At 66.6% G+C, this 57,092-nt stretch carries 57 protein-coding genes and 1 pseudogene (1 of these 58 running past the window's edge); 53 read left to right on the forward strand and 5 right to left on the reverse strand.

The annotated features are described in order from the left end of the window. Window positions 1-44: 44 nt before the first annotated feature. The 4 genes from N5D20_RS09590 to flgA form a co-directional block, all read right to left on the reverse strand. A complete protein-coding gene (locus N5D20_RS09590; protein WP_019337422.1) occupies window positions 45-1,265 on the reverse strand; it encodes an ATP-binding protein in 1,221 nt (406 codons plus the stop codon). 91 nt (window positions 1,266-1,356) lie between these two features. Then, on the reverse strand, window positions 1,357-1,695 hold the full coding sequence (locus N5D20_RS09595; RefSeq protein WP_197579713.1) for a flagellar protein FlgN: 339 nt from the start codon (window positions 1,693-1,695) through the stop codon (window positions 1,357-1,359). After that, a complete protein-coding gene (flgM, locus tag N5D20_RS09600) occupies window positions 1,692-1,997 on the reverse strand; it encodes a flagellar biosynthesis anti-sigma factor FlgM (protein WP_019337421.1) in 306 nt (101 codons plus the stop codon). The genes N5D20_RS09595 and flgM overlap by 4 nt, the downstream gene beginning before the upstream one ends. Window positions 1,998-2,072: 75 nt before the next feature. Continuing rightward, window positions 2,073-2,729 carry a flagellar basal body P-ring formation chaperone FlgA gene (gene flgA, locus N5D20_RS09605; RefSeq protein ID WP_197579711.1) on the reverse strand — a complete coding sequence of 219 codons (657 nt, stop codon included), beginning with the start codon at window positions 2,727-2,729 and terminating at the stop codon, window positions 2,073-2,075. A 164-nt stretch (window positions 2,730-2,893) separates the two neighbouring features. Here flgA and N5D20_RS09610 point away from each other — a divergent pair, with 164 nt between their 5' ends. The 39 genes from N5D20_RS09610 (at window position 2,894) to N5D20_RS09800 (ending at window position 42,332) form a co-directional block, all read left to right on the forward strand. Beyond that, complete coding sequence (locus N5D20_RS09610; RefSeq protein WP_049436370.1) at window positions 2,894-3,838, forward strand: chemotaxis protein; 945 nt, start codon at window positions 2,894-2,896, stop codon at window positions 3,836-3,838. A gap of 147 nt (window positions 3,839-3,985) precedes the next feature. Further along, window positions 3,986-4,381, forward strand: coding sequence for a flagellar basal body rod protein FlgB (gene flgB / locus N5D20_RS09615; protein WP_010485889.1), 396 nt, complete (start codon window positions 3,986-3,988; stop codon window positions 4,379-4,381). 3 nt (window positions 4,382-4,384) lie between these two features. Next, window positions 4,385-4,792 carry a flagellar basal body rod protein FlgC gene (gene flgC / locus N5D20_RS09620; RefSeq protein WP_010485892.1) on the forward strand — a complete coding sequence of 136 codons (408 nt, stop codon included), beginning with the start codon at window positions 4,385-4,387 and terminating at the stop codon, window positions 4,790-4,792. Between the two features lie 23 nt (window positions 4,793-4,815). Then, complete coding sequence (locus tag N5D20_RS09625; protein WP_043395609.1) at window positions 4,816-5,499, forward strand: flagellar hook capping FlgD N-terminal domain-containing protein; 684 nt, start codon at window positions 4,816-4,818, stop codon at window positions 5,497-5,499. A 32-nt stretch (window positions 5,500-5,531) separates the two neighbouring features. Further along, entirely contained in the window at window positions 5,532-6,755 is a 1,224-nt protein-coding gene (flgE, locus tag N5D20_RS09630) for a flagellar hook protein FlgE (RefSeq protein WP_043395607.1), read from the forward strand. Between the two features lie 32 nt (window positions 6,756-6,787). Beyond that, window positions 6,788-7,537 (forward strand): flagellar basal body rod protein FlgF, encoded by a 750-nt coding sequence (locus N5D20_RS09635; RefSeq protein WP_019337418.1) that lies wholly within the window; start codon window positions 6,788-6,790, stop codon window positions 7,535-7,537. A gap of 103 nt (window positions 7,538-7,640) precedes the next feature. Continuing rightward, entirely contained in the window at window positions 7,641-8,426 is a 786-nt protein-coding gene (flgG, locus tag N5D20_RS09640; protein ID WP_005409571.1) for a flagellar basal-body rod protein FlgG, read from the forward strand. A 22-nt stretch (window positions 8,427-8,448) separates the two neighbouring features. After that, entirely contained in the window at window positions 8,449-9,141 is a 693-nt protein-coding gene (gene flgH / locus N5D20_RS09645; protein WP_010485899.1) for a flagellar basal body L-ring protein FlgH, read from the forward strand. 8 nt (window positions 9,142-9,149) lie between these two features. Further along, window positions 9,150-10,286, forward strand: a complete 1,137-nt coding sequence (locus tag N5D20_RS09650) for a flagellar basal body P-ring protein FlgI (protein ID WP_099560499.1) — start codon at window positions 9,150-9,152, stop codon at window positions 10,284-10,286. 1 nt (window position 10,287) lies between these two features. Beyond that, the gene (gene flgJ / locus N5D20_RS09655) at window positions 10,288-11,487 is read left to right on the forward strand and encodes a flagellar assembly peptidoglycan hydrolase FlgJ (RefSeq protein ID WP_049455063.1); all 1,200 of its coding nucleotides are present in this window, start codon (window positions 10,288-10,290) and stop codon (window positions 11,485-11,487) included. 8 nt (window positions 11,488-11,495) lie between these two features. Then, window positions 11,496-13,376 (forward strand): flagellar hook-associated protein FlgK, encoded by a 1,881-nt coding sequence (gene flgK / locus N5D20_RS09660; RefSeq protein ID WP_197579709.1) that lies wholly within the window; start codon window positions 11,496-11,498, stop codon window positions 13,374-13,376. After that, window positions 13,373-14,581: a flagellar hook-associated protein FlgL gene (flgL, locus tag N5D20_RS09665; protein ID WP_088610797.1), complete on the forward strand. Its 1,209-nt coding sequence runs from the start codon at window positions 13,373-13,375 to the stop codon at window positions 14,579-14,581. Before flgK ends, flgL begins: the two co-directional genes overlap by 4 nt. A gap of 87 nt (window positions 14,582-14,668) precedes the next feature. After that, window positions 14,669-16,222 carry a flagellin gene (locus tag N5D20_RS09670; RefSeq protein WP_197579707.1) on the forward strand — a complete coding sequence of 518 codons (1,554 nt, stop codon included), beginning with the start codon at window positions 14,669-14,671 and terminating at the stop codon, window positions 16,220-16,222. 221 nt (window positions 16,223-16,443) lie between these two features. Next, entirely contained in the window at window positions 16,444-17,994 is a 1,551-nt protein-coding gene (locus tag N5D20_RS09675; protein ID WP_197579705.1) for a flagellin, read from the forward strand. A gap of 183 nt (window positions 17,995-18,177) precedes the next feature. After that, on the forward strand, window positions 18,178-19,518 hold the full coding sequence (gene fliD, locus N5D20_RS09680) for a flagellar filament capping protein FliD (RefSeq protein WP_197579703.1): 1,341 nt from the start codon (window positions 18,178-18,180) through the stop codon (window positions 19,516-19,518). Window positions 19,519-19,643: 125 nt separating this feature from the next. Continuing rightward, complete coding sequence (fliS, locus tag N5D20_RS09685; RefSeq protein WP_088610801.1) at window positions 19,644-20,063, forward strand: flagellar export chaperone FliS; 420 nt, start codon at window positions 19,644-19,646, stop codon at window positions 20,061-20,063. Next, a complete protein-coding gene (locus N5D20_RS09690; protein ID WP_197579701.1) occupies window positions 20,060-20,350 on the forward strand; it encodes a hypothetical protein in 291 nt (96 codons plus the stop codon). The genes fliS and N5D20_RS09690 overlap by 4 nt, the downstream gene beginning before the upstream one ends. Next, complete coding sequence (locus tag N5D20_RS09695) at window positions 20,347-20,925, forward strand: PilZ domain-containing protein (protein WP_197579699.1); 579 nt, start codon at window positions 20,347-20,349, stop codon at window positions 20,923-20,925. The genes N5D20_RS09690 and N5D20_RS09695 overlap by 4 nt, the downstream gene beginning before the upstream one ends. A 92-nt stretch (window positions 20,926-21,017) precedes the next feature. Beyond that, on the forward strand, window positions 21,018-21,650 hold the full coding sequence (locus tag N5D20_RS09700) for a response regulator transcription factor (RefSeq protein WP_010485918.1): 633 nt from the start codon (window positions 21,018-21,020) through the stop codon (window positions 21,648-21,650). A 323-nt stretch (window positions 21,651-21,973) separates the two neighbouring features. Continuing rightward, a complete protein-coding gene (gene rpoN, locus N5D20_RS09705) occupies window positions 21,974-23,383 on the forward strand; it encodes an RNA polymerase factor sigma-54 (protein ID WP_197579697.1) in 1,410 nt (469 codons plus the stop codon). 14 nt (window positions 23,384-23,397) lie between these two features. Continuing rightward, window positions 23,398-23,775, forward strand: coding sequence for a response regulator transcription factor (locus N5D20_RS09710; RefSeq protein WP_010485922.1), 378 nt, complete (start codon window positions 23,398-23,400; stop codon window positions 23,773-23,775). Beyond that, complete coding sequence (locus N5D20_RS09715) at window positions 23,772-25,277, forward strand: sigma-54 dependent transcriptional regulator (protein WP_197579695.1); 1,506 nt, start codon at window positions 23,772-23,774, stop codon at window positions 25,275-25,277. The genes N5D20_RS09710 and N5D20_RS09715 overlap by 4 nt, the downstream gene beginning before the upstream one ends. 140 nt (window positions 25,278-25,417) lie before the next feature. Then, complete coding sequence (locus N5D20_RS09720) at window positions 25,418-25,897, forward strand: hypothetical protein (RefSeq protein ID WP_197579693.1); 480 nt, start codon at window positions 25,418-25,420, stop codon at window positions 25,895-25,897. Window positions 25,898-26,450: 553 nt separating this feature from the next. Beyond that, window positions 26,451-26,816, forward strand: a complete 366-nt coding sequence (gene fliE / locus N5D20_RS09725; RefSeq protein WP_197579433.1) for a flagellar hook-basal body complex protein FliE — start codon at window positions 26,451-26,453, stop codon at window positions 26,814-26,816. Window positions 26,817-26,829: 13 nt separating this feature from the next. Then, complete coding sequence (gene fliF / locus N5D20_RS09730) at window positions 26,830-28,476, forward strand: flagellar basal-body MS-ring/collar protein FliF (RefSeq protein ID WP_010485928.1); 1,647 nt, start codon at window positions 26,830-26,832, stop codon at window positions 28,474-28,476. Window positions 28,477-28,483: 7 nt separating this feature from the next. Further along, a complete protein-coding gene (gene fliG / locus N5D20_RS09735) occupies window positions 28,484-29,470 on the forward strand; it encodes a flagellar motor switch protein FliG (protein ID WP_024958226.1) in 987 nt (328 codons plus the stop codon). Further along, entirely contained in the window at window positions 29,467-30,108 is a 642-nt protein-coding gene (locus N5D20_RS09740) for a FliH/SctL family protein (protein WP_010485931.1), read from the forward strand. Before fliG ends, N5D20_RS09740 begins: the two co-directional genes overlap by 4 nt. After that, window positions 30,105-31,490: a FliI/YscN family ATPase gene (locus N5D20_RS09745; protein ID WP_049412701.1), complete on the forward strand. Its 1,386-nt coding sequence runs from the start codon at window positions 30,105-30,107 to the stop codon at window positions 31,488-31,490. The genes N5D20_RS09740 and N5D20_RS09745 overlap by 4 nt, the downstream gene beginning before the upstream one ends. Window positions 31,491-31,493: 3 nt before the next feature. Beyond that, the gene (fliJ, locus tag N5D20_RS09750) at window positions 31,494-31,961 is read left to right on the forward strand and encodes a flagellar export protein FliJ (RefSeq protein ID WP_010485935.1); all 468 of its coding nucleotides are present in this window, start codon (window positions 31,494-31,496) and stop codon (window positions 31,959-31,961) included. Next, a complete protein-coding gene (locus N5D20_RS09755) occupies window positions 31,961-33,106 on the forward strand; it encodes a flagellar hook-length control protein FliK (RefSeq protein ID WP_197579432.1) in 1,146 nt (381 codons plus the stop codon). Before fliJ ends, N5D20_RS09755 begins: the two co-directional genes overlap by 1 nt. A gap of 264 nt (window positions 33,107-33,370) precedes the next feature. After that, complete coding sequence (locus N5D20_RS09760; protein WP_005409545.1) at window positions 33,371-33,886, forward strand: flagellar basal body-associated FliL family protein; 516 nt, start codon at window positions 33,371-33,373, stop codon at window positions 33,884-33,886. 10 nt (window positions 33,887-33,896) lie between these two features. Next, complete coding sequence (gene fliM, locus N5D20_RS09765) at window positions 33,897-34,901, forward strand: flagellar motor switch protein FliM (RefSeq protein WP_010482429.1); 1,005 nt, start codon at window positions 33,897-33,899, stop codon at window positions 34,899-34,901. Then, on the forward strand, window positions 34,898-35,233 hold the full coding sequence (gene fliN, locus N5D20_RS09770; protein WP_005409543.1) for a flagellar motor switch protein FliN: 336 nt from the start codon (window positions 34,898-34,900) through the stop codon (window positions 35,231-35,233). Before fliM ends, fliN begins: the two co-directional genes overlap by 4 nt. A 17-nt stretch (window positions 35,234-35,250) precedes the next feature. Continuing rightward, a complete protein-coding gene (fliO, locus tag N5D20_RS09775; protein WP_180848852.1) occupies window positions 35,251-35,649 on the forward strand; it encodes a flagellar biosynthetic protein FliO in 399 nt (132 codons plus the stop codon). A gap of 1 nt (window position 35,650) precedes the next feature. Beyond that, window positions 35,651-36,430: a flagellar type III secretion system pore protein FliP gene (gene fliP, locus N5D20_RS09780; RefSeq protein WP_043395553.1), complete on the forward strand. Its 780-nt coding sequence runs from the start codon at window positions 35,651-35,653 to the stop codon at window positions 36,428-36,430. A 51-nt stretch (window positions 36,431-36,481) separates the two neighbouring features. After that, the gene (locus N5D20_RS09785) at window positions 36,482-36,751 is read left to right on the forward strand and encodes a flagellar biosynthetic protein FliQ (protein ID WP_005413254.1); all 270 of its coding nucleotides are present in this window, start codon (window positions 36,482-36,484) and stop codon (window positions 36,749-36,751) included. 13 nt (window positions 36,752-36,764) lie between these two features. Then, the gene (gene fliR / locus N5D20_RS09790; RefSeq protein WP_005409539.1) at window positions 36,765-37,556 is read left to right on the forward strand and encodes a flagellar biosynthetic protein FliR; all 792 of its coding nucleotides are present in this window, start codon (window positions 36,765-36,767) and stop codon (window positions 37,554-37,556) included. Window positions 37,557-37,831: 275 nt separating this feature from the next. Then, complete coding sequence (locus N5D20_RS09795) at window positions 37,832-39,967, forward strand: bifunctional diguanylate cyclase/phosphodiesterase (RefSeq protein ID WP_197579431.1); 2,136 nt, start codon at window positions 37,832-37,834, stop codon at window positions 39,965-39,967. 118 nt (window positions 39,968-40,085) lie between these two features. Next, window positions 40,086-42,332 carry a CocE/NonD family hydrolase gene (locus tag N5D20_RS09800; protein WP_197579430.1) on the forward strand — a complete coding sequence of 749 codons (2,247 nt, stop codon included), beginning with the start codon at window positions 40,086-40,088 and terminating at the stop codon, window positions 42,330-42,332. 182 nt (window positions 42,333-42,514) lie between these two features. Here N5D20_RS09800 and N5D20_RS09805 read toward each other — a convergent pair whose 3' ends face one another. Further along, window positions 42,515-42,940, reverse strand: coding sequence for a hypothetical protein (locus N5D20_RS09805; protein ID WP_239684568.1), 426 nt, complete (start codon window positions 42,938-42,940; stop codon window positions 42,515-42,517). Between the two features lie 207 nt (window positions 42,941-43,147). On the opposite strand from N5D20_RS09805, the gene flhB reads away from it, so the two are divergent. The 14 genes and pseudogenes from flhB to N5D20_RS09875 all read left to right on the forward strand — a co-directional run. Beyond that, window positions 43,148-44,278 (forward strand): flagellar biosynthesis protein FlhB, encoded by a 1,131-nt coding sequence (gene flhB / locus N5D20_RS09810; RefSeq protein WP_005416428.1) that lies wholly within the window; start codon window positions 43,148-43,150, stop codon window positions 44,276-44,278. Window positions 44,279-44,322: 44 nt separating this feature from the next. Then, window positions 44,323-46,383: a flagellar biosynthesis protein FlhA gene (flhA, locus tag N5D20_RS09815; protein ID WP_197579434.1), complete on the forward strand. Its 2,061-nt coding sequence runs from the start codon at window positions 44,323-44,325 to the stop codon at window positions 46,381-46,383. Window positions 46,384-46,528: 145 nt separating this feature from the next. Then, window positions 46,529-48,157 carry a flagellar biosynthesis protein FlhF gene (gene flhF / locus N5D20_RS09820; protein WP_197579429.1) on the forward strand — a complete coding sequence of 543 codons (1,629 nt, stop codon included), beginning with the start codon at window positions 46,529-46,531 and terminating at the stop codon, window positions 48,155-48,157. Then, complete coding sequence (locus N5D20_RS09825) at window positions 48,144-49,031, forward strand: P-loop NTPase (RefSeq protein WP_010482449.1); 888 nt, start codon at window positions 48,144-48,146, stop codon at window positions 49,029-49,031. The genes flhF and N5D20_RS09825 overlap by 14 nt, the downstream gene beginning before the upstream one ends. Beyond that, entirely contained in the window at window positions 49,028-49,771 is a 744-nt protein-coding gene (locus N5D20_RS09830) for an RNA polymerase sigma factor FliA (protein WP_010482450.1), read from the forward strand. The genes N5D20_RS09825 and N5D20_RS09830 overlap by 4 nt, the downstream gene beginning before the upstream one ends. A 57-nt stretch (window positions 49,772-49,828) precedes the next feature. Then, complete coding sequence (gene cheY, locus N5D20_RS09835; RefSeq protein WP_006365466.1) at window positions 49,829-50,221, forward strand: chemotaxis response regulator CheY; 393 nt, start codon at window positions 49,829-49,831, stop codon at window positions 50,219-50,221. After that, window positions 50,221-50,826, forward strand: a complete 606-nt coding sequence (locus N5D20_RS09840; RefSeq protein WP_049434710.1) for a protein phosphatase CheZ — start codon at window positions 50,221-50,223, stop codon at window positions 50,824-50,826. Before cheY ends, N5D20_RS09840 begins: the two co-directional genes overlap by 1 nt. A 2-nt stretch (window positions 50,827-50,828) precedes the next feature. Further along, complete coding sequence (locus N5D20_RS09845; RefSeq protein ID WP_197579428.1) at window positions 50,829-52,661, forward strand: chemotaxis protein CheA; 1,833 nt, start codon at window positions 50,829-50,831, stop codon at window positions 52,659-52,661. A 101-nt stretch (window positions 52,662-52,762) separates the two neighbouring features. Further along, the gene (locus N5D20_RS09850) at window positions 52,763-53,503 is read left to right on the forward strand and encodes a flagellar motor protein (RefSeq protein WP_010482457.1); all 741 of its coding nucleotides are present in this window, start codon (window positions 52,763-52,765) and stop codon (window positions 53,501-53,503) included. 1 nt (window position 53,504) lies between these two features. Beyond that, window positions 53,505-54,350, forward strand: a pseudogene (gene motD / locus N5D20_RS09855) (flagellar motor protein MotD); the annotation flags it as partial. A gap of 175 nt (window positions 54,351-54,525) precedes the next feature. After that, window positions 54,526-55,308 carry a ParA family protein gene (locus N5D20_RS09860; RefSeq protein WP_049444855.1) on the forward strand — a complete coding sequence of 261 codons (783 nt, stop codon included), beginning with the start codon at window positions 54,526-54,528 and terminating at the stop codon, window positions 55,306-55,308. After that, a complete protein-coding gene (locus tag N5D20_RS09865) occupies window positions 55,305-56,510 on the forward strand; it encodes a chemotaxis protein CheW (RefSeq protein WP_049434719.1) in 1,206 nt (401 codons plus the stop codon). Before N5D20_RS09860 ends, N5D20_RS09865 begins: the two co-directional genes overlap by 4 nt. Before the next feature lie 112 nt (window positions 56,511-56,622). Then, on the forward strand, window positions 56,623-56,931 hold the full coding sequence (locus N5D20_RS09870) for an STAS domain-containing protein (protein WP_014037092.1): 309 nt from the start codon (window positions 56,623-56,625) through the stop codon (window positions 56,929-56,931). Further along, window positions 56,928-57,092, forward strand: the 5' end (the start) of a protein-coding gene (locus N5D20_RS09875; RefSeq protein ID WP_005409521.1) for a response regulator. Its footprint extends 201 nt past the window's final position; 165 of the gene's 366 nt are visible here — the first part of the coding sequence; its start codon is at window positions 56,928-56,930; its stop codon lies off the right edge, out of view. Before N5D20_RS09870 ends, N5D20_RS09875 begins: the two co-directional genes overlap by 4 nt.

A 57,092-nucleotide genomic window follows, 5' to 3' on the forward strand; every position in this document is an offset into this window, starting at 1 on the left:
TACGGCGAAAAGCAGTCGAGCATGGCTCGACTCTACAGAAGCGGTCAGCGCGGCTGCTTCACCGGCAGTACCACGCGGAAGCGCGAGCCGACGCCCGGGGTGCTGTCCAGGTCGATGCGGCCGTGGTGCTTGTTGATGATGCTGTAGGAGATCGACAGGCCCAGGCCGGTGCCGCTGCCAACGGGCTTGGTGGTGAAGAACGGATCGAAGATGCGCTGCCGCAGTTCCGGCGAGATGCCGCCGCCGGTGTCCTCGAATTCGACCCACACGTGATCGCCATCAACGCCGGTGCGCACCGTGATCGTGCCGCGCTCGGCGATGGCATGGCCGGCGTTGAGCAGCAGGTTCATGTAGACCTGGTTCAACTCCGACGGCAGGCATTCCACCAGCGGTAGCTGGCCGAACTCCCGCACCAGGGTGACCTTGTACTTCAGCTCGTTCCAGATGATGTTGATGGTCGATTCCAGGCCTGCGTGCAGGTCGACCAGCTTCCACGATTCGTCGCGGCCGGAATACGAGAAGTCCTTCAGATCACGCACGATGCGGGTGACCCGCTCGATGCCTTCGCGCGATTCAGCCATCAGCTGCGGCAGGTCACGGCTGATGAAATCGATGTCCAGACGGTCACGGATATCGTCGATTTCCGGAATCAACGCCTTCGGGTCCGGCGCGCGCAGGGCGCGTTCGTAGGCTTCGATCACCGTGAATAGGCTGCGCAGGTATTCCTGCAGGCTGCCCAGGTTGGAGTGCACGTAGCCGATCGGGTTGTTGATCTCGTGCGCGACGCCGGCGGCGAGCTGGCCGATCGAGGCCATCTTCTCGGACTGCAGTAGCTTTTCCTGGGTGCCGTTCAGGCGCAGGTAGGCCTGGCGCAGCTCGGCATGGCGCTGCTGCAGTTCGCGTTCGTAGTCTTCCTGCCCCTCGATATGGCGGAACAACGCCAGGAAGTGCCCCTGGCCCACCGGGCCGTGGTGATACAGATGGGCGATGACCACGCCCTCGCCCAGCGGCAGGCTGCCATTCCAGTGACCATGCTGGCGCGCCTGTTCCAGGGCATCAGGCGGCAGCAGTTCACGCAGGCGCTGCGGTGGTGGCAGACCGCCACCCTCGCCGCTGGCCAGCAGGTTCTGCGCGGCCGGATTGGCCAGCGCCACCTGCCCGTCTTCAGTGAACAGCAGCAGCCCTTCGCGCAGGCGCTCAAGCAGGGCCTGCAGCACCGGCTGTGGCGGAAGGGGGGCGGTAACCAGGGCGTTGGCAGCGGACACGGCGACTCGGGGCATTGGAACAGGCGCCCAATATACGCGGTCACGCAGCGGGCTTCAGCCCGCAGGCAGGGGTTGTGCGACCGCCGTCGCCTCAGGCGATGGCGAGTGGGCGCCGCGCAGTGACCGTATGCGACTGGCCCTTGGCATCATAGGAGGAGGAAGCCTCGGTACGCCCCAGCTGGCGCAGCGCCCAATCGACCTCGCGGCGCCGGCGCGACAACAGCACGCCGTTCGCACGATTGCGTTCGGCCAGCTCCTGCAGGTGGTCCCCCTCTCCGAGCGGCGGCGTGCCTTCCAGCGCACGCAGCGCCTCCAGCTTGGCACCGGTCGCCCGGATCAGCGCGTGCACGTCATGGTCGACCAGGGCTTGGCGCTCAACGTCAAGAGCCTGGGCCAGCCGCTGCAGTTGTTCGCTCATCGGCGCGATCATCCGTGCAGCTGCTGGTCCAGCTCGAGCATGCGCGATGCGATCGCGTCCGGATTGATCTTGTAGGTGCCGTTCTGCAGGGACTCGCGCACCGCGGCCACGCGCTGGGCGTCGATCGCCGGGGCGGTGGTCAGCTCACGCTCGATGGCCTGCAGATTGGTGGCCTCGCCGGTCAGGCGCAGACTGTCGGCCGCTTCGACCGGACGTGCTGCCGCATCGGTGCTGACGCCGGGCTTGTTGGCCGGGGTCGTCACGCTGCGCAGTGCCTGGGGGACCTGCAGATTGCCGTCGATTTTCTGGCTCATGGGGTGTCCTGGAGTTGCCGTTCACAAGGGATAACGGCCGCAGGGCCGTGATCTTTAGGGATATTTTGCGGTAAATCAACGCGCCACGATTACGTCACCGGCGGCATCGACCGTGCCCTGCACGATCCGTCGCGAGGACAGGTTCTCTACCGAGACCCGTTCGTTTTCACCGGCATCGCCCATCGCGCGACCGGCAATGCGGACTTCGACCGAGCCGCGACGCGATACCAGGGCCACATTGTCTCCCCGCTTGATGAGACGCTGCACCACCAGATCGTTGTTCGACAGCAGGGCTCCGGCCTGCAACGGACGGCGGGCGATGCGGCCGATTGCTGCGTTGGGATCGGCCAGCACCGCACCGGCAATCCGGGCGGCGTCACGCTGGGCAGTGGTGATATCGGCAGCGGTGAGGGTTTCTCCAGTACCGATTCCGCGATTGAGCACCAGCACGGTCTGGTTGCGCCGCACCTTTACGGGCACGAACAAGCGCCAACCACCGGCATCCGGGCAGCTGACTTCGACCGTGGTGTTGGCGGTGGGCAGCACCTGCAGCGCGCCGCCACACCTGGGCAGGCGCAGCGCATCGGCCACCTGGGCCTCGCCCTCGCTGCCGGCCGGCAGCGTCGACAACGCCGCGGTGCGAATGCTGGCCACCGGCTGCCAGTCGGCGGCAACCGCGCACGGCGAGGCCAGCGCCAGCGCGATGGCGAATAGAGATGTGACCCGGCGCATGGCGCCTCCTGTCGAGGGGATCTGGCCCTGCTGCGTGCAAGCGGTGTGCCAGAGCACTGGCTTTGCCGCGACGAGCCCTACTCCACCCCCACAAAAGGCCGCGTGGAGCGCGCGGGCGGCAGAGCGCCCTCAAGTTCGGCCACTGCGGCGCCGATACAGCAGCCATGTCCCATGACCTGCTCAACCGGATCGACCAGCGGACCCGTCTGGCCGGCCACAACCGCCTGGCGCTGCTGCTGTTCCGTCTCGGCGGACGTCAGCTTTTTGGCGTCAATGTCTTCAAGGTGCAGGAAGTCCTGCGGCGCCCGGAGCTGTTCCAGGTGCCCGGGCTGCCCAGCCAGTTCTCCGGCGTGGCCGACGTGCGCGGCCGTTCGGTGCCGGTGCTGGACCTCGGGCTGGCGATCGGCCATCCCGAGCGCGAGCCCGATGCGGACACCTCGCCCGGCTATCTGGTCGTCACCGAATTCAACCGTTCGATCCAGGGCTTCCTGGTCAGCGGCGTGGAGCGCATCGTCAACATCGCGGTGGAAGACATCCACCCGCCGCCGGAACTGGGCGCCGAATCGAGCTACCTGACCGCGGTGACCCGCTTCCAGGGCGAGCTGATCCAGGTGATCGACGTGGAAAGCGTGCTGGCCGACATCGCCCAGGTACGCGGTGAAGCAGTACTGGACCCGGCGATGGCAATGCCGGCCGACGGCCCGCAGTTGCAGGTGCTGGTGGTGGACGACTCGCGCGTGGCCCGCCAGCAGATCCGCAGCGTGCTGGACCAGCTGGGCGTGGGTGCCACCCTGCTTTCCGACGGCAAGCAGGCGCTGGACCACCTGCTGCAGATCCATGCCTCGGGCGAGAACCCGGCCGAACGTTATGCCATGGTCATCTCGGACATCGAGATGCCGGCGATGGACGGCTATACGCTGACGACGGAAATCCGGCGCCATCCGGGCCTGGCGGGCCTGTATGTGCTGCTGCACACCTCGCTGTCGGGCGTATTCAACAATGCGATGGTCGAGCGCGTGGGCGCCAACGCGTTCGTCGCCAAGTATTCGCCGCACGAGCTGGCTGACTTCGTGCTGGACCGCCTGCGCAAGGTGGCGATGGCGGCGTAAGGCCCTGTCCTGTAGAGCCGGGCCCATGCTCGGCTTGTGCGGCGCCTGAACGAAATGCAGCCGAGCATGGCTCGGCTCTACCAAGACGCACCGTGCTTTGGCACACCCCTTGCAGCTTCCCGGGCAACGTTCCCGTGGGAGTGCATCGTGCGCAACCTGATTACCGACTACCTGGGCGTCCACGCCCAGGCCATGCCGTTGCGCGAACAGCGGATGAAGCTGATCGCCAGCAACCTCGGCAATGCCGACACTCCCGGCTACAAGGCCCAGGACCTGGACTTCGATGCCGCCCTGCGCCATGCCCAGGGGCAGGATGCCAACGGCCTGATGACCACCACCAACGAGCAGCACTACGAGATCAGTAGTGGCCTGAATCCGTTCCAGATCGCGCGCGACGGTGTACAGCCCAGCCTGGACGGCAACACCGTCGATCCCGATGCCGAGCGTGCCGCCTATGGCCGCGCCGCACTCGAATACCGCGCTTCGCTCAGCTTCGTCGAGAGCAAGGTGCGTTCCATGCTGACCGCGATCACGGGGCAATAAGCCATGAGCAACCTGCCGATCTTCGATATCGCCGGCTCCGCGCTGCAGGCGCAGTCGGTGCGCATGAGCACCATCGCCTCCAATCTCTCCAACGCCGATACCGTCGCCGGTTCCGCCGACGCCGTGTACAAGCCGCTGGAGCCGATCTTCCAGGCCGTGACCAGCAAGAACGATCCGAACATCACCTCGGTGAAGGTCAAGGAGATCACCCAGAGCGAGGCCGCGCCGATCAAGCGCTATGAGCCGGGCCACCCGCTGGCCGATGGCGATGGCTACATCTACCAGCCCGACGTCGATCCGGTGGCGCAGATGGTCAACCTGATCTCGACCTCGCGTAACTACCAGGCCGGCGTGGAGATGCTGACCACCGCCAAGGAACTGGCCCTGGCCACCCTGACCATGGGCCGCTGAGGCCCGCAGTACCGGATACCGCCATGACCACCGCCGTCAACAACCAGACCAGCCAGGACGTCTACGCCGCACTCGGCCTGAACGCCCCGAACAGCAACGCTACGAAAAAGAAGAACACGCTGGACCAGGCCGACTTCCTGCGCCTGATGACCGAGCAGCTGCAGCATCAGGATCCGCTGAAGCCGATGGACAACACGCAGATGGTCGCGCAGATGGCGCAGATGTCCACCGTGCAGGGCATCACCGATCTGAACAAAACGGTGAAGGGCTTCCAGGAATCGATGGCCAGCGACCAGGTACTGCGCGGTGCCGCGCTGGTCGGTCACCAGGTGCTGGTGCCGTCGGAAAAGCTGGTATTGGAAAAGGAAGGCAGCGTCGAAGGCACGGTGGCCGCACCCTCGGCCGGCATCGTAACCGTCGACATCACCGACGCCAACGGCACCAAGGTCACCTCGCTGAGCGTAGAAGCCAAGGCCGCTGGTGAAACCGCCTTCCAGTGGGACGGCAAGGACGCCAACGGCAAGCGCATGGAACCGGGCAAGTACTCCATCGTCGCCAACCACGTCGACACCACAGGGAAGAGCACCAAGTTGTCCACCTTCGTGCAGGCCCCGGTGGAGAGCGTGACCGTCGGTTCCGACGGCCTGTACCTGAACCTCAAGGGCCTGGGCACGGCCCCGATCGACTACGTGCTCCGCGTCAGCTGAGCCGCACATTCCGCATCAACCAGGAGCATCCCATGGGCTTCAACGTCTCGCTGTCCGGCATCAATGCCGCCAACACCGACCTGAGCGTCACCGCCAACAACGTCGCCAACGTCAACACCGCCGGCTTCAAGCAATCGCGCGCCGAATTCGCCGACCTGTTCGCCTCCACCAGCTACGGCCTGTCGAAGAACCAGACCGGCTCGGGCGTCCGTGTTTCCAATGTCGCCCAGCAGTTCATCCAGGGCCACAATGAACAGACCGGCCGCAGCCTGGACATGGCGATCTCCGGTGAGGGCTTCTTCACCATGAACATGAACGGCTCGCGCGTGTACTCGCGTGCCGGCAATTTCCAGACCGATTCCGCCGGTTACGTGATCAACCCGCAGGGCGCGCGCCTGCAGGTGTTCGCGCCGAATGCCGATGGCACCAACTTCGATGCAGGCCGTCTGGTCGACCTGCAGCTGCTGACCACCGACAGCCCGCCGAAGCAGACCAGCGAAGTGAAGGTCGGCTTCACCCTGCCGGCCAACGCCAAGCAGCCGACGGTCGCAAATTTCGATCCGACCGACTCCAACAGCTACAACCATTCCAGCGGTGGCATCACCGTGTACGACTCGCTGGGCGTCAGCCATATCCAGGTCTCGTACTTCGTGAAGGGCGCCAATCCAAACGAGTGGACCGTGCACAACTACGTGGACGGCCAACCGGCCGGCACCCCGACCGCGGTCGCCTTCGATAACAGCGGCAAGCTGACCACTCCGGCCAACGGCAAGGTCAGTCTCGGCACGTTCACCCCGACCACCGGCGCCGGTCAGCTCAACATGACGCTGGATATCAGCGGCTCGACCCAGTACGGAGAGAAGTTCGCTCTGCGCAACACCCAGCAGGACGGCTACGCCGCCGGCAAGCTCAACGAGATCACCGTGTCGGAAACCGGCGTGGTCTATGCCCGCTATTCCAACGGTGACGACAAGCCCCTCGGCCAGGTCGCACTGACCACGTTCAACAACACGCAGGGCCTGGAGCAGAAGGGCAACAACCTGTGGGTGGAGACGTTCGAGTCGGGCACGCCGCGCACCGGCATGCCGGATACCTCCAACCTCGGCAAGATCCAGGCCGGCTCGCTGGAAGCGTCCACCGTCGACCTCACCGAGCAGCTGGTCAACATGATCACCGCGCAGCGCAACTTCCAGGCCAACGCGCAGATGATCACCACCCAGGATCAGATCACCCAGACCGTCATCAACATCCGTTGATGACGCGCTGACCTTGTCACGGAACTCCCCGCATGGATAAAGCCCTTTACGTGGCGATGACCGGTGCCCGCGCCTCCCTGCAGGCGCAGGGCACGCTCAGCCACAACCTCGCCAACTCCGACACCCCCGGCTTCAAGGAAGCGCTGGCCAACACTGAAGCCTTCCCGATCCGTGGCCCGGGCTTTGCCTCGCGGGTGGATGCGCTGCATGTCGACGCCGGGTTCAACCGCACGCCCGGCTCGCAGCACATCACCGGCAAGCCGCTGGATCTGTCCCTGCAGACCGGCACCTGGCTGGCCGTGCAGTCCAGTGACGGCAGCGAGGCGTACACGCGCGGCGCGGCGCTGTCGGTGACGCCGAACGGCCAGCTGGTGACCTCCAGCGGCCGTCCGGTACTGGATGACAACAACAACCCGATCGCCATTCCGCCCTACCAGGCGATGGAGATCGGTGCCGACGGTACGCTCTCGATCATCCCGCAGGGCGAAGGTCCGCAGACCATGGCGCAGATCGGCCGCATCAAAGTGGTGCAGGCACCGGATGAACGCCTGGAGCGTGGCCTGGATGGCCTGTTCCGCAACACCGACCCACGCCAGCCGTTCGCACCGGCACAGGGCACGGCTGTGCACAGCGGCCAGCTGGAAGGCAGCAACGTGGACGCCGCTGGCGCGCTGGTACAGATGATCCAGCTGCAGCGCCAGTACGAAATGCAGGTGCAGGTGATCAAGCACGGCGACGAGAACGCGCGCAGCGCCAACAGCATGCTGCGTCTGGGCAGCTGACGGAATTCCGGCGCCGGCTGATGCCGGCGCTGGCACACCGCTTGCACACCCGCATTCAAGGGCCGCACCACGCGGCCGGCTTCACCCAGACAGGACACCGAAGATGAACCAGGCATTGTGGATCGCGAAAACCGGACTGGATGCGCAGCAGATGCGCATGTCGGTGGTTTCCAACAACCTCGCCAACACCAACACCACCGGCTTCAAGCAGGACCGTGCCAGTTTTGAAGACCTGCTGTACCAGCAGGTGCGCCAGCCCGGCGGCTCTTCGTCGGCGCAGACCCAGTTGCCGACCGGCCTGCAGCTCGGCACCGGCGTGCGCGTGGTCGCCACCGCCAAGAATTTTGAACAGGGCGGCCAGCAGCAGACCGGCCGCGCCCTGGACGTGATGGTCAACGGCCGCGGCTTCTTCGAAGTTCAGATGCCTGATGGCAGCTCGGCCTACACCCGTGATGGCTCGTTCAAGATCAACCAGGACAGCGAGCTGGTCACCAACAGCGGCTACCCGGTGCAGCCGGGCATCCAGATTCCCGAAGGCGCACAGTCGGTGACCATCGGTACCGACGGCACCATCAGTGTGAAGATGGCCGACGGTGCGGCGTCGGTGGAAGTGGGTGCGCTGACCTTGACCGACTTCGTCAATCCGGCTGGCCTGCAGGCTCGCGGTGAGAACCTGTTCCTGGAGACCACCGCTTCTGGTCCGGCACAGAACGGCAACCCCGGACTCAACGGCCTCGGCACTGTGGTGCAGGGCGCGCTGGAAGGCAGCAACGTCAACGTGGTGGAAGAGCTGGTGTCGATGATCGAAACCCAGCGCGCCTACGAAATGAACGCCAAGGCGATCTCCACCACCGATTCGATGCTCGGCTACCTCAACAACAAGCTCTGACCGGCCAAACCGGGAAACTGCCATGTCGCCCATTTCCAACTTCGCCCGCACTGCCCTCGCCTGCGCCGTGGCCGCCCTGCTCGGTGGCTGCGTGATCGCCGGCGACGTGCGTCCCTACCCGACGATGGCACCGATCCAGCCGATCATGCCGCCGCAGGCCCAGCCGACCGCGGGTGCCATCTATGCCGCCGGCCCGACCCTGCAGCTGTATTCGGACCGCCGCGCACGCGATGTTGGCGACCTGCTGACCATCACCCTGCTGGAAAACACCACCGCGCAAACCAGTGCGAATACCGCCACCAACAAGGAATCGAACCTGAGCCTGGGCACGCCGTCCATTCTCGGCGCGCCGGTCACCCTCGGCGGCAAGGATATCCTGAGTGCCACGGCCAAGGGCGCGCGTGACTTCACCGGCAAGGGCAACAGCGCGCAGAGCAACCGCCTGCAGGGCAGCGTCACGGTCACCGTGGTCCAACGCCTGCCCAACGGCAACCTGGTGGTACAGGGACAGAAGAACCTGCGGCTGAACCAGGGTGATGAACTGGTGCAGGTGCAGGGCATCGTCCGCCCAGGCGACATCAGCCAGGACAACACCATTCCGTCCAGCCGCGTGGCCGAGGCCCGCATCGTCTACGGCGGCCGTGGCCCCGTCGCGCAGTCCAACGCGATGGGCTGGCTGAGCCGCTTCTTCAACTCCGGCCTGACGCCGTTCTGAGTATGGGCATGAAACTCTTCTCCTCTTCCTCCTGGCAGCGACGCATGGCGTCGCTCTACTGTGGCGTGCTCATGGTCTTCGCAGTGGTTGCCCCGGCCAGCGCCGAGCGCATCAAGGACTTGGCCCAGGTCGGCGGCGTGCGCGGCAATGCGCTGGTGGGCTATGGCCTGGTGGTCGGCCTGGATGGCAGCGGCGACCGCACCAGCCAGGCCCCCTTCACCGTGCAGAGCCTGAAAAACCTGCTTGGCGAGCTGGGCGTCAACGTACCGCCGAACGTCAACCCGCAGCTGAAGAACGTGGCGGCGGTGGCGATCCACGCTGAACTGCCGCCGTTCGCCAAGCCCGGCCAGCCGATCGACATCACCGTGTCTTCCATCGGCAACGCGGTGTCGCTGCGCGGCGGTTCGCTGCTGATGGCGCCGCTGCGCGGTGCCGACGGCCAGATCTACGCGATCGCCCAGGGCAACCTGATCGTCGGCGGCTTTGGTGCGCAGGGCAAGGATGGTTCCCGTGTCTCGGTGAACGTGCCCAGCGTCGGCCGCATTCCCAACGGTGCAACCGTGGAACGTGCCCTGCCCGATCCGCTGGCCAATGGCGGCGACATCACCCTGAACCTGCACAACAACGACTTCACCACGGTCTCGCGCATGGTCGCCGCGCTCAACAACGCCTTTGGCGAAGGTGCCGCGCGTGCGGTCGACGGCGTGACCGTGGCGGTCACCGCGCCGACCGATCCGGGCGCACGCATCGGCCTGCTGGCGCGCATCGAGAACCTGGAACTTACCCCGGGCAGCGCCCCGGCCAAGGTGGTGGTCAATTCGCGCACCGGCACCGTGGTCATCGGCCAGCAGGTGCGCGTGGGACCGGCTGCGATCTCGCATGGTTCGCTGACCGTGACCATCCAGGAAAACACCAACGTCAGCCAGCCCAATGCGCTGTCCGGCGGCCGCACCGTGGCCAGCCCGCAGTCGACCATCACCGCCACCAACGACGGCAGCCGCATGTTCAAGTTCAGCGGCGGCACCACCCTGGACGAGATCGTGCACGCGGTGAACGCCGTGGGCGCAGCACCAGGCGATCTCATCGCGATCCTGGAAGCCCTGAAGCAGGCCGGCGCCCTGAGTGCCGAGCTCGAGGTGATCTGATATGCGCATCAATCCCGCATTCGATCTGCACCCGGCGCAACAGAACGATCCGGCCAAGATCGACAAGGTCGCGCGCCAACTGGAAGGCCAGTTCGCGCAGATGCTGGTCAAGAGCATGCGTGACGCCAGCTTCGGCGACTCGCTGTTCCCCGGCGAGAACAAGATGTTCCGCGACATGTACGACCAGAAGATTGCCGAGGCGATGACCCGCGGCAAGGGCCTGGGCCTGTCGGGCATGATCAGCCGGCAGCTGTCCGGGCAGGCCGCCGAGGGTCCGGCGCTGGATACCCGCGTGGACCCGGCCAAGGCCAGCCGTGCTTACCAGCTCAATGCACCGGCCAAGCCGGCCCCGTCGCTGCCATTGGAAGATGGCAGCCAAGCGGTGCGCCTGCTGCAGCAGATGGCCGCCGGCGCCCAGTCGGGCGCACACGCCGCGGTTGCGCCGATGGAACAGGCGCTGGACCTGATCGCCGGGCGCGAAAGCAGCAGCATGCACCGCTCGCTGGGCACCGAAGATCCGTACATCGGCAGCCTGCAGGGCGAGGACTGGGCCGCCAGCAGCGACCAATGGGCGGCCACCGCCAGCAACCGCGGCACGGCCATCAGCCCAGCCGATGCGATGGCCACGCGCACCGCCGTCGCCCAGCTGGGCGAACACACCCCGGAAGGTTTCGTTGCCAGCATCTGGCAGCACGCACAGAGCGCAGCCAAGGAGCTGGGCGTGGATGCCCGCGCCCTGGTCGCCCAGGCGGCGCTGGAAACCGGCTGGGGCAAGCGCCACATCAAGCATGCCGACGGCAGCACCTCGCACAATCTGTTCGGCATCAAGGCCAATGGCTGGAACGGCCAGCGCGCCACGGCCGGCACCCACGAATATGTCGATGGCGTGCGCCGCAACGAGACCGCCAGCTTCCGCGCCTACAGTTCGCCGGCCGAGAGCTTCGCCGACTACGTGCGCCTGCTGAAGACCAGCCCGCGTTACCAGCAGGCCCTGCAGGCCGGCACCGACGTGCAGGGCTTCGCCCGCGGCCTGCAGCGCGCTGGCTATGCCACCGATCCACGCTATGCGGCCAAGATCGCCGCGATCGCCGGCGGACCGACCATCGAGCGCGCCGTCAGCGCCGTCGCCGATGCCGGCTCGCGCCTTGGCCAGACCTTCGCCAGCACCGCAACTGCGGCGCTGGGTATCACTCGTCGTTGAGGAACCCCATGTCCAGCGTACTTTCCACCGGTACCGGTGCCCTGCTCGCCTTCCAGCGTGCATTGGCGACCACCAGCCACAACGTCGCCAACATCAACACCCCCGGCTACAGCCGGCAGAAGGTCGACTTCGCCACGTCTGATCCGCAGAACTACGGCTTTGGGGACGTTGGCAGCGGCACCCGCATCACCGACATCCGCCGCGCTGCCGACCAGCTGGCCATCTCGCGCCTGCTCGACAGCAGCGGTGAGCTGGCGCGCCTGAAGCAGCTCTCCGGCATGGCCGACCGGGTGAATGCCCTGTTCTCGGACCCGGCCACGAATGTCGCCGGCTCCTGGTCCAACTTCTTCGATGCCGTCAGCGGCCTCTCCTCGAACGCGGCCGGCACGGCCGATCGGCAGAGCCTGCTCGATGGTGGCAAGGCCTTGGCAAGCCGCTTCGTGCAGCTCAACACGCAGATGAACAACCTCGGCAGCGAGGTCAACAACGGACTCATCGCCGGTGCCACGGAAGTCAATCGCCTGGCGCAGGAGATTGCGCAGATCAACGGAGCCATCGGCACCAACATCGCCAATGCTGCGCCGGACCTGCTTGATCGCCGCGATCAGCTGATCTCGCAGCTGATCGGCTACACCGGAGGCACCGCCGTTGTCCAGGACGGTGGCGTGATGAACGTCTACACCGCTGGTGGCAATGCGCTGGTGGTGGGCACGACGGCGTCCAAGGTCACCACGGTGACCGATCCGTACCAGCCCGAGCGCCTGCAGCTGGCGCTGGAGACACAAGGCAATACCATCACGCTCGACCCCAAGGCTGTGGGCGGAAAGATCGGCGGCATGCTGGAGTTCCGCGACACCGTGCTGACCCCGGCCCAGGCCGAACTCGGCAAGCTCGCCGTCGGCCTGGCCGAATCCTTCAACCAGGCCCACCACCAGGGCGTCGACCTGTACGGCAAGATGGGGGGCGACTTCTTCAACATCGGCAACCCGCGCGTTACGCCCAACGCGGGCAATACCGGAACCGGCAGCCTCAGCGCGACCTACGGCGACCTGTCCAAGCTCGAGGCACAGAACATCGTCCTCAAGTTCGATGGAACCCAGTGGCAGGCCACCCGCGCCGACACGGGTGCCACCGTTGCACTGACCGGTACTGGCACCGCTGCCGATCCGCTGGTGATCAATGGCGTCATGCTGGTGGTCGGCGGCACCCCGGCGACCAATGATCGTTTTCTGCTGCAGCCCACGGCGGGCGTGGCCGGGAGCCTCGAAACCGCCATCACCGATCCCTCCCGCATCGCCGCTGCCGCTGCGGTCAAGGGCACGGCTGCATTGGCCAACACGGGCACCGGGAAGCTGACGGGCGTCGCCGTCAACGACGCGTCCAATCCGAACCTGCGCGACCCCGCCGCAATCGTGTTCACCTCGGCGACCACCTACACCATCAACGGTGGGCCGCCGCAGACCTATACCCCAGGCCAGACCATCAGCGCCAATGGTTGGAGCTTCGTGCTGGACGGTGCGCCGAAGGTCGGCGACACCTTCAGCATCAGCCCTACCCCTGCAGGTTCGTCGGACAACAGCAATGCGGCAAAGCTGGCCAAGGTCGAGGACGCCAAGGCATTCAACGGGGGCACCGTCACGCTCAACGGAGCGCTTGGTGGATTGACAACGCAGGTGGGCGCCGCTGCACGCTCGGCCGAGTACTCGCTGGACGCACAGCAGGTCATCACGGACAAAGCCCAGGCCGCGCGCGACGAGATCTCCGGCGTCAATCTGGATGAGGAAGCGGCTGACATGCTGCGTCTGCAACAGGCCTATCAGGCCGCCTCACAGCTGATCTCCACCGCCGACAACATGTTCCAGACCATCCTGGGAGCCGTCCGTCGATGAGCAGCCGAATTTCCACCGGGATGATGTTCAACCAGTCGGTGTCACTGATGCTCGCCAAGCAGTCGAAAATCAGCAACCTGGAGCAGCAGATCGCGACTGGCAGCAAGATCACCTCCGCCAAGGACGACCCGGTCGCTGCGGGTACGGCCGTCGGCCTGGACCGCGTCGTGGCAGGGCTCGAGCAGCTCGGCAAGAACGCCAACAGCGTGCAGAACCGACTTGGCCTGCAGGAGAACGCTCTGGCACAGGTCAATGAGCTGATGTCGCGCGCCGTGGAGCTGAGCATCCAGGCCAACAGCCCGGTGCCCAAGGCCAGTGACCTCAAGGCAATCGTGAGCGAGCTGAAGACCATCCAGGAAAGCCTGCTGTCGCTGGCCAACTCCCGGGACGGCAGCGGCCGCTATCTCTTCGGTGGCAGCAACGATGCTGACGCCCCGTTCCAGCGGAGCGGCGGCACCGTCACCTACAGCGGCGACCAGAACCAGCGGCAGGTGGAGGTTGCGCCCGGCCAGCTGGTCTCCGACGCCCTGCCCGGCAGCGAGATCTTCATGCGCATCCCCACCGGCGATGGCCGTGTGGATGCCAGCGCCGCTGCCGGCAACACCGGCAGTGGCCTGTTGACCTCGGTCAGCCGTGACGGCAGCGGCAGCTGGGCCGGTGGCACGCTCAACGTCCGCTTCACCGGCACGGCCGAAGGCGCCTATGAGGTGGTTGATGGCAGCGGCACGGTGGTCGGCAGCGGCACCCACAAGCCCGGCGAAGACATCGTCGTTGGCGGCGTGCGCATGCGCATCGAAGGCAAGCCAGCCGCAGGTGATCAATTCAACGTCAGCGACGCGGGTAGCCGCGACATCTTCTCCACCCTGGACAAACTGGTCGCCGCACTGGAATCCGACCCGTCCACTGAAAGCCAGCGCACGGCGTTGCAGAACACCCTGCAGTCCAGCATCCGCGACCTCAACCGGGCCTCGGAAACGATGATCGACGCCCGCGCCAAGGGCGGCGCCCAGCTGGCCGCCATCGATACCGCAGCCAGCGCCCGCGAAGCCACTGCCGTCACCGTCAAGAGCACGCTCTCGACGATGCGGGACCTCGACTACGCCGATGCCATCGGCCAATACAAGCTGGAGACCGCCGCACTTCAAGCCGCCCAGACGATCTTCAGCCAGATGCAGGCGATGTCCCTGTTCAACAAGATCCGCTAGTCCCTTTCCCCGTTCCATCCGCCTTCCAGCACGGCGCGCCCCGCGCCTTCCACAACGAAACATACCGAGCAACCACGGAGAAGCACCATGGCACAGATCATCAACACCAACACCATGTCGCTGAATGCTCAGCGCAACCTGTCCACCAGCAGCAGCTCGCTGGCCACCTCGATCCAGCGCCTGTCCTCGGGCATGCGCATCAACAGTGCCAAGGACGACGCCGCCGGCCTGGCGATCTCCGAGCGTTTCACCACCCAGATCCGTGGCATCAACCAGGCCGCGCGCAACGCCAATGATGGCATCTCGCTGGCACAGACCGCTGAAGGCGCACTGGGCGAAGTCGGCAACAACCTGCAGCGCATCCGCGAACTGGCCGTTCAGGCCCGCAGCGCCACCAACTCGGCTTCGGACCGCCAGGCGCTGAACGCCGAAGTGCAGCTGCTGAAGCAGGAAATCCAGCGCGTTGCCGAGCAGACCAACTTCAACGGCACCAGCCTCCTGGACGGCAGCTTCACCAACCAGGCCTTCCAGATTGGTGCGGACCAGGGCCAGACCATCAACATCTCGCAGATCACCAATGCGAATGTGCACAAGCTCGGCGACTGGACCAGCGCCTCGACCCCGGCAAGCGTGGCAGGAAAGACAGCAACCGGCGGCGCCGAGGCTGCGGTTCCGACGACTGTTGGTCCGTCGGGTGCTTTCACGGATGTGACTGCAGGATCAACCGGGTTCACTTTCTCGGTAGGTGGAATCGAGATCTACTCTGCACCCGCTGGCGCAGTAGTCACGGCTGCAAACATCGCGAATGCGCTCGATCAGAAGCAAGATGCACTCGCTGCAGCGGGAATTACGCGTACAGGTAGCGTCTCAAGCACCGGCGGTCCGTTGTACTTTTCGCGCGCCGACGGAAACGATCTTGAGATCATCATGACGGGAGCGGGTGCTGGCGAGGGCTTCGCAAATGCACCATTCATTGGTAATCACAGCACTGGCAAACCTGCAGTCGCTGCTGATTTCCCCGCCATCACTGCCGGCCAGCTGACGCTGACCAAGGCCGACGGCACTGGCGTGGTCGACATCAACGTGGGCGCTGCCAAGAACGCCTCGGAGCGCAACACGCTGCTGGTGAACGCCATCAACGCCAAGACCCACGAAACCGGCGTCACCGCATCGCTGATCGACGGGAAGGTGCAGCTGGAAAACAAGGAAGGCAACTTCACCATTGGTGGCTCGCTGAGCGCCACCGCGCTGGCCAATGCCACTGGCCTGACGGCAGGCAGCAGCGCCACCAATGGCACGTCGTTCGCTGCAGGCACGGCGCAGACCGGCTTTGCCGAACTGGACATCTCCAACCAGGCCAACGCCGACAATGCCATCCTCGCGATGGATGCCGCGCTGCAGTCCGTCAACTCGGCGCGTGCCGACCTCGGCGCGATCCAGAACCGCTTCACCTCGACCATCGCCAACCTGAACACCAATTCGGAAAACCTGTCGGCTGCGCGCAGCCGCATCCGCGACGTTGACTACGCACAGGAAACCGCCGAACTGACCCGTGGGCAGATCCTGCAGCAGGCTGGCACGGCCATGCTGGCCCAGGCCAACCAGGTGCCGCAGAACGTACTGCGCCTGCTGCAGTCGTAATACCCGCACCACCGAGCTGGAACCAAGCCCCGCCATGCAGATGGCGGGGCCTTTTCGTTTGACCCGAGAAAAAAGGATCGAAACTCCGCTAAAGGCCGGAGGGGTAGTGCCGTTATTGATTTCAGCAGCGGTAGCACACCCCTTGGGGGGACGCCAGCCACTGCCCCCCGAAACCGGTCAGGCTGCTCTGCCGGACACACTGCCTACAAGGAAACCGCACCATGGCACAAGTCATCAACACCAACACCATGTCGCTGAACGCCCAGCGCAACCTGGGCACCAGCGGCGCCAACCTGGCCACCACCATTCAGCGCCTGTCCTCGGGCATGCGCATCAACAGCGCCAAGGACGATGCCGCCGGCCTGGCGATCTCCGAGCGCTTCAGCACCCAGATCCGCGGCGCCAACCAGGCTGCCCGCAACGCCAACGATGGCATCTCGCTGGCCCAGACCGCCGAAGGCGCGCTGGGTGAGATCGGCAACAACCTGCAGCGCGTCCGCGAGCTGGCCGTGCAGTCGCGCAGCGCCACCAACTCCGATTCCGACCGCCAGGCCCTGAACGCCGAAGTGCAGCTGCTGAAGCAGGAAATCCAGCGCGTCGCCGAACAGACCAACTTCAACGGCACCAACCTGCTGGACGGCACCTTCACCAACCAGGCCTTCCAGATCGGCGCCAACCAGGGCCAGACGATCAACATCTCGCAGGTCGCCAACGCCAACATCAGCAAGCTGGGCAACTGGACCACCGCGTCCAAGGCCGCCACCGCCACCGGCGCCGTACCGGTGGGTGGCGCCAAGGACGCTGTTGCGAACGCGACGGCCGGCACGATCGATGGGGCCAGCCTCGTAGACGCAACTGGCGCTGACGGAGCGAGGACGTACGATGCATTCTCGTTCAATGTGTCCGGCGTCAAGATCGACGTGGCAGGGGTGACTGGAGGCGCAGATGTCGCTGCTGCCAGAGCGTCGATGGTCACCAACATCGGAAACGCGCTGGCTGCGAAGTCCAGCGAACTCGCGGCGGCTGGCGTCTCCACCTCTGTTGCCTCCGGCGCCATCACCATCTCCAACTCGGGCGAAGCATTCAAGATCACTGGCGCTCCGTTTGTCGCAGCTGGCGTTGATGTTGCCGTGGCCACCCAGGTAGCAAAGGCAGCAGACTTCTCGACCGGTGTTGCTGCTGGTGAACTTCAGATCAGCAAGAGTGACGGTTCGGGCTTCGTTGACATCACCGTCGGCGCATCGAAGACTGCAGGCGATCGTAGCACCGCACTGGTCAACGCCATCAATGCGAAGACCCACGAGACGGGTGTCACCGCCTCGCTGGTGGAAGGCAAGCTGCAGCTGACCTCGGAAAAGGCCGACTTCGAAGTGAAGAGCAGCCTGACCGCTGACAAGCTGAAGGATGCTACCGGCCTGGCCACCGGCACCGCCAAGTTCACGGCAGGCAAGGCCGCTGAAGGATTTGCCGATCTCGACATCTCCTCGAAGGACGGTGCGGACAACGCCATCCTGGCAATGGACGCCGCCCTGAACTCGATCAACTCCGCCCGCGCCGACCTGGGTGCGATCCAGAACCGCTTCACCTCGGTGGTTGCGAACCTGAACACTTCGTCGGAGAACATGTCGGCTGCCCGCAGCCGCATCCGCGACGTGGACTACGCCTCGGAAACCGCCGAGCTGACCCGCAACCAGATCCTGCAGCAGGCCGGTACCGCCATGCTGGCCCAGGCCAACCAGTCCAGCCAGAACGTGCTGAGCCTGCTGCGCTGATCCAGCGGTAGCAGGAGGCAACAACGGGAAGGGGGCGAAAGCCCCCTTCTTCGTGTCCGGAGGCGGATTGGCATGGGCCTTGCACATGGTTGGAGAGCGTTTCCACGCTCAAGCTCGCCCCTCCCAGGCCGATAGCAGGTGCAGCACACCCGCACGGCCCGTCCAAGAAAAAGGATTCCCCTCATGGCCATCGGCACGATTGGTTCCGGCCTCGACATTCCCAACCTGGTTGCACAGCTGACCGCCAAGGAACGCGAGCCCCGGGAGAAGCAGATCAACTCGGCAGGCGTTGCCGCCAGTGCCAAGCTGTCGGCGCTTGGCACCATCAAAAGCGGAATGACCAGCCTGCAGAGCGCGCTGAAGACCCTGGTCAAGGGTGTGGCCACCCCCGGCCTGAAGGTCAGCACGCCGACCGAATCGAACTTCACTGCCACCCTCGATACCAGCACCACGGCAGGCAAGGCCGCCGCAGGCAGTCACCAGGTGGAAGTCAAATCCCTGGCGCAGAACCAGAAGCTCAGCTCCAAGGCCTATACGAAGGATGCCGTGGTTGGCGACGGTACGCTGACGATCGGCTACGGCGACAAGTCCATAAGCGTGAACATCGAACCCGGCGCAACACTCGAGAAGATCGCGGCCGAAATCAACTCCGCCGCCGAGAGCAAGGGCGTCACCGCGGCCGTGGTTACCGCCGACGATGGCATGCACCTGGTGTTGACCGCCGTTGATTCCGGCACCAAGGGCGCGCTGAAGGTCAGCGCCAGTGGCGGCAATGGCGGACTCTCCGAACTGGCCTATGACGGCACATCGGCGTCGAAGATGACCGAGATGGTGCCCGCCAAGGACGCTGTGGTCGTGGTGGATGGCTTCACCCGCACCAGCAGCTCCAACACCATCACCGATCTGGTGCCCGGCATCAGCCTCACCCTGACCAAGGCGAAGGAAGGCGAGACGCAGACGCTGACCGTCACTCCGGACAACAGCACGCTGAAGACCAACCTCACGGCCTTCATCACCGCCTACAACGGCATTCAGGCGACACTGAAGAGCTCCAGCGCCTACAACGCCGAGACGCGCACTGCATCGACCATGACCGGAGATGCCATGGTCCGCGGCCTGCAGCAGCAGCTGCGCGCCCAGCTGAGTGCGAACGTCAACGATCTCAAGGATCTGGGCATCACCATTGCTGCCGATGGCAGCATGAGCCTTGATGGCGCCAAGCTCGACACGGCGTTGGCCAAGGACCCCGAGGCCGCCACCAAACTGTTCGGTGCAGAGGGCGCACTGGGCAAACCGATGACCGAACTGCTCAAGAGCAGCCTGGACGCGACCACCGGCACGATCACCCAGCGCACGGCGACGTTGAACAAGCAGATCAAGGCGCTCGAAAAGCAGCTGGACGAGCTGGACAAGAACATGGAAAAGGTGGCCGACCGCTACACCAAGCAGTTCACCGCGATGGAAAAGATGGTCACGCAGATGCAATCGGCCGGCGGCTCGCTGATCCAGCAGCTCGGCAACTGATTTCCAGGCATTTTTCCGGCGCAGTCGGCGCTCAAGTAGAGCCCCGGCTGGGCCGATAACCCGTTAGACCCGTGCCGAATCCCACCACCCACGCGGATGGGCAGGCATTCCAGGAGACTTCCCCTATGTACGGTTCCAATCGGCAGTTCGCCGAGCAGTACCGAAAAGTCGGCGTGACCACCTCGGTCGTCGATGCCGATCCACACAAGCTGGTGGCATTGCTGCTGGCCGGTGCCTGCGAGCGCATCCGCACGGCTGAAGCGTCGCTGCAGCGCAATGACCAGGCGCGCAAGGGCAAGGCCATCGGCGAAGCCTGCGCCATCGTCGGCCACCTCAACGGCTCGCTCGACCATGAAGCCGGTGGTGAGATTGCCGGCAACCTGTCGGCGTTGTACGACTTCGTCATCATGCGCCTGACCGAGGGCAACCTGCACAACGATCCAACCGCGCTGAAGGAAGCGCTGGGCTTGATGGTGGAGATCGACTCTGCATGGAACGCAATTCCGGCAGACCAGCGCCAGGTGACCAAGGCGGTGGGGCCATGAACCTGCAATCGATGCATGACGCCCTCGATACACTGGAAGCAAGCCTGCCAGGCGAGGACCACGAAACCAGCGAGCGCCTGATGGCCGCGCACCTGGAAGCAGTTGCCGCGCTGTCGCTGGTTGTCGAGCGCCCCAGTGATGCGTCCATCCTCGCGTTGCGCGACCACCAGCAACGCGTGCTGGCACGCATGATCTCCCTGCGCGACGAAGCCGCCGCGCACCTGAAGCACACCGGCCGCTCCCTTCGCGCGGCGCATGCCTACCTGCAGGCAGAATCGCTGGCATGACCCAACTGCCGACCACGTCGCTGCACCACCCGGCCGAAAGCGAGCTGTTCGACGAAACGCTCAGCTGCGAGCTGGCGCTGCCGGCAGAGTTCCAGGCAGGCAGCGCCGCCGGTCGCACCAGTAGTGCCGAAGGCCTGCTGCGCAGCCTTGCCCTGGTCGAGGACAGCCGCGCAGACGAGCATGACGACCGCAACGAAGCCAGCCTGCAACTGCAACGACTGGAAGCCAAGCTGGACCTGGCGATGGTGCTGCTGGGCCGGCTGGTACGCCAGCAGGGCCAGGAACTGACCCTGCGCCCGGTGCGCTGGTCACGGCGCGGCATCCGCCTGCAGCTGGGTCCGCGCAGCGGTGCCAGCACCGGCCAGGCCGGCGTGGTGCGCCTGCAGCCGAGCGACTGGCTGCCCGACCATATCGACCTGCCCGTGGAAGTGATCGCCGAAGCGGCCGACGGCGGCGGTGGCCACTACCTCTGGCTGCGTTTCCAGCGCCTCGGCGATGGCCTGGGAATGGCGATGGAGCGGCATCTGTTCCGCCTGCATCGCCGCCAGGTGGCCGAAGCACGCCGCGCCCGCTGAAACCTGCCACCATGGCGGCGGATGGGCAAGCCTTGGCGCGCCCGTTCAGCTAAGTTAAGGTGGACTCCCCTACACGGATCTGTTGCGTGCCTGTGCGAGTTCTCATCGTCGACGATCACACCCTCGTCCGCGCCGGCCTGGCGCGGCTGCTGCAGGGGTTTGCCGACGTGCAGCTCGTCGCCGAGGCCAGCAACGCCGAACAGGCACTGCAGCTGGCCCTGCAGCACGCACCGGATGTGGTGCTGATGGATCTGTCGCTGCCCGGCCGCACCGGCCTGGAAGCCCTCAGTGACATCCGCCTGCGCGCTCCCGGCACGCGGGTGGTGATGATGACCATGCACGACGACGCCGCGCACGTGCGCGATGCACTCGATCGCGGCGCGGTCGGGTTCCTGGTCAAGGATGCCGCGCCGCAGGAGCTGGAACTGGCGCTGCGTGCCGCGCACGCCGGACAGGTGTTCCTGAGCCCGCAGATCTCCGCCAAGATGCTGGCACCGATGCTCGGTCGCGAGAAACCTACCGGCATCGCCGCACTGTCGCCGCGCCAGCGCGAGATCCTGCGCCGCATCGGCAAGGGTGAGAGCAACAAGGAGATCGCCGCCGACCTCGGCATCAGCGTCAAGACGGTGGAGACCCACCGCGCACGCATGATGGAATCGCTGGGCTGCCGCCGCGCCAACGATCTGCTGCTGCTGGCCGCGCGCCACCAGCACGAGCTGGAGTGATTGCCTGCGAATGGGGTCAGATCCCTTTCCGCAGGAAAGGGATCTGACCCCTGCCCGGCACTGCACCGGCGACGAATTCCCGTCACCCTGACACGCTCCGACAGGAACCCGTACACGGCGCAGCCCGGTCAACCCGGCAACCACACCGAAAATCAGCAACTTAGGCGCGATCATCGTCAACATTCCGCGCCGATGTAGGGAATACCCCTACATCCTGTCAGGACATTCACGAAGCCCCTCAGGAACCCCCTGATTCCGCCCCCGCCGGATCAAAAGCAAGATGCGTTCCACAAGGCGCCGGGGAGCGGTGCCGGGGAACCACGATGAAGGCTGCACTCTCGACCCAGCTGGGCCAACAACTTCACCTTACCCCGCAGTTGCTGCAGTCGATCCGGCTGCTGCAGCTCGATGGGCTGCACCTGGAACAGGAAATCCAGCGCCTGCTGGACTCCAATCCGTTGCTGGAGATCGAAGAGGCCGACGCGCCCGCAGCCGATGCCACCGAGGCCAGCGCCACGACGATGGACACCGCCGCCTTCGACGAGCTGCCGGAGTCTTCGATGTGGGACGTGGCCGGCGCCAGCTGGCAGGACGGCGACGACGACCGCATGGCGCGCATTGCCGCCGGCGAATCGACCGACCCGCAGCTGCGTGTGCTTCAGCGCCTGTCGCTGGACATGGACGACCGCGAACTGGCGGTGGCCGCGTTCTGGCTCGATCACTGCGACGAGGCCGGCTACCTGCAGGCACCGCTGGGCCAGCTGCAGTTGCTGGCCAGCGCCCAGTTCGATATCGCGGCCGACGGCGTGGAAGCCATCCGCCAGCAGCTGCTGCACGGAGAACCCGCTGGCATGGCCGCGCAGGACCTGCGCGAAGGCCTGCAGGCACAGCTGCGCAGCCTGCACGGCGTGGTCCCCGCTCGCCATCTGGCCGCCCGCATCCTCGATGGCGCGCTCGATGCGCTGGCCGCCCACGACTACCCTGCCCTCGCCCGCCAGCACGACGCCGAGATCGACGACGTGCGCGAGGCGGTGCGCCTGATCCTCTCGCTGCAGCCGCGCCCGGGCGACAGCCTGCTGCCCGAACGCAACGCGGTGGTGGTGCCGGACGTCGTGGCCTGGCACGCCGATGGGCAATGGAAGGTGGCACTGAACCCGGCCACCAGCCGCCGCGTCTCGATCAACAGCCAGTACGAACAGGCGCTGGCCGAAACCAGCGAAGCCGCGCCGGCACTGCGCGAGATGCTGCAGGAGGCGCGCTGGTTCAGCCGCGGCCTGTCGATGCGCTACGACACCCTGCTGCGCACCGCGCGGGTGATCGTCGAGCGCCAGGCCGCCTTCCTGGTGCGTGGCGAAGAGGCGATGGCCCCGCTGACCCTGAAGGAAGTGGCCGAGGAAATCGGCATGCACGAGTCCACCGTCTCGCGCATCACCACCGGCAAGTTCCTGCAGACCCCGCGCGGCACCTTCGAACTGAAGCACTTCTTCGCCGTGCGCCTGGAAGGCGCCAGCGTCTCCGGCCAGGCCGTGAAGGCCATGGTCCGCCGCCTGATCGACGCCGAACCGGCCGGCCGGCCGCTGGCCGACGAGGCCATCGCCGGCCTGCTGTCGCGCCAGGGGGTGAACATTGCCCGCCGAACCGTCGCAAAATACCGAGAACAACTGGACATCGCCCCGGCCCGTGAACGGCGCCGGCTTGGCGCCAGGCAACCGCAGCTGGCCCGGGTGGGCTGAAAAGGATGTTGGACATGAACAAGCTCACGGTCCTGTTGGTCGATGACCACGAGGGCTTCATCAATGCGGCGATGCGCCATTTCCGCAAGATCGACTGGCTGCAGATCGTCGGCAGTGCCGGCAATGGCCTGGAAGCGATCGAGCGTTCGGAAACGCTGCGCCCGCAGGTCGTATTGATGGATCTGGCCATGCCGGAGATGGGTGGCCTGCAGGCCACCCGCCTGATCAAGTCGCAGGACGATGCACCGTACATCGTGATCGCCAGCCACTTTGACGACGCCGAGCACCGCGAGCACGCGCTGCGCGCCGGCGCCGACAATTTCGTCAGCAAGCTGTCCTACATCCAGGAAGTCATGCCGATCCTGGAAGGCCTCAGGGAGGATCGATCGTGAGCGAATCGCGCATCCTGGTACTGGACAACGACGCCGTGCGCGCAGAGCGCACCGTTGCCCTGCTGGAATTCATGGACTTCAACCCGCGCTGGGTGTCCGACGCGGCCGACTTCGACCTGGGTCGCCAGCGCCAGAACGATTGGATGGCGGTGATCGTCGGCAGCCTGGACGACAACGCCGCCAGCACCGCACTCTACAACTGGCTGGGTGGCAGCAGCCTGCCGCCGCCGGTGCTGCTGGCCGATGGTGACGGGGTAACGTTTGCCCGCCAGCACGGCCTGCACGAAGCCAACATCTGGCCGCTGGAAACGCCGCTGCGCCATGCGCAGATGGAAGCCCTGCTGCGCCGCGCCAGCCTCAAGCGCCTGGACGCCGAGCACCAGGCCGGTGCCGCGCAGGATCAAGGCCCGACCGGCAACGGCCCGGCGGTGACTGCGCTGCGCACCATGATCGAGCAGGTTGCCGCGTTCGATACCACCGTACTGGTGCTGGGCGAATCCGGTACCGGCAAGGAAGTCGTGTCGCGTGCGATCCACCAGCGCTCGCCGCGCCGTGATGGCCCGTTCGTGGCGATCAACTGCGGCGCCATTCCGCCGGACCTGCTGGAAAGCGAACTGTTCGGCCACGAAAAGGGTGCGTTCACCGGCGCACTGACCGCCCGCAAGGGGCGTTTCGAAATGGCCGAGGGCGGCACCCTGCTGCTCGACGAAATCGGCGACATGAGCCTGCCGATGCAGGTAAAGCTGCTGCGCGTGCTGCAGGAACGCAGCTTCGAGCGCGTCGGCGGCAACCAGACCATCCGCTGCAACGTGCGCGTCGTGGCCGCGACCCACCGCGATCTGGAAACGCGCATCGCCGAAGGCAAGTTCCGCGAGGATCTGTTCTATCGCCTCAACGTGTTCCCGATCGACGTGCCGGCGCTGCGCGAGCGTCGCGAAGACCTGCCGGCCCTGGTGGAAACCATCGCCACCCAGCTGGCGCGCACCGGCCGTGGCGAAGTGCGCTTCACCCCGGAAGCACTGCAGGCGCTGGCCACTTATGAGTGGCCGGGCAACGTGCGCGAGCTGACCAACCTGGTCGAACGCCTGGCGGTGTTGCACCCGGGTGGCTCGGTGCGCGTGCAGGATCTGCCGGCACGTTATCGCGGCGACGCCGCGCTGGCCGCTGTCGCTGTTGCCACAGCGCCGCCGGTGGTCGCCAGCGAAGAGCGCCTGGACCTGCGCAGCTTCTCGTTCCACACCCCGGGCAGCGGCAACCAGCCGTCGCTCGAGCACGGCATCGCCGTCAACCGCGCCGCAGCGCCCGCCGCGTTGCCGGACGACGGCCTGGACCTGCGCAACCACATGGCCAACATCGAACTGGGCCTGATCAACGAAGCACTGGAGCGCACCCAGGGCGTGGTCGCCCACGCCGCCCAGCTGCTCGGCCTGCGCCGCACCACCCTGGTGGAAAAGCTGCGCAAGTACGGCATCGAACGCGAGCCGGCCGAACTGGCCGGCTGAAGCGTGCTACCAGCATGAAGGGGGCACGAACGCCTGGGCTTGCCCGGGCGTTGGTGTTTTTGGGATTTGCAACTATTCCCAATGCGCTTCGCCCCGGGACGCAATAGCCTCAAGGGTTGCGATTGCCACCGAGGAATGTCATGAGCGAGACCTTTGAAAGCTCCATGCAGGAAATACTGGAATCCATGCTCAGCGTTTGTCTGGAGTACGGAGAGAATCGCGTGGATGGTGTGTACCTGTACGGCGCTGCGGAAGCTGGTACTTCCTCTGCAGACGTCTTCTATGAAATAGGTAGTGGCGTCTACAGGATTCACGAGTTGAACGACTCTCCCGCCGCCCGGAATGGACAGCAGTTTGATGTATCAGATGACCGTGGCTTCGCCTTGCTGAACTTTCTTCTGGACGACTTTGGCCGCCTAGTTGAGCTTCATGAAGGTCATGAGCGGGAGCCTCCTACCCAGCTGAAGGCACACTTGCACGTGGTTACCGGAAAGCTGAGCATCAAGTTCAGCCATGACCTTCATTTCTCCAATACCGAAAATCTCCTACCCAGCCATTTCTTCGAGGCATGGCTCCAAGAGGTGAAGGAAGACTTTCCGAACAGCCGTGGCGCTGTTTAGTCCGGAACGAAGTCGGGGCGTCGAACGCGCACCGGCCAAACCTGTTAGCTGACAGGTACAGCCGGGGACAGATCCCTTGGCATCGGAAAGAGTTCCGACCCCTTGGCATTTCCCAGCGCCAGAATTCCGGCCACTGGACCCTGCAGCCGTAGGCCAGAAAACCGACGCCGGTTAAATGGCGCCACCAATGGGGTCAGATCCCGTGCCGACCAAAACGTGTCGACCAAGGTCGACACCCACCAGAGCAGGATGCCGTCCTGACAGATCGCGGAGGTCTGTCGAAGGCGGGGTGGGTCCGGTTGCGGGGGCGTGAGCCGCATGGATGCGGCGACCGAGCTTACATGGACGTACTTGCAGCGGCCCCCGCAACCGGACCCACCCCGCCACCCCACGGATAGCCCGCCGTTGACGTTGACGTGGCGTCGGCGGGTGCAGGGCGCAGCCCTGCCAGCACACCCACACCCTCACTTCACTGAATCGAAAACCGGTTTCGGCACGGCACTTGCACCTGTTCCCCCAGACACCCCCATCCCTGTTTCTGGAACCGTTGCAGATGTCCCACTCCGTCACTTCGATCCTTTCGCAGATCCGCTCCTATCAGACCCAGATGGGACAGCCGGCGCTCAACCCGCTGGGCGAAACGCCGCGCAGCAACGCCCTGCCGGGCACGGTGCTGGACGCACCGCAGGCCCAGCCGGCCAGCTTCACCGAAACCCTGCGTGGTGCGATTGCCGGCGTCAACGATGCGCAACAGAAATCCGGCGCCCTCGCCAAAGCCTTCGAAGTGGGCGACCCCAGCGCCGACCTCGCCAAGGTGATGGTCGCCTCGCAGCAGTCCCAGATCGCCTTCCGCGCCACCGTGGAAGTCCGCAACCGTCTCGTCCAGGCTTACCAGGACGTGATGAACATGCCGCTGTAAGGAATAGAGACGCATGGCACTGACGCTCTCCAAGGACAGCCTGAACGCCGAAAAGGCCGGGCAATGGTTCGACCGCCTGCAGAGTCTGCAGATTACCCGTCGGCTGGGCCTGATGGCGATGATCGCGGTGGCGGTGGCGGCAGGCCTGTCCGTGTTCTTCTGGTCGCAGAAGCCGGGCATGGTCCCGCTGTACACCGGCCTGGACCAGAAGGCGACCGCTGAAGCGACCGACCTGCTGCGCGCCGCGCAGATTCCGTTCGCGCTCGACCCGGCCACCGGTGGCATCACCGTGCCGGAAAAGAACCTGCACGACGCGCGCCTGAAGCTGGCCGGCTCCGGCCTGACCGACAGCGGCAAGCTCGGCTTCGAGCTGATGGAGCGCGACCCGGGCTTCGGCGTCAGCCAGTTCGTCGAAAGCGCGCGCTACCAGCATGCGCTGGAAACCGAGCTGTCGCGCACCATCAACACGCTGCGCCCGGTGCGCGATTCGCGCGTGCACCTGGCCATTCCCAAGCCCAGCGCCTTCACCCGCCAGCGTGACGTGGCCAGCGCCTCGGTGACCCTGGAACTGCGTGGCGGCCAGCAGCTGGAACGCAGCCAGGTGGACGCCATCGTGCACATGGTCGCGGCCAGCATCCCGGATCTCGCCCCGGAACGGGTGACCGTGGTCGACCAGAGCGGGCGCATGCTCAGCGTCAGCGACCCGAACAGTGAGGCGGCGGTCAACGCTGCCCAGTTCGAGCAGGTGCGCCGCCAGGAAACCTCGTTCAACCAGCGCATCCGCGAGCTGCTGGAGCCGATGACCGGTCCTGGCCGCGTCAATCCGGAAGTGAGCGTGGACATGGATTTCTCGGTAACCGAGGAAGCCCGTGAGCTCTACAACGGTGAACCGCAGAAGCTGCGCAGCGAGCAGATGAGCGAGAACACCACCAGCACCCCGGGCCCGCAGGGCGTGCCGGGCGCGACCAGCAACAGCCCGCCGGGCCAGCAGGCCGCGCCGGCCACCGCGCAGGCGCCGACCGAAAGCAGCAAGAACGCGACCCGCAACTACGAGCTGGACCGCACCCTGCAGCACACCCGTCAGCCGGCGGGCCGCATCAAGCGCGTCTCGGTGGCGGTCCTGGTGGACAACGTGCCGCGCGCCGGCGCCAACGGCAAGGTCAGCCCGCAGCCGCTGTCGGCCGCCGAATTGACCCGCGTCGAGGCACTGGTCAAGCAGGCCGTCGGTTTCAATGCCGAGCGTGGCGATACCGTGTCGGTGATGAACGCCCCGTTCGTGCGTGATACCACGCCGGTCGAAGGCCCGGCCTGGTGGGAGCTGCCGTGGGTGCACGATGCCGGCCGCATGCTGCTGGGCGCCGTGGTGGTGCTGGCATTGCTGTTCGGCGTGCTGCGCCCGGCATTGCGTGCGATCACCGGCCAGAACAGGAAGAACGACGAACAGGCACTGGAACCGCACACCGCGGACGTGCAGCTGGTCGATGACGATGGCATGCCGCTGCCGGCGCTGGGCGCCGACCGGGCCAGCCTGGGCGGGCCGGATGCACTGGCCCTGCCGGTGGATTCATATGAGGAACGACTGCGGATGGCGCGTGAAGCCGTGAAGACCGACTCCAAGCGCGTGGCCCAGGTGGTCAAGGGCTGGGTGGCCAATGACTGAGGCACAACTGACCGGCGTGCAGCGCGCGGCCGTGCTGCTGCTGTCCCTGGGTGAGCTGGATGCAGCCGAAGTGCTGCGCCACATGGAACCCAAGGAGGTGCAGAAGATCGGCATCGCCATGGCCACCATGACCGACATCACCCGCGAACAGGTGGAACGGGTGATGGACCAGTTCGGCCAGGAACTGGGCTCGAAGACCTCGCTGGGCGTGGGCTCGGACGACTACATCCGCAACATGCTGGTGCAGGCGCTGGGCAGCGAGAAGGCCGGCAACCTGATCGACCGCATCCTGCTCGGCCGCAACACCACCGGGCTGGACGCGCTGAAGTGGATGGACCCGCGCGCGGTGGCCGATCTGGTGCGCAACGAGCACCCGCAGATCATCGCCATCGTGATGGCGCACCTGGAAACCGACCAGGCCGCCGACGCGCTGAAGCTGCTGCCGGACCGCACCCGCGTGGACGTGCTGCTGCGCATCGCCACGCTCGACGGCATTCCGCCGAACGCACTCAATGAACTCAACGAGATCATGGAGCGCCAGTTCGCCGGCAACCAGAACCTGAAGTCGTCCAACATCGGCGGCGTGCAGTGCGCGGCCAACATCCTGAACTTCATGGACAGCGGCCAGGACCAGGCGATCCTGGGCGAAATCGCCCGCATCGATGCGCCGTTGAGCAACCGCATCCAGGACCTGATGTTCGTGTTCGACGACCTGGTGGACCTGGACGACCGCGAGATGCAGCTGGTGCTGCGCGAAGTGAGCGGCGAGCGCCTGGGCCTGGCCCTGCGCGGTGCCGACATCAAGGTGCGCGACAAGATCACCCGCAACATGTCGCAGCGCGCGGCCGAGATCCTGCTGGAAGACATGGAAGCCCGTGGCCCGGTGCGCCTGTCCGACGTGGAAGGCGCGCAGCGCGAGATCCTGGCCATCGTCAAGCGCATGGCCGATGAAGGCACCGTCACCATTGGTGGCAGCGCGGAGGCCATGCTGTGAGCAACGTCGTGCGCTGGCTTGCCCCGGACCTGCTGGCCCAGCCCGACCCGGTGCTGGATCAGGAGGATGCGTTCGAACTCACCGAGCCGGACCCGGAACACGAACCCGAGCCACCGCTGCAGCTGCCGACCCTGGAGGAAATCCAGGCCATCCAGGACAGCGCCGAGAAGGAAGGCTTCCAGCACGGCCATAGCGAAGGTTACGGCCAGGGACAGGCGGAAGTGCGTCGCCTCGCCGCGCAGATCGAAGGCATCCTCGACAACTTCAGCCGACCGCTGGTGCGGCTGGAGAACGAAGTCGTCGGCGCACTGGGCGAACTGGCGGTACGCATCGCTGGCGCGCTGGTCGGCCGCGCCTATGAAGCTGACCCGGCACTGCTGGCACAGCTGGTCGGTGAGGCGATCGACGCGGTGGGCGGCAGCACCCGCGAGGTCGAAGTGCGACTGCACCCGGACGACATCGCCGCCCTCGCCCCGCTGTTGAGCCTGCCGCCACAACAACGCCTGGTGCCAGACACCAGCCTCAGCCGCGGCGATCTTCGCGTGCACGCCGAAGCCGTGCGCATCGACGGCACCCTGGAAGCCCGCCTGCGCGGCGCGCTGGACGCGGTGATCCGCCAGACCGGAGCCAATGCATGACCCCCGATCCGCAGCCGACGCTGCCACCGGCCGACTGGGCCATCGCCCGCAACCTGCGCCTGGCGCGTCGGCTCGATGGCCTGCGCGTGGATACCGCCCATGGCCGTGGCCTGATCCGCGAAGGCGTGCTGCGCCGCGCGGTCGGACTGACCCTGGAAGCGGTCGGCTGCGAAGCGCCGCTGGGTGCCAGCTGCAAGGTGGAAGTGGTCGATGGTGGCTGGGTCGATGCCGAAGTGGTCGGCTTCGCCGGCGAGCGCACTTACCTGATGCCGAGCGCGGAACTGCACGGCCTGCTGCCCAATGCACGGGTGGTGCCGTCCGCACGCCGTGGCGGCGTTGAAGTGGGCGAAGGCCTGCTCGGCCGCGTCATCGACAGCGACGGCGTGCCGCTGGACGGCAAGGGCCCGATCCGCGCCGAGGGCCATGTCGGCATGGCCGGCGTGTCGATCAATCCGCTGGCACGTGAACCGATCACCCAGCCGCTGGACGTGGGCGTGCGTGCGATCAACGCGCTGCTGCCGATCGGCCGCGGCCAGCGTGTCGGCCTGTTCGCCGGTTCCGGCGTCGGCAAGTCGACGCTGCTAGGCATGATGACCCGCTACACCGCCGCCGACGTGATCGTGGTCGGCCTGATCGGTGAACGTGGCCGCGAAGTCCGTGATTTCGTCGAGACCACGCTGGGCGAGGAAGGCCTGCGCCGCGCCGTGGTGGTGGCCAGTCCCGCCGACCGGCCGCCGCTGGCACGCCTGCACGGTGCCTACCGCGCCACCGCCATCGCCGAATGGTTCCGCGACCAGGGACTGAACGTGCTGCTGCTGATGGACTCGCTGACCCGCTTCGCCCAGGCGCAGCGCGAGATCGGCCTGTCGGTGGGTGAACCGCCGACCACCCGCGGCTATCCGCCGTCGGTGTTCGCCAAGCTGCCGGCACTGGTCGAACGCGCCGGCAACGGCGCCAAGGGGCGTGGTTCGATCACCGCGTTCTACACGGTGCTGACCGAAGGCGATGATCCTCAGGATCCGATCGCCGATGCAGCGCGCGCGATCCTCGACGGCCACATCCTGCTCTCGCGGCGCGTGGCCGACAGTGGCCTGTATCCGGCCATCGACGTTGAATCGTCGGTCAGCCGCGTGGTCACGGAAATCGCCGACGAGCCGTGGCGCCTGCGCATCCGCAAGTTGAAGCGACTGGTCTCGGCCTACTCGGCCAACCGCGACCTGATCGCCATCGGTGCCTACCAGCGCGGCAACGACGCGGCCACCGACGAAGCCCTGGAACGCTGGCCGGAAATCATGGAGTTCCTCGGCCAGGACGTTGCCAAGGCCGCAGATCTCCCGCACAGCCAGGCGGCGCTGCAGCGCCTGGTGGAACAAGAGAGTTAAGCCATGAACCAGTCCAAGCGCATCGATCCCCTGCTCAAGCGGGCCCAGGAACACGAGGACGCGGTGGCCCGCGATCTGGCCGAACGCCAGCGCGTGCTCGATACCCATCTGTCGCGACTGGACGAACTGCGCCGCTACGCCGAGGAGTATGCGAATGCGCAGATGGCGGCGACCAGCCCGGCACAGCTGCTGAACCGGCGTGCGTTTCTCGACCGCCTCGACAGTGCGGTCGAACAGCAACAGGCCACGGTCAATGGCAACCGCGAGAAGGTGGAAGCCGAGCGCGCCCGGCTGATCCTGGCCAGCCGTGACAAGGCCGTGCTGGAACAACTGGCCGCCAGCTACCGCGCACAGGAGAAGGTGGTGACGGACCGCCGCGACCAGCGCGAGATGGATGACATCGGTGCCCGCCGCGCCCGCCTGGTACAGATCGAAGACCAGGACGGCGCCGAGCAGGGAGGCCGCTCGTGATGCCCGCCCCGCTCGCCAGCAGCGCCAACGCACAGTCGCAGAACGCTGGCAGCGGCCCAGCGCGCGCATCACGCAGTGACGGCAGCAAGGATTTCAGCCAGCTGCTGCAGGGTGGTGCGCCGGGCGCCGATGGATCCTCCAGGCCCTCGAACATGCCCACGTCGCCTGCACAGGGGCCGGCATCCGACAGCAATGGCCAGTCCAGCGCCGAGCGCAGGCCGGACAGCGCTGCCGTACCCGAAGAGACCGCAGCGACGGTGCCCCCGGTGCAAGCCAGGCCCGCTGCCGAAAAGGACGCCTCGGCGACGACCGAGGATGCCCCATGGCCGCCGCTCGGTCTGGCAGGACTGGTACTGGCAGTACCGACACCTGCCGATCCTGCCGCCGCTCTGCCAGCAGTGGCGACGGCCACCGATGCAGACGGCAACGCACTGCCCTCGCCCGCTGCACTGCCGGTCGCAGCAGCCCTGCCCTCCACAGCAGCGGCGACCGCTACGGCCACCGCCGAAGGCGACGCCCCCAATGGGGCCGACCAGGCGACCACTCTGCCGTTGCCTGAGCTGGTGCTGCCCGGTAAGCGCGGCGAGCGCGGTGAAGGCAGCGACGCAACCCTCATCGGCGACCGCGCCACGGCGCCGCTGCTGCATGCACCGGGCAACGCGGCTGTGCAGGATCTGAAGGCCGCGCTGGCCACGGGCAATGCCATCTTCAATGGCGAACCGACACCGAAGCCGGTGCTCGGCGACGATGGTTTCGACCAGGCAATTGGTGCGCGCCTGGGCTGGCTGGCCGACCAGAAGATCGGCCATGCCCACATACGCCTGAGTCCGGACGACATGGGCCCGGTCGACGTGCGCCTGCAGCTGAACGGCGACAAGGTGCATGCCAGCTTCAGCAGCCCGCACGTGGATGTACGCCAGGCACTGGAAAGCAGCCTGCCGCGCCTGCGCGAACTTCTCGGCGAGCAGGGCTTCCAGCTGGCTCATGCCGATGTCGGCCACCAGGCGCCCGGTGGTGACGGCAATGCGTCGGGCCAGGCCGCTGGCGGCGGCATGGCAGGTGACGGAGAACCGTCGCCGGGCGACGCCAGCGTGTCGTCCGCGCAGTTGATCCGCCAGCGCGGATTGCTGGACGCATACGCCTGACAGGCGTGCCAACCAAGGTTGGCACCTACCAGAGTGGGATGGTTGGAACCCACCAGAGCGAAGCGGTTGGCGCCTACCAGAGCGATGTGGTTGGCACCCACCAGAGCGGTGTGGTCGGCACCTGCCAGTATCGAGTTGGTGGGTGCGGAGCTTGCTCCGCACGGCCCCACCGGCACCCTGACGGAATTCCGTCGCCCCCCTCTGCCCCGGCTCCGGCACACCCCTTGCATATCCCGGTGAAGCAACCCTCAGGAGCTTCACCCCGTGGCCGCAGCCGCTGACAAAACCAAGAAGACCGCCGAGAAGGACAAGGCCGCCAAGCCGCGTAGTCCGATCCTGATCACCGCACTGGTGGCCGTATTGGCCGCCGCTGCCGCTGGTGGCGGCGTCTGGTTCTTCACCCAGTCCAAGCACGAAGAGAAGACCGCGCAGGCCCCGAAGAAGGCCAGCACTCCGGCACCGGCGCAGTACTTCGCGCTGGACCCTGCGTTCGTGGTCAACCTCAACGGCCCGGTCGACGGTCCGCGCTACCTGCAGCTGGAAGTACAGCTGATGACCCGTGACCCGGCCGCGCTGGAAGCGATCAAGACCCATGCGCCGGCCATCCGCGCACGCCTGCTGATGCTGTTCTCGCAGGTCAGCCCCGATCAGATCGCCGACGTCGCCGGCAAGCAGAAGCTGCAGGCCGCCTCGCTGGCCGAAGTGCAGAAGGTGCTCAAGGCCGAGACCGGCAGCAACGGCGCCGACGATCTGCTGTTCACCAGCTTCGTGACCCAGTAAGGGCCCACCGATGAATGACCTGCTGTCCCAGGACGAGATTGATGCCCTGCTCCACGGCGTGGACAGTGGTGCGGTCGAGACCGATCCGGAACCGCCCTCCGGCGAGGCCCGTTCGTACGATTTCGCCAGCCAGGACCGCATCATCCGCGGTCGCATGCCGACCCTGGAAATGGTCCACGAGCGTTTCGCGCGCCTGTGGCGGATCGGCCTGTTCAACCTGATCCGGCGTTCGGCCGAACTGTCCGTGCGCGGCATCGAGCTGATCAAGTTCAACGATTACATGCACTCGCTGTATGTGCCGACCAACCTGAACCTGATCCGCTTCAAGCCACTGCGCGGCACCGGCCTGATCGTGTTCGAACCGACCCTGGTGTTCGCCATCGTCGACAACTTCTTCGGTGGTGACGGGCGCTACCCCACCCGCATCGAAGGCCGCGAGTTCACCGCTACCGAAATGCGGGTGATCCACCTGCTGCTGAAGCAGACCTTCGCCGACCTGCGCGAGGCGTGGGCACCGGTGATGGATGTCGACTTCGAGTACATCAACTCGGAGATCAACCCGCACTTCGCCAACATCGTGACGCCGCGCGAGTACGTGGTGGTGTGCCGCCTGCACGTCGAGCTCGACGGCGGTGGCGGCGACATCCACGTGACCCTGCCGTATTCGATGCTGGAGCCGATCCGCGAGCTGCTCGACGCCGGCATCCAGAGCGACCGCAATGATCGCGACGAGAGCTGGGGCCAGACACTGCGCGAACAGCTCAACATCGCCGAAGTCACCCTGTCCAGCGTGCTGGCCAGCAAGCGCATGACCCTGCGCGACCTGACCCAGCTGAAGGTCGGCGACATCCTGCCGATCGAACTCAGCCCGCAGGTGCCGCTGTGCGTGGAGAACATTCCCGTGTTCACCGGCGAGTTCGGCATCGCCAACGGCATGAACGCCGTGAAGATCACCGCTACCCATCCGCCGGGCACCCGCCCGCGCGCACCCGTCATCCAGGAAGACCCGCAATGAACGATATCGACGCCCTCGAACCGACCCCGGCCCAGTTCAGCAGCCTGCAGGCCGATGAGGCGAACGGTCCGGACCTGAACCTGGACGTGATCCTGGACGTGCCGGTGACCCTGTCGCTGGAAGTCGGTCGCGCCCGCCTGCCGATCCGCAACCTGCTGCAGCTCAACCAGGGCTCGGTGGTGGAACTGGAACGTGGTGCCGGCGAATCCCTGGATGTGTTCGTCAACGGCACCCTGATCGCCCATGGCGAAGTCGTGGTGATCAATGACCGCTTCGGCGTGCGCCTGACCGATGTGGTCAGCCCGAGTGAGCGGATCCGGAGACTGCGTTGAGCCTGCTGGCCTCCACCCTGCTGGCGGTCGGCAAGGCCGCCGCCCCGGTTGGCCCGCAGGTCGGCCAGCATGCGGCCGCCGCACCGAGCCTGTTCGGTGCGGTGCTGGCGCTGCTGGCCGTGCTGGCCCTGGTCATCGGCCTCGGCTGGCTGCTCAAGCGCATGCCCGGCAGCGGCTTCCGCCCGGCCGAAGGCATGAAGCTGGTGGCCAGCCTCAGTGTCGGCGCCAAGGAACGCGTGGTGGTGGTCGAGGTCAACGGCCAGCAACTGCTGCTGGGCGTCACCGCCGGTGGCATCAATACCCTGCATACCCTGCCCGAACCGCTGCCGCCACCGGCGCCGGTACGCGTGCCGGACTTCAAGAACCTGCCGAATTTCGCCCAGCTGCTGCAGCAGCGGCTGCGCAAGGACCCCTGACATGCGTGTCACCCGTACCCGTCTTGCCACCCTGATGCCGTGGCTGCTGATGCTTGCCCTGTGCCTGTTGCCGGCACTGGCGTTCGCCGCCCCTGGCGCCCCGACCACGCCGCTGCCGGACATCAACGTCGGCAAGATCGGCGGTGCGCCGGTCAGCCTGCCGCTGCAGACCCTGCTGCTGATGACGGCGATCACCCTGATCCCGTCGATGCTGCTGGTGCTGACCTCGTTCACCCGCATCATCATCGTGCTGGGCTTGCTGCGCCAGGCACTGGGCACCGGGCAGACGCCGTCCAACCAGGTGCTGCTGGGCCTGGCGCTGTTCCTTACCGCAATGATCATGCTGCCAACCTGGGACAAGGCCTGGAGCACCGGCATGGCGCCCTATCTCAATGGCGAGATCGACTTCCAGACCGCCTGGACGCTGACCACCTCGCCGCTGCGCGCCTTCATGCTGGCGCAGATCCGCGAGACCGACCTGATGACCTTCGCCGGCATCGCCGGGCACGGCACCTACGCCAGTCCCGATGCGATCCCGTTCCCGGTGCTGGTCGCCTCGTTCGTCACCAGCGAGCTGAAGACCGCTTTCGAGATCGGCTTCCTGATCTTCATCCCGTTCGTGATCATCGACCTGGTCGTGGCCAGCGTGCTGATGTCGATGGGCATGATGATGCTGTCGCCGATGCTGGTGTCAGCACCGTTCAAGATCCTGCTGTTCGTGCTGGTGGATGGCTGGGTGCTGACCGTGGGTACGTTGGCGGCGAGCTTCAATCCGGCGTGATTTAGAGGCAGTCGAGCATGGCTCGACTCTACATAAGCAGATGGAATCCGAATGTCTCCCGAACTTGCCTTGACCGAACTGCGTGGCGGCCTGATCACCGTATTGTGGGTGGCCGGCCCGCTGCTGCTCACCGTGCTGGTGGTGGGCGTGGTGGTGGGCGTGGTACAGGCCGCGACCCAGCTCAATGAACCGACCATCGCCTTCGTCGCCAAGGCAGCGGCACTGACCGCGGTGCTGTTCGCGCTGGGCAGCCTGCTGATCGGCCACCTGGTGGAGTTCACCACGCTGCTGTTCCAGCGCATTCCACACCTGATCGGCTAGGACACGCGCTTCGATGGACGCCGCCACCCAGATGGCAGCCGACGGCCTGCAGGCCTTCGGCATGATCGGCACCGTGCTGTGGACCATGCTGCGCATCGGTGCCGTGGCCATGGCCATGCCGATGGTCGGCACCCGCGCGGTGCCGGCACGGATCCGTGTGATCCTGGCCGGCACCCTGGCCATCGCATTGGCGCCGTTGCTGCCTCCGGTTCCGGACTGGACCGGTTTCGATGCCGCCACGGTCCTGACCATCGCCCGCGAACTGGCCATCGGCGTATCCATCGGCTTCCTGCTACGGCTGGTGTTCGAAGCCGGCGCGATGGCCGGCGAACTGATCGCCCAGGGCACCGGCCTGGCCTTCGCGCAGATGAGTGATCCACTGCGTGGCGGTACCTCGGGCGTGATCGGCCAGTGGTTCTATCTGCTGTTCGGCCTGCTGTTCTTCACCGCCAACGGCCATCTGGCGCTGATCTCACTGGTGGTGGACAGCTACCGGGCGCTGCCGATCGGCGCACCGCTGCCGGACCCGCACGCCTTCTTCAGCATCGCCCCGACCTTCCTGCTGACCGTTCTGCGCGGCGCACTGACCCTGGCGATCCCGCTGACCGTGGCGATGCTGGCAGTGAATCTGGCGTTCGGCGTGCTGGCCCGTGCGGCCCCGGCGCTGAACCCGATCCAGCTGGGCCTGCCGGTCTCGCTGCTGCTGGGCCTGTTCCTGCTGGCGTTGCTGGCCGGGGAAATGGGCCCGCCGGTACAGCGCCTGTTCGATGCCGCCTTCCAAGCTGCGGACGCGGTCACACACTGACCTGATCATCACGTTTTACTGCTTGCCATGCCTTTGTTTCTGCAGAGCCGAGCCCATGCTCGGCTGTCTTCGGCGGGAGCGGCAGCCGAGCATGGGCTCGGCTCTACACGGGCGCAATTTCACGTTTTACTGCTTGCCCTTCCCCCGGGTCCGCGCGTTAGAGTGAATGCGCGGCAACCGGGGGGATGCCGCACGTGGCCGCCGCCCGGCGTCGGCCTGCCTCATGCATGCCCCACCGTGGTTTCCGTCGACAGGCAGGTCCGGGAGACTGACGAATGCTGGTAGGCACGTACAACCCGTGGCTGGTGGCGATCTCGCTGCTGGTTGCCGTGATGGCTTCGTACACTGCGCTGGCAATGGCCGGGCGCACGGTCACCGCACCCGGCAAGGGCGCGGCGTGGTGGTGGCGGCTGGGCGGCGGCTTCGCCATGGGCCTGGGCATCTGGTCGATGCATTTCATCGGCATGCTCGCCTTCGACCTGCCCATTCCGCTCGGCTACGACCTGCCCATCACCCTGCTCTCCCTGGCCCTGGCCATCGCCTCGTCAGTGTTCGCACTGTGGCTGGTCTCGCTGCGCACCCTGCCGCATCCGCGCCTGGCTGGCGGCGCACTGTTGATGGGTACCGGCATCGCCGGCATGCATTACGTTGGCATGGCCGCAATGCGCATGCAGCCGGGCATCGACTATGACCCGGGCTGGCTGCTGTTTTCACTGATGGTGGCAGTCGCTGCGTCGTGGACGGCCCTGTATGTGGCGTTCCGCCTGCGTGCGCAGCGCACCCGTGTCGGCGACCGCCTGGCAGCGGCCGGCCTGCTCGGGCTGGCGATCGTCGGCATGCACTACACCGGCATGGCCGCCGCACGTTTTCCGGAAGGCAGCATCTGTGGCGCGGCGGTCGGCGATGGCCTGCAGAGCGAATGGCTGGCGATGCTGGTGGTGGTACTGACCGTCGCAATCCTGGCCGTGGTGCTGGTGGTGTCCTGGCTGGACCAGCGGGTGGAGGCGCAGCTGCTGCGCCTGCGCAATTCCCTGTTGAGCACCTCGCTGACCGACGCACAGCAGGAACTGACCCAGGCTGCACTGCACGACCCGCTCACCCGCCTGCCCAACCGCCTGCTGCTGCAGCGTCGGATCGTGCAGGCACTGGCCGAGGCCGAACAGGGCGGCAGCCGATTCGCAGTGATGTTCATGGACCTGGATGGCTTCAAGCAGGTCAACGATGCCTATGGCCATCAGGCCGGTGATGCACTGCTGGTGGCGGTGGCCGAACGTACGCGCCAGCTGCTGCGCCCCCACGACATGCTGGCCCGTCTGGGCGGGGACGAGTTCGTATTGGTGGTGCGCATCGAGCATGACGAGGACCTTCCGACCCTGGCCCGGCGCATCCTGCAGGCGGTCGGCAGTGGGCCCCTGCTACCGGACAACGAACTGCAGGTGACCGCCAGCATCGGCGTGGCGATCTGTCCCGACCACGCTGCCAGCGAGCGGCAGCTGATGGCCTTTGCCGATGCAGCGATGTACCAGGCCAAGGATTCCGGACGCAACGCCTTCGTGTTGTTCGCCGACTGGATGAATGACAGCGCCGAACAACAGTTCCGGCTGCTGGCCGACCTGCGCCGGGCCATTGGCAGCGAGCAGCTGTTCCTGCACTACCAGCCGAAGATCCAGGTAGCCACGCAGAAGGTGGCCGGTGCCGAAGCGTTGATCCGCTGGCGCCATCCGGAGCATGGCCTGATCCCGCCGGACCGCTTCATCCGGCTGGCCGAGCGCAGCGGCGCGATCAACGACATCGGGCGCTGGGCGCTGGATCAGGCCTGCCTGCAGCTACGCCGCTGGCATGACGCCGGTCACGAAGGCTGGTCGATGTCGGTGAACCTGTCGCCGATACAGTTCAGTTCGCCGCACCTGCTGCAGGATGTGCGTGAAGTGATCGAACGCTACGACATTGCCCCGCGCCACCTGGTGCTGGAGATCACCGAAAGCACGGTGATGCGCGATACCGATACCAGCCTGCGCCTGCTGCAGGCGCTCTCGGCGCTGGGCGTGGGCATCTCCATCGATGACTTCGGCACCGGCTACTCCAGCCTGCTGTACCTGAAGCGGCTGCCGGCTACCGAGATCAAGATCGACCACGCGTTCGTGCGCGATCTGGAGCACAGCGCCGAGGATGTGGTGATTGTCTCGGCCATCGTGGCGCTGGGCCATGCGCTGGACATGGACATCGTCGCCGAAGGCGTGGAAACCGCCGCCCAGCGCGCCTACCTGGAGCGCCTGGGATGCGATTACCTGCAGGGCTACCTGCTCGGCCGCCCGGTCGATGCGGCGCGCTTCATGCAACTGCACGACCTGCCCCGACCGCGGGTGGAGCTGGCGCAGAGCCCACCGCCCAGCGACAACGCTCCTCTGTAGAGCCGAGCCTGCGCTCGGCTCCCGCAGGCGTGGCCCGGCGCTACCATGGGGTGCCGATCCCCAGTGGGTCCACGCCATGCGTGGATGAGCCGCTCCACCATCATCCAAGGAAGCGCCCGTGGCCCTACGCACCACCCTTGCAGGCTTGTTGCTGGCCCTTGCTGTTGGCCACGCTGCCGCCGCTGATCTGCCGTGGTCATTGCCAGCCGATGCTTCCCCGGCCCAGGTCGACGCTGCCCTGCAGGCTCTGGGCAAGGGGGTGCTGGAGTCCCCCAGCCTGACCGATGCACAGCGCGGCCACGCGCTGCTGGCGATGGGTCAGACGGCCGAAGCGCGGCAATCGATCCAGCAGGCGCGGGCATCGCTGGCAAGCGACGGTGATACCGCGGCGGTGCAGCGCTGGGTGCCCATGCTGCTGTTCGCCACCGCCGGCGAGCGGGACAACGCCGCTTATGCGCGTGCCTTCCACAGCACCTTCGCTGCCCTCGACGACGTCGCCGCGGTGCAGGCCGATGCCGCGCTCTCGGCTGAGCCGGCCCGGGCGCGCGCCCAGCTGGAGCAGGCCATCGCGGCGCAGGCAGGTGCCGCGACCGTATCCGAGGCCGTCGCCCTGGAACTGCTGCGTCTGCGGGCAGTACTGCGTGCACAGACCCTGGCCGCCGCAATGGCCCCCGCACTGGTCGCCGCAGAAGAGCAGCGTCGCTTCGTCATCGACGACACCCTGCGCATTCCCGCAGGCGGCGACGTGGTGCTGTCGGCCCAGTTGGCACGGCCACGCGCTGCCACTGCGCCGCTGCCTGCGGCCATGCTGTTCACCATCTACACCGATCCACCGAAGAACCGGCAGAAGATGCTGCTGGCCGCCGCGCATGGCTACGCCGGCATCGTGGTCGATGCGCGCGGCAAAGGCCAGGGCACGGGCACCATCGCTCCCTACGAACATGACGGCGAGGACGCCAACGCGGCCATCGACTGGATCAGCCACCAGCCATGGAACGATGGCCGGGTCGCCATGTATGGCGGCAGCTACGAAGGCTTTACCGCCTGGGCAGCAGCGCGCCATCACCATCCCGCATTGAAGACCATCGTGCCCTACGTTGCCGCCATCCCCGGCCAGGGCCTGCCGATGGAGAACAACGTGTTCCTGAGTGCCAACTACGGTTGGGCGTTCTATGTGGCCAATGGTCCGATGCTGGACAACGACACCTACGACCAGGACGAGCGCTGGTCGGAGCTGCCGCGCCGCTGGTATGCCTCCGGCCGCCCATACCGGCAGATCGACCAGGTCGACGGCACGCCCAACCCCTGGCTGCAGCGCTGGCTCGATCACCCGGCGTACGACGCTTACTGGCAGTCGATGGTTCCCTATGGCGACCAGTTCGACGACATCCGCATCCCGGTGCTGACCATCACCGGTTACTACGACGACGGCCAGATCTCGGCACTGCAGTACTTCAAGGAGCACCTCAGGCACCGCCCCGATGCCGACCACGCCCTGCTGATCGGTCCCTATGACCATCGCGGTGCGCAGTCGGCGCTCAAACCCATGGAGCTGCGCGATTACGCGGTCGACCCTGCCGCGCAGTTCGACACCCCGGCAGTCACCTTCCAGTGGTTGGACCATGTGCTGCGCGGCGCCCCGCGTCCGGCGCTGGTGCCCGACCGCGTGAATTACCAGCTGATGGGCGCCAACACGTGGGGGCATGCGGCAACGCTGGAGGCGGCTGCGGGCGATCGCCGCCGCTACCACCTCTCCGCCGATCAGGCATCATCCGATGGCTACCACCGCCTGCTGGAACAGTCGCCAGCCCCTGGCCACCTACGGCAGACCGTGGACCTGGCCGACCGCAACGAAATGCGGCACGGCTACTACCCGTTCCCGATCGTCGCGGCACAGGACGAAGCGGACACCGCGCTGGCCTTCGTCTCCGAACCGTTCATTGCACCGATGGATCTGGTGGGAAGCTTCTCTGGTGACCTGAAGGTGCGCATCAACAAGCGGGATTTCGATTTCACCGTCACCCTGTACGAGCTGATGGCCGATGGCCGCCGCATGCAGCTGTCCTACTACATGGGCCGGGCCAGCCACGTGCGTAACCCGAGCACGCGCCAGTTGTTGCAGCCCCGCCAATGGACCCACCTGCCCTTCGACCGCACGCGCATGGTCGCCCGCCGCCTGGCTGCAGGCAGCCGCCTGCTGGTGAAGGTGGACGTGCTGAAGGACGCCATGCATCAGGTGAACCACGGCACCGGCCGCGATGTCAGCGATGAATCGGCCGCCGATGCGGGCGCCCCGCTGCAGGTGGACTGGCACAGCGACAGCGTGCTGATGATCCCGCTGCAGGCGGTAACGCCGACCGGGTGACACCGCCGCCCCGCCATCACAGAACAGTTCTTGTGCACCCGGCAACCCCAGCCGTAGTGCCCGTGCGGCTGCATGACCTGCCGCGGCCGCGGGTGGAGCTGGCTACTGGCTTCAAAGCGCCAGAAGGTGGGGGTTGATGAACCCCCACGGCCGCGCACCTGAACCAGCCCGGAGTGAGCAAATCACTTCAGCGTGACCGGGTAGGGAGGAGCGAGCCTCGAGTTGTCGGAGACCGCAAAAGCGACTGACTGCAACCGCTGGCAAAGTGTTGAAAGCAGGGCCATGAACTCAGCATTGGCTGCCTCAGACCATGCTCGGCCGAATCTGAGAGTAAGGTGTATGGAGCTCACCGGGTCTCCATTCAGAGCGGACTCGAGCGAGTAGCGCTCACCATCCGAGAATGCACTTTGGACGCATCCAGGGAACACCAACTCCAATGATGCGATTACGGCCTGGGGACATCCAATATCCTGCACAGCCTCAACATTGGACAGGTCTTTTTCACCGGGGCCTTCCAGCTTCAAAACGACAATGTCAAAACTCATTGCTGCGATATCCCATCCTGCAATCCATTCAGCATCGCCCTTCTCTTCTGCGTGTCTGGCCATCATGCCTCATGTAGCTGCTAGCTGCCCCCCTGTACAGCAGCAGTTGAACGATCTTCCCCGCCCGCTGAATGCGTAAGCGCGCCAGCGCATACAGCACTGCGAACACCAGAATGAGCAGGAGCAGACACACAGTGCTGCCGTTCGCGACTGAAGGCTAGCGGCACGGTTCTTGCACGCACCCCGGCAACCCCTGCCGCAGTGCCCGTGATGTCCGAGAACGAATCCGCCGGCGAAAAGACCGAACAACCGACCGAAAAACGCCTGCGCGACGCCCGTGAACAGGGCAACCTGCCGCGCTCGCGCGAACTCGGCACCGCCGCCGTGTTCGGTGCCGGCGTACTGGCGGTGATGGCCATGAGCGGCTCGATCGGCCGCGGCGCCACGGCCTGGATGAAGCAGGCGCTCAGCCCCGAACAGAGCCTGCGGCAGAACCCGAAGGAACTGTTCGGCCACTTCGGCGACCTGCTGCTGCAGTTCATGCTGGTGATCGCGCCGCTGGTGCTGGTCTGCCTGCTGGCCAGTTTCGTCGCACCGCTGGTGATGGGTGGCCTGCGCTGGTCGCAGAAGGCGTTGCTGCCCGACATCAACCGCATGAACCCGATGAGCGGGCTCAAGCGCCTGTATGGCCCGGAGGCCATCGCCGAATTCACCAAATCGCTGCTGCGCGTGGCCTTCGTCGGCGTCGCCGCGGGGCTGGTGGTCTGGACCGGCTTCGACACCCTGCGTGGGCTGATCCACCACCCGCTGGAGACCGCCATCACCGACGGCCTCGGCTTCACCCTGCGCCTGCTGCTGGCCACCGCCGGCGCCATGCTGGTGCTGGCCGCCATCGACGCGCCGTACCAGCGCTGGAACTGGATGCGCAAGCTGAAGATGACGCGTGAAGAGCTGCGCCGGGAAATGAAGGAAAGCGAGGGCAGCCCCGAGGTCAAGGGCCGCATCCGCCAGCTGCAGCAGCAGATGGCCAACCGCCGGATGATGGAAGCGGTACCCACCGCCGACGTGGTGGTGGTCAACCCCACCCACTACGCGGTGGCCCTGAAGTACGAAGGTGGTGCCATGAACGCCCCGACCGTGGTTGCGCTGGGCGTGGACGAGACCGCCCTGCGCATCCGTGAAGTGGCCGACGGCAACAAGGTCGCGATCGTCTCCGCCCCGCCTTTGGCACGCGCCTTGTATCGGGAAGGCCAACTCGGAAAGGAAATCCCCGTGAGACTGTATTCGGCCGTCGCCCAGGTCCTGTCATACGTCTACCAGCTGCGCGCCTGGCGCACTGGCCCGATGCCGGACGCCCCGCACATCCAGGTGGATGAATTCGGCAAGGGAGGCCGCCCGTGAGCGCCCAGCCCTCCACCGGTTTCAACACCCGCCGCGCCCTGGAAATGATCCGTCAGGGCCTTGGCGCACCGCTGATCGTGCTGGCCCTGCTGGCCATGGTCGTGGTGCCGCTGGCCGCGCCGGTGCTCGATGCGCTGTTCACCTTCAACATCGCCATCTCGCTGATGGTGCTGCTGGCGGTGGTCTACGTGAAGCGCCCGCTGGACTTCACCATCTTCCCGATCGTGCTGCTGATCACCACCATGCTGCGGCTGGCACTGAACGTGGCGTCCACCCGCGTCATCCTGCTCAACGGCCAGAACGGCCACGACGCCGCGGGCAAGGTCATCGCCGCCTTCGGCGAATTCGTGATCGGCGGCAACTACGCGGTCGGCATCGTGGTGTTCGCGATCCTCACCATCATCAACTTCGTGGTCATCACCAAGGGCGCCGGCCGCGTCTCGGAAGTGACCGCGCGCTTCATCCTGGACGCCATGCCGGGCAAGCAGATGGCGATCGACGCCGACCTCAACGCCGGTTTGCTGACGCGTGAAGAAGCCAAGCTGCGCCGTGAAGAAGTCCGCGAGGAAGCCGACTTCTACGGCGCAATGGACGGCGCCAGCAAGTTCATCCGCGGCGACGCCATCGCCGGCATCCTGATCCTGTTCATCAACATGCTCGGCGGCCTGGCCGTGGGCGTGCTGCAGCATGGCATGCCGTTCGGCGACGCCGCCGCCACCTACACCCTGCTCTCCATCGGTGACGGCCTGGTGGCGCAGCTGCCGGCACTGCTGGTGTCCAGCGCGGTGGCAATGCTGGTCACCCGCGCCTCGCGTTCGCAGGACATGGCCCAGGCCATGACCGGCCAGGTGTTCGGCCAGTACCGCGCACTGGCGATCACCGCCGGCATCATCGGCGTGGTCGGCCTGGTGCCGGGCATGCCCAACGTCGCCTTCCTGACGCTGTCCGCGATCCTCGGCTTCATCGCCTGGAAGGTCTACCGCAAGGGCAAGACCGCCGCCACCGATCCGGCAGCCGCAGGCAACGACGCCGCCGCACTCAATGCGCTGGGCCGCCCTGCCGCGCCGGCACCGACCGCCGAGCTGAGCTGGGACGAGCTGCGCCCGGTCGATCCGCTGGGCCTGGAGGTCGGCTACCGGCTGATTCCGCTGGTGGACAGCAACCAGGGCGGTGAGCTGATGGCGCGCATCAAGGGCGTGCGCCGCAAGCTGACCCAGGACGTGGGCTTCCTGATTCCCTCGGTGCACATCCGCGACAACCTGGAGTTGCCGGCCAATGGTTACCGCGTGCTGGTGCACGGCGTGCCGGTGGCCACCGCCGAGATCCATCCGGACCGCGAACTGGCACTGGACCCGGGCAGTGCGCTCGGCACGCTGGAAGGCATCGCCGGCAAGGACCCCGCGTTCGGCCTGGATGCCACCTGGATCCAGCCGCACCAGCGCGCCCAGGCCGAAACGCTGGGCTACACGGTGGTCGACCCGGCCACCGTGGTCGCCACCCATCTGTCGCACCTGATCCGCGAACACGCACCCGAACTGCTCGGCCACGAGGAAGTGCAGCACCTGCTGGCCAACCTGGCCAAGAGCGCGCCCAAGCTCGTCGAAGATCTGACGCCGAAGGCGCTGCCGCTGTCGGCGGTTGTGCGCGTGCTGCAGAACCTGCTGGTCGAACGCATTCCGATCCGCCAGCTGCGCAAGATCGCCGAAGCACTGGTCGAACACGCGCCGAACAGCCAGGACCCGGCCGTGCTGACCGCCGCCGTGCGCACCGCACTGGGCCGTTTCATCGTGCAGGAGATCGCCGGAATGTCGGCGGAACTGCCAGTGTTCACCCTCAACCCGCAATTGGAACGTGTCTTGCAGGAGTCCACGCAGGGCAACGGCGCCGCGCTGGAACCCGGACTCGCAGAGCGACTGCACCAGAGCCTGGCCGAATGTGTCAGCAAGCAGGAAGCGCGAAACGAGCCGGCGGTCGTGCTGGTACCGGGCCCGGTGCGCGCCGCGCTGGCGCGTCTGGTCCGCCACAGCGTCCCGTCGCTGTCGGTCCTGGCCTACAGCGAGGTACCGGAGGACAAGCGACTGAAGCTGGTCGGAACGATCAGCTGACGCCGCCCACCGATGCGCCAGAAAACAGACACCACTTTCGAACCAACGCAACAGACAGACACCAAGGGGAACCCGCACCGTGCAGACCACCGACCACCCGAGTTCTCCGACCGCCCCCCCGCCGTCTTCGTCCCGTGACCACAGCATGAAAATCAAACGATTCGTCGCCGCCGACATGCGCTCGGCCATGAACCTGGTGCGCAAGGAACATGGTCCTGACGCCGTGATCCTGTCCAACCGCCGGATCGAGGAAGGCATCGAGATCGTCGCCGCCGCGAACTATGACGAGAGCGCCGTGCAGCGTGCACTGGAAGCCTCGCGCCGTGACGTCGCTCCGCCGCCGGCACCCAAGCCGCGCACCGCCGCCGACGCGGTGATCGCCGCCGTCACCCGCCGCCGCAGCAGCACCCCGGCGCCGGAACCGGTCGCCGCCACCACCTCGGCTGTGGCCGCCCTCGCCCGCGCCGCGGTCGGCGCCACTGGCCGCACCCTGGACAGCGCCGACGAGATCGTGCCGACCCGTGGCAGCACCGGCTTTGCCGCCACCCTGGCGCGCGCCGCCGTCAACGAACCGGCGCTGCCGGAACAGATCTTCGCCCCGTTCGCCGAGGCCATCGTTGCACCGGCATCGGCACCGGCCGCCAGCGCGCCAGCCAACCGTGCCCGCTTCCAGATCGACCCGCCGCACGAGATGCATCACGAAAGCGCGGCCCCCGCCGTGCAGCCGCCGCCGCTGCCGGGCGCGGCTCCGACCGAAGCACAGCCGGAGATCGCCGCCAGCGAACCGGCAGTGGCCGACGCCGTCATCGAAACCTCGCCGGAGCCCACCCTCGCCCCGGCCCCGGTGCTGACCGTGGTCGCCCAGGACGACGCCGAGATCCGCCAGCTGCGCCAGGAAGTGGCCGGCATGCGCCAGGTGATCGAGCGCGAGATGAACCGCTTCACCGACGAGCGCCTGCGTGGCTGCCCGGTGCGCGCCACCGCGCTGGACCTGATGGACGAGTACGGTTTCGACGCCGGCCTGGCCCGCGATGTGGCCATGCAGATCCCGCTGGAGACCGAAGCCCACCGTGGCCGCGGCCTGATGCTTGGGCTGATTTCGCGCAAGCTGCCGATCGCCCCGGTCGACCCGCTGGAAGAAGGCGGCGTGATCGCCCTGGTGGGCCCGACCGGCGCCGGCAAGACCACCACCATCGCCAAGCTGGCCTCGCGCTTCGCCGAGAAGCACGCGCCGCGTGATGTCGCCCTGGTCACCACCGACACCACCCGCATCGGTGCCCGCGAGCAGCTGTACGGTTACGGCCGCCAACTCGGCATCGCGGTGCACGAGGCCAACAGTGGCACCGACCTGGACCAGCTGCTGGAACGCCTGAAGGACTACAAGCTGGTGCTGATCGACACCGCCGGCCTGGGCCCGCGCGACCGCGCACTGGCCGCCCAGCTGCAATGGCTGCGTGCCGCCCGCCAGGTGCGCACCCTGCTGGTGCTGCCGGCCAATACCAGCTTCGGCGACATGGACGAGGTGGTCCGCCGCTTCGGCGCCGCCAACCTGCAGGGTCTGGTGCTGAGCAAGCTGGACGAGACCGGCCGCTTCGGCAACGCCCTGTCGGTGGCCGTGGACCATGCCCTGCCGATCACCTGGGTGACCGATGGCCAGGACGTTCCGGAGGACCTGCACCGGGCCAGTGCGGCCAATCTCGTACTTCGCCTTGAAGATTTGCGCCGTGCGGCCGATATGCCCTGCAACCCGGAGTTGAACCATGCCGTCGCGTGAGTACGCCAAGCTGACCAAGACCTTCCCGCTGTCGGCCACCCGCAGCGAGCCGCTCGGCCCTGTGCGCACCATTGCCGTCACTGGCGGCAAGGGCGGCGTGGGCAAGACCAACGTTTCGGCCAACCTGGCCGTGGCGCTGGCCGGCATGGGCAAGCGCACGCTGCTGCTGGACGCCGACCTTGGCCTTGCCAACATCGACGTGATCCTGGGCCTGAACCCCACCTTTACCCTGGCCGATCTGGTCGCCGGCCGCTGCACGCTGGATGACGTCATCGTCGAAGGCCCGAACGGCGTGCTGGTGGTCCCGGCCGCGTCCGGTCGCCGCCACATGGCCGAGCTGGCCCCGGCCGAGCACGTCGGCCTGGTCAACGTGTTCTCCGAACTGGAACGCGAACTGGACATCATGGTGGTGGACACCGCCGCCGGCATCACCGATGGCGTGCTGACCTTCTGCCAAGCCGCACAGGACACCGTGGTGGTGGTCTGTGACGAGCCGGCCTCGATCACCGACGCCTATGCGCTGATCAAGGTGCTTTCGCGCGAGCGCGGCGTGGACCGCATCCAGGTGGTGGCCAACATGGTGCGCGACCCCAACGAGGGCCGCGTGCTGTACGAAAAGCTGACCCGGGTCTGCGAGAAATTCCTCGCCGATGTCTCGCTGAACTATCTGGGCTGTGTGCCACAGGATGACTGGCTGCGCCTGTCGGTGCAGCGCCAGCAGCCAGTGGTAAAGGCCTACCCGTCCAGCCCGGCCGCGCTGGCGATCACCGAGATTGCCCGCCGCACCGCACGCTGGCAGGCGCCGACCGAACCGCGTGGCGGCGTCGAGTTCTTCCTCGAGCGTATCCTCAAGCAGCGCGGGGTGGCCGCATGAAAGGCGCAGCCCAGTACCGGGAAGTCCAGCGCACGGCGGCCAACGAGGTCATCGCCCAGCATTCGGACCTGGTGCGGCGCATCGCCCACCACCTGGCCGCACGCCTGCCGGCGAGCGTCGAGGTCGACGACCTGATCCAGGCCGGCATGATGGGACTGATCGAAGCCTCGCGCAGCTATGACGCCGACCAGGGGGCTTCGTTCGAGACCTACGCCTCGATCCGCATCCGCGGTTCGATGATCGATGAGATCCGCCGTGGCGACTGGGTGCCGCGCTCGGTGCACCGCCGTGCACGTGATGCCGCCGCCACCATCCGCCGCCTGGAACAGAGCAGTGGCCGTGCCGCCAGCGCCACCGAAGTGGCCGCCGCGATGGAGATGCCATTGCCCGAGTACCTGCGGCTGATGGAAGACGCTGCCCGTGGCCAGGTGCTGAGTCTTGAATCGCGCATCGAGGACCAGGGCGAGCTGGACACCGTGGCCCAGGGCGGCCCGACCCCGCAGCAGGTGCTGGAGCGCGGCGAGTTCGGCCGCGAGCTGGGCAAGGCCATCGGCCACCTGCCCGAGCGCGAACAGCTGGTGCTCTCGCTGTACTACGAGCAGGAACTGAACCTGAAGGAGATCGGCGCGGTGCTCGGTGTGAGCGAGTCGCGGGTCTGCCAGATCCACGGCCAGGCGGTACTGCGCCTGCGTGGCCGGCTGAAGCTGTTCGAGGCCGCCGACGCCGGCCTCGAAGAATGAACATCCCCGAGGCGGCTGCCCCCGGCCGTCCGGAATGAACAACAAAGGAATTCTGCTTTGAACAAGAACATGCGCATCCTGATCGTCGACGACTTCTCGACCATGCGTCGAATCGTCAAGAACCTGCTGGGCGATCTGGGCTTCACCAATACCGCCGAAGCCGAGGACGGGCATGCCGCGCTGTCGCTTCTGCAGAGCCAGCCGTTCGATTTCGTGGTGACCGACTGGAACATGCCGGTGATGACCGGCATCGAGCTGCTGAAGGCGATCCGCGCCGACGCCAAGCTGAAGACGCTGCCGGTGCTGATGGTCACCGCCGAAGCCAAGCGCGAGCAGATCATCGAAGCGGCCCAGAGCGGCGTCAACGGCTACATCATCAAGCCGTTCACCGCGCAGACGCTGGAAGAGAAGCTGGGCAAGATCTTCGAACGCCTGGCGGCCAGCGCCTGATGGATACCACGGTCGACAAGAACGCCCTCGCCCTGCGCCTGCAGGAAGCCCTGGACGCGCTGGAGTCCGGTGACGAAGCCGCCTGGCGGCAACGCATCGACGGACTGGTCGCGCTGCGCACGCAGCCGATGATGAGCGGTCTTTCGCGGCTGGCCCGCGAGCTGGGACAGGCGCTGGGTGAACTGCCGACCGTGCCGAGCGAAGCCGGCGAGCTGGACGATGCCTGCGCGCGCCTGGACCACGTGGTGGCGATGACCGAACAGGCCACGCACCGCACCCTGGACCTGGCCGAGGAATGCCGCAACCTGACCGAACAGCTGCGCGCCGAAGGCCTGCAGCCGGGCCAGGACGCGCAGCTCGAGCGCATCCGCCACAACCTGACCGAGATCGCCCTGACCCAGAGCTACCAGGACCTGACCGGGCAGATCATCCGTCGCGTGGTCGGCATCGTCCGCCGCGTGCACGAAGGCTTCGGCGCGCTCGGCCTGCCGCCGGAACAGCATCGCACCGACCCGGAACTGGCCGGGCCGGCACTGAAGGGACTGGACCGCCACGCGGTCTCGCAGAACGACGCCGACGACCTGTTGTCGGATCTGGGGCTGTAAGCATGAGCGCGGTATCCGACGACATCACTGCCGATTTCATCATCGAGGCACAGGAAATCCTGGATCGCCTCGGCGAACAGCTGGTGTCGCTGGAGCAGGCACCGCAGGACAGCGATCAGCTCAACGCGGTGTTCCGCGGCTATCACACGCTCAAGGGCGGCGCCGGCTTCCTCGGCGTCACCGCCATGGTGGAGCTGTGCCATGCCGCTGAAGAAGCGCTGGGCGCCGCGCGTGCCGGCCAGGCAGTGCTGCAGGCCCATCACTTCGACGCGGCCCAGCAATCGCTGGACTACCTGCAGTCGATGCTGGATGCAGTTTCCTCCGGCACCGAGCCGGGCTATGCGCCGCCGGACCTGATCGCCCAGTTCGACGTGCACGGCGGTGCCGTGGCGGCACCCGCCGCCGCAGCAGCACCCGCCGCGGGTGGCAGCGACCTGATCACCGACGACGAATTCGAGGCCCTGCTCGACCAGCTGCATGGTGGCAACGCTCCGACCGCGGTCGCACCGGCGAAGAAGGCCGACGACGGACTGATCAGCGAAGACGAGTTCGAAGCCCTGCTCGACCAGCTGCACGGTGGCGCCGCACCGGGCACCAAGCCTGCTGCCGCCGTGGCACCGGCGCCGGTTGCAGCCCCGCGCCCGGTCGCCACACCGGCACCGGTGGCAAAGCCGGCCGCCAAACCGTTGGCCGAGGCCGAACATACCGTACGCGTAGACACCAAGCGCCTGGACGCGATCGTCAACCTGATCGGCGAACTGGTGCTGTCACGCAATCGGCTCAAGACCCTGCGTGCACGCCTGCGCGATGAAGAGCTGGACCGCGCCGTGTCCACACTGGACATCGCCACGGCCCGCCTGCAGTCGGCGGTGATGCGTACCCGCATGCAGCCGGTGGGCAAGGTGTTCTCCCGCTTCCCCAAGGTGGCCCGCGACGTCGCCCGCTCGCTGAAGAAGGAAGTGGACCTGGAACTGATCGGCGCCGAGACCGAGCTCGACCGCAACCTGGTCGAAGCGCTGGCCGACCCGCTGGTGCACCTGGTCCGCAACGCCATCGACCATGGCGTGGAAATGCCCGACCTGCGCGAGGCGCAGGGCAAGCCGCGGATGGGCCACGTGCGGCTTTCGGCGCAGCAGGAAGGTGACTACGTCAGCATCGAGGTGCAGGACGATGGCGCCGGCATCGACCCCGAAAAGCTGCGCGCCAAGGCACGCGAGAAGGGCCTGATCGATCCGGAAGCGGCTGCGCGCCTGAGCAGCGAGGAATGCCTGCACCTGGTGTTCCTGCCGGGCTTCTCGACCAAGCAGCAGGTCACCGACATCTCCGGCCGCGGCGTCGGCATGGACGTGGTGCAGTCACGCATCCGCGAACTGAGCGGCCAGATCCAGATCCAGTCGGAGCTGGGCCGTGGCAGCCGCTTCCTGATCCGCGTGCCGCTGACCCTGGCGATCCTGCCAACCCTGCTGGTGCAGGCCGGCGAGGACGTCTACGCGCTGCCGCTGGCGCGCGTGATGGAAGTGCTGCACGCACCGCGCACGTCGCTGGGCTGGTTCGATGGCCGTGCCGTGCTCGACCGCCGCTCGCACACCCTGCCGCTGGTCGATCTGCGCCAGTGGCTGGATGTGACGCCGGCCGCCTCGCCCCTGCTGACCATCGTGGTGCTGCAGGCCGGCGAAGCGCGCTTCGGGCTGGTCGTGGACCAGGTGCGCGGGCGCGAGGAAGTGGTCATCAAGCCGCTGCCGAAAGCCCTGCGCGGCCTGCGTGGTTATGCAGGTGCAACCTTGATCGGCGATGGTCGCATGGCCCTGATCCTGGACGTGGACGGACTGCGATGACCCACGCCGGGCGTCGCCCGGCGACCCGAAAACTGTGACTACCGTCTGTACGCGATCTACCGGTGTCTCAAGTCCCATTCATACACGCCGATACCGGAACCATGGATAGACTCAGCCTCATTGGACTCTTTCTCGCCCTGGCCTCGCTGGTCGGTGGCAGCATCCTCAAGGGCGCCGGCCTGGCGTCGTTGTGGTCGCCTGCGGCGTTCGTGATCGTCATCGTCGGCACCGTCGCCGCGATCCTGCTGCATACCTCGCCGGCGGTGTTCAAGCATGCGTTCAAGATCGTGCGCTGGGTCGTGCGCCCGCCGCACAGTGATCGCCGCGAACTGATCCAGCAGATCGTCGAGTGGAGCAACATCGCCCGCCGCCAGGGCCTGCTGGGCCTGGAGTCGCAGGTGGAAGCGCAGCAGGACCCGTTCCTGCGCAAGGGCCTGCAGCTGCTGGTCGATGGCGTTGAACCCGAATCGATGCGGCACATGCTGGAAATCGAACTGGGCAGCCAGGAGCATCAGGACCAGGCCGGCGCCAAGGTCTTTGAAGCGATGGGCATCTACGCACCGACCCTCGGCATCATCGGCGCCGTGCTCGGCCTGATCGCGGTGATGAAGAACCTGGCCGACCCGAGCAAGCTCGGCCACGGCATCGCCGCAGCGTTCACCGCCACCATCTACGGCATCGCCTCGGCCAACCTGCTGTTCCTGCCGGTGGCCGCCAAGCTCAAGAGTGTGATCTCGCACAACACCCGCGACCGCGAAATGGTCATCGAAGGCCTGATCTCGATCGCCCAGGGCGAGAACCCGCGCAACATCGAAACCAACCTCTCCGGCTTCCTGCACTGACATGGCCCGCCGCAAGCACCACGAAGAGCACGCCAACCACGAAGCATGGGCGATTCCCTATGCCGACCTGATGACGCTGCTGCTCGCCTTTTTCGTGGTCATGTACGCGATTTCCTCGGTCAACGAGGGCAAGTATCGGATCATGGCCGACGCGCTGACCGATGCCTTCGGCGGCGCACCGCGCACCATCAATCCGGTGCAGGTGGGTAACAAACAGGTGCAGGGGGGCGGCTGGGACAGCCCCTCGGTGATCAAGTCCGGCACCAAGATCGGACCCTCAGCGCCTGCACCGTCGCACGACCCGACCCTGCTGCCATCGATGGCCTCGCAGATGCGCATGCCGGTGTCGGTGCACAACCAGGAGCAGATCGCGCGCGCCGAGCGCCAGCTCAACAGCATCGCCGACCGCCTTACCGCTGCACTGGCGCCGTTGATCGACCGCGGCATGATCAGCGTGCGCCGCACCGAGCTGTGGATCGAAGTCGAAATCAACAGCGACATCCTGTTCCCCACCGGCTCGGCCGCGCTGGACGTGCATGCACGGCAGACCCTGGCCAGCCTGGCCGAGGTGCTGCGTGACGTGCCCAACAGCGTGCGCGTGGAAGGGCACACCGACAATGTACCGATTGCTACCGCCACCTTCCCTTCAAACTGGGAACTGTCGGCCGGCCGCGCGGCCAGCGTGGTGCACCTGTTCGCCGACCAGGGCGTGCAGCCGTCGCGGCTGGCGATGGTCGGCTACGGCCAGTTCCGCCCGCGCGAAGAGAACGACAGCGCGCAGGGCCGCAACCGCAACCGTCGGGTGATGGTCATCATCCTGGCCGACACCTCGCATTCGGTGGACCCGCTCGGCCAGCGCCTGAACGCAGCCACCGGCGCCACCGACAGCACCGCTACCGAACAGGCCGCCGCAACTCCGGCCAGCGCCCCCACCTCTCCCATCGCACCGGTGAAGTTGCCGCCGGTGCCGGCTGGCAGCCGCGTCGGCGCCGCCGTTCCCCCGGCAATGAAGGAGTAAACCGATGCGCATCTGGGCAGTCGCCAACCAGAAGGGCGGAGTCGGCAAGACCACCACCACCCTCGCCCTCGGCCGTGGCCTGGCCGCGCTTGGCCATCGCGTGCTGCTGATCGACCTCGATCCGCACGCCTCACTCAGCCGCGCCTTCGGCGTGCCGGTGGATCCGCCGCCGGCCGGCGTGCTGGAACTGTTCGGCGCACCGCCGGCCGATCTTTCCAGCCTGTGCCATGCCAGCAGCATCCACGGCCTGGACTATGTCTGTGCACAATCCGCGCTGGCCACATTGGAACGCCGCAGCGCCAACCAGCCCGGCCTCGGCCTGGCCCTGCAGAACGCGCTTGCCCGCCATCAGGGACAGCACGACTACATCCTGCTGGACTGCGCACCCACCCTCGGTCTGTTGATGATCAACGCACTGGCCGCGGCCGACCGCCTGATCATTCCCACCCAGGCCGAGCCGCTGGCTCTGCATGGCCTGGATGGGATGGTCCGCACCGGAGAGATGGTCGAGCGTTCACGCCGCCGCCCGCTGCCGATCTCGATCCTGCCCACCCTGTTCGACCGCCGCACCCGCGCCGGCAACGAGTCGCTGCGCACGATGCAGGATCGTCACGGTAGCCGCGTGTGGGAAGACGCGATTCCGATTGATACCCGCATCAGCAACGCCGCCGGCCTGACCCTGCCGAGCGTCGGCGAGGACTACCCGGGCCGCGGCCTGGCTGCCTACCGCCGCGCCCTGAACTGGATTCTCGGCGAGGACGCCCGTGCCCTGGAGCAGGCCGCATGAACAGCACCGGCGTACTGGACGACTATCTGGACGAACTGCTGGGCGAAGCGATCGCCGTGGCGCCACCGGCTGCACCGCCGCCGGCCAGCGACGAAGCGTGCCCGGCGATTGCAGCGGACGCCGAACGCGAGCCGACCTGGGACGATCTTCCGGCCGAAGTGATCTACGAGACCGACACCGCGGCCAACACACTGATCGAGGACGACGCTGCGCTGGAAGCTGCATTCGAGGCCGCTGCTGGCGCGCCCGAGCGCGAGCCGACCTGGGACGACCTGCCGGCCGAAGTGATCTACGAAACGGAGACTGTTGCTGCTGCCCCGGCAGAGGACAACGCAGCACTGGAAGCCGCTTTCGAGGCCGCCGCAACGCCTGTCGCCGCTCCCGAGCGCGAACCAACCTGGGATGACCTGCCTGACGAGGTGATCCACGAGACGCCCCCTGCTCCGACCGCCGCCAAGGCAGGTCCGGAGCCCACCTGGGACGACCTGCCGGACGAAGTGATCTACGAGACCGATACGGCCGACAGCCATCGCCTCGCCCACACCGACAGCCCCGGCCTGCAGGCTGCATTCGAGGCCGCAGCAGGCGGTGAGGACGTTCCTGCGCCGCCACCGGCCGTAGTCGCAGCACCCGCTCCAGCGGCACGCACCGATGCCGCGCCGCCACCGCGCGTGGCCGTGGACGCACCAGCAGGCAACCGTCCGAACAGCTGGCAGGAACTGCAGGCACAGGCACATCGGCCCGCCAGTAGTCCGCATCCGCAGAACCGACGCGCCGGCGAGCGCACCTCGCGCTGGCTGCGCCTGCGCTGCGGCACCCAGGCCTATGCACTGGAACTGCTGAAGGTGCAGGAAGTGGTGCTGCCGGTGCCGCTGCTGCCGTTGCGCGGCACCGCACCGGCCATGCTCGGCATCATGAACCTGCGCGGCCAGGTGGTACCGGTGATGGATCTCGGCCTGCACCTTGGCGCGGCGGCCGCTGAAGACGACTCACAGACCCGCATCGTGGTCCTGGAAGAAGACGGCGAGACCATCGGCCTGCGCGTGTCTGCGGTGGAAGATGTCGCCAACCTCACCGATTCGCAGATCGAACCGCCCGATACCGCGCGCATCTGCCAGATCTCCAACGACCTGTTCCGCGGCGTCGCCCGGGTCAGCCAGCGCCCGATGATCCTGCTGGATGCCACGCGGCTGTTGAGCTGAGTCGGCGCTTTGCGCCGACGCGTTGCCTGTCGGGGACGCACCGCGTCGATTCCCCTAAAGAACCCCGCCGGGGTGCCGTTATGGATCACGGAACCGTTTGTCCGGAGCAACGATGAGCACTGTCGAACTGGGTGGGGATCTCGGCATCGAGAGCACCACCGAGCTCAAGAACCGCCTCGCCCCGCTGGTGGCGCAGGCAGGCGAGCTGACCCTGGATGCAAGCCAGGTCGCCCGCATCCACACGGCCGCCGTGCAGGTGCTGTGTGCGTTCGTGCAGGCCCGCCGCGAGGCAGGTCTCGGCACCGGCTTCCACGGTTGCACTGCAACCTTCCGTGACGCCGCGCGCCTGCTGGGCGTCACCCAGGCCCTGGGCCTGGACGTAACCCATGACAACCTGAAATCTGTGGAGAACGCTGCATGAGCGCACGTATCTTGGTGGTGGACGATTCGGCGTCGATGCGCCAGATGGTTTCCTTCGCCCTCACCTCGGCCGGTTTTGCCGTCGAAGAAGCCGAAGACGGCGCGGTCGCGCTCGGTCGCGCCAAGGGCCAGCGCTTCAATGCGGTGGTCACCGACGTCAAC

The organism is Stenotrophomonas sp. GD03877, assembly GCF_029840555.1.
Lineage (GTDB): Bacteria > Pseudomonadota > Gammaproteobacteria > Xanthomonadales > Xanthomonadaceae > Stenotrophomonas > Stenotrophomonas geniculata.

What these genes read in the sequence shown, in the direction of transcription:
- flhB (WP_005416428.1), top strand. Translation starts at nt 43,148, where the DNA reads ATGTCCGAGAACGAATCCGCCGGCGAAAAGACCGAACAACCGACCGAA.
- N5D20_RS09670 (WP_197579707.1), top strand. Translation starts at nt 14,669, where the DNA reads ATGGCACAGATCATCAACACCAACACCATGTCGCTGAATGCTCAGCGC.
- fliM (WP_010482429.1), top strand. Translation starts at nt 33,897, where the DNA reads ATGAATGACCTGCTGTCCCAGGACGAGATTGATGCCCTGCTCCACGGC.
- N5D20_RS09595 (WP_197579713.1), bottom strand. Translation starts at nt 1,695, where the DNA reads ATGATCGCGCCGATGAGCGAACAACTGCAGCGGCTGGCCCAGGCTCTT.
- flgL (WP_088610797.1), top strand. Translation starts at nt 13,373, where the DNA reads ATGAGCAGCCGAATTTCCACCGGGATGATGTTCAACCAGTCGGTGTCA.
- N5D20_RS09690 (WP_197579701.1), top strand. Translation starts at nt 20,060, where the DNA reads ATGAACCTGCAATCGATGCATGACGCCCTCGATACACTGGAAGCAAGC.
- fliN (WP_005409543.1), top strand. Translation starts at nt 34,898, where the DNA reads ATGAACGATATCGACGCCCTCGAACCGACCCCGGCCCAGTTCAGCAGC.
- N5D20_RS09720 (WP_197579693.1), top strand. Translation starts at nt 25,418, where the DNA reads ATGAGCGAGACCTTTGAAAGCTCCATGCAGGAAATACTGGAATCCATG.
- flhF (WP_197579429.1), top strand. Translation starts at nt 46,529, where the DNA reads ATGAAAATCAAACGATTCGTCGCCGCCGACATGCGCTCGGCCATGAAC.
- N5D20_RS09845 (WP_197579428.1), top strand. Translation starts at nt 50,829, where the DNA reads ATGAGCGCGGTATCCGACGACATCACTGCCGATTTCATCATCGAGGCA.
- flgJ (WP_049455063.1), top strand. Translation starts at nt 10,288, where the DNA reads ATGCGCATCAATCCCGCATTCGATCTGCACCCGGCGCAACAGAACGAT.
- fliP (WP_043395553.1), top strand. Translation starts at nt 35,651, where the DNA reads ATGCGTGTCACCCGTACCCGTCTTGCCACCCTGATGCCGTGGCTGCTG.
- fliS (WP_088610801.1), top strand. Translation starts at nt 19,644, where the DNA reads ATGTACGGTTCCAATCGGCAGTTCGCCGAGCAGTACCGAAAAGTCGGC.
- N5D20_RS09860 (WP_049444855.1), top strand. Translation starts at nt 54,526, where the DNA reads ATGCGCATCTGGGCAGTCGCCAACCAGAAGGGCGGAGTCGGCAAGACC.
- flgE (WP_043395607.1), top strand. Translation starts at nt 5,532, where the DNA reads ATGGGCTTCAACGTCTCGCTGTCCGGCATCAATGCCGCCAACACCGAC.
- rpoN (WP_197579697.1), top strand. Translation starts at nt 21,974, where the DNA reads ATGAAGGCTGCACTCTCGACCCAGCTGGGCCAACAACTTCACCTTACC.
- N5D20_RS09710 (WP_010485922.1), top strand. Translation starts at nt 23,398, where the DNA reads ATGAACAAGCTCACGGTCCTGTTGGTCGATGACCACGAGGGCTTCATC.
- N5D20_RS09625 (WP_043395609.1), top strand. Translation starts at nt 4,816, where the DNA reads ATGACCACCGCCGTCAACAACCAGACCAGCCAGGACGTCTACGCCGCA.
- N5D20_RS09635 (WP_019337418.1), top strand. Translation starts at nt 6,788, where the DNA reads ATGGATAAAGCCCTTTACGTGGCGATGACCGGTGCCCGCGCCTCCCTG.
- flgH (WP_010485899.1), top strand. Translation starts at nt 8,449, where the DNA reads ATGTCGCCCATTTCCAACTTCGCCCGCACTGCCCTCGCCTGCGCCGTG.
- flhA (WP_197579434.1), top strand. Translation starts at nt 44,323, where the DNA reads ATGATCCGTCAGGGCCTTGGCGCACCGCTGATCGTGCTGGCCCTGCTG.
- fliD (WP_197579703.1), top strand. Translation starts at nt 18,178, where the DNA reads ATGGCCATCGGCACGATTGGTTCCGGCCTCGACATTCCCAACCTGGTT.
- flgG (WP_005409571.1), top strand. Translation starts at nt 7,641, where the DNA reads ATGAACCAGGCATTGTGGATCGCGAAAACCGGACTGGATGCGCAGCAG.
- N5D20_RS09785 (WP_005413254.1), top strand. Translation starts at nt 36,482, where the DNA reads ATGTCTCCCGAACTTGCCTTGACCGAACTGCGTGGCGGCCTGATCACC.
- N5D20_RS09870 (WP_014037092.1), top strand. Translation starts at nt 56,623, where the DNA reads ATGAGCACTGTCGAACTGGGTGGGGATCTCGGCATCGAGAGCACCACC.
- N5D20_RS09795 (WP_197579431.1), top strand. Translation starts at nt 37,832, where the DNA reads ATGCTGGTAGGCACGTACAACCCGTGGCTGGTGGCGATCTCGCTGCTG.
- N5D20_RS09805 (WP_239684568.1), bottom strand. Translation starts at nt 42,940, where the DNA reads ATGGCCAGACACGCAGAAGAGAAGGGCGATGCTGAATGGATTGCAGGA.
- fliF (WP_010485928.1), top strand. Translation starts at nt 26,830, where the DNA reads ATGGCACTGACGCTCTCCAAGGACAGCCTGAACGCCGAAAAGGCCGGG.
- N5D20_RS09695 (WP_197579699.1), top strand. Translation starts at nt 20,347, where the DNA reads ATGACCCAACTGCCGACCACGTCGCTGCACCACCCGGCCGAAAGCGAG.
- N5D20_RS09675 (WP_197579705.1), top strand. Translation starts at nt 16,444, where the DNA reads ATGGCACAAGTCATCAACACCAACACCATGTCGCTGAACGCCCAGCGC.
- N5D20_RS09745 (WP_049412701.1), top strand. Translation starts at nt 30,105, where the DNA reads ATGACCCCCGATCCGCAGCCGACGCTGCCACCGGCCGACTGGGCCATC.
- N5D20_RS09755 (WP_197579432.1), top strand. Translation starts at nt 31,961, where the DNA reads ATGCCCGCCCCGCTCGCCAGCAGCGCCAACGCACAGTCGCAGAACGCT.
- N5D20_RS09610 (WP_049436370.1), top strand. Translation starts at nt 2,894, where the DNA reads ATGTCCCATGACCTGCTCAACCGGATCGACCAGCGGACCCGTCTGGCC.
- N5D20_RS09830 (WP_010482450.1), top strand. Translation starts at nt 49,028, where the DNA reads ATGAAAGGCGCAGCCCAGTACCGGGAAGTCCAGCGCACGGCGGCCAAC.
- fliJ (WP_010485935.1), top strand. Translation starts at nt 31,494, where the DNA reads ATGAACCAGTCCAAGCGCATCGATCCCCTGCTCAAGCGGGCCCAGGAA.
- N5D20_RS09825 (WP_010482449.1), top strand. Translation starts at nt 48,144, where the DNA reads ATGCCGTCGCGTGAGTACGCCAAGCTGACCAAGACCTTCCCGCTGTCG.
- flgK (WP_197579709.1), top strand. Translation starts at nt 11,496, where the DNA reads ATGTCCAGCGTACTTTCCACCGGTACCGGTGCCCTGCTCGCCTTCCAG.
- flgC (WP_010485892.1), top strand. Translation starts at nt 4,385, where the DNA reads ATGAGCAACCTGCCGATCTTCGATATCGCCGGCTCCGCGCTGCAGGCG.
- N5D20_RS09865 (WP_049434719.1), top strand. Translation starts at nt 55,305, where the DNA reads ATGAACAGCACCGGCGTACTGGACGACTATCTGGACGAACTGCTGGGC.
- N5D20_RS09650 (WP_099560499.1), top strand. Translation starts at nt 9,150, where the DNA reads ATGAAACTCTTCTCCTCTTCCTCCTGGCAGCGACGCATGGCGTCGCTC.
- N5D20_RS09850 (WP_010482457.1), top strand. Translation starts at nt 52,763, where the DNA reads ATGGATAGACTCAGCCTCATTGGACTCTTTCTCGCCCTGGCCTCGCTG.
- fliE (WP_197579433.1), top strand. Translation starts at nt 26,451, where the DNA reads ATGTCCCACTCCGTCACTTCGATCCTTTCGCAGATCCGCTCCTATCAG.
- flgA (WP_197579711.1), bottom strand. Translation starts at nt 2,729, where the DNA reads ATGCGCCGGGTCACATCTCTATTCGCCATCGCGCTGGCGCTGGCCTCG.
- fliR (WP_005409539.1), top strand. Translation starts at nt 36,765, where the DNA reads ATGGACGCCGCCACCCAGATGGCAGCCGACGGCCTGCAGGCCTTCGGC.
- flgM (WP_019337421.1), bottom strand. Translation starts at nt 1,997, where the DNA reads ATGAGCCAGAAAATCGACGGCAATCTGCAGGTCCCCCAGGCACTGCGC.
- N5D20_RS09840 (WP_049434710.1), top strand. Translation starts at nt 50,221, where the DNA reads ATGGATACCACGGTCGACAAGAACGCCCTCGCCCTGCGCCTGCAGGAA.